The sequence below is a fragment of the Romboutsia sp. Marseille-P6047 genome, from assembly GCF_900604535.1.
Lineage (GTDB): Bacteria > Bacillota > Clostridia > Peptostreptococcales > Peptostreptococcaceae > Romboutsia_E.
This window is the reverse complement of record NZ_UWOT01000012.1, coordinates 1-57,671: the sequence shown is the minus strand read 5'-3', so window position 1 is coordinate 57,671 and position 57,671 is coordinate 1. Positions and strand designations below refer to the sequence as shown.

General features: G+C 27.9%; 65 protein-coding genes and 1 riboswitch (1 of these 66 running past the window's edge). Of the genes, 52 read left to right on the top strand and 13 right to left on the bottom strand.

Annotated features, from left to right (window positions below; genetic code table 11):
- The 9 genes from EIH23_RS12065 to EIH23_RS12025 form a co-directional block, all read left to right on the top strand.
- Nucleotides 1-652 carry the 3' portion of a transporter substrate-binding domain-containing protein gene (locus EIH23_RS12065; RefSeq protein WP_122640536.1) on the top strand. The gene continues 137 nt to the left of window position 1, outside the view, so 652 of the gene's 789 nt are visible here — the last part of the coding sequence; its start codon lies off the left edge, out of view; the stop codon is at nt 650-652.
- A 70-nt stretch (nt 653-722) separates the two neighbouring features.
- Nucleotides 723-1,373, top strand: a complete 651-nt coding sequence (locus EIH23_RS12060; RefSeq protein ID WP_122640535.1) for an amino acid ABC transporter permease — start codon at nt 723-725, stop codon at nt 1,371-1,373.
- Nucleotides 1,373-2,101 (top strand): amino acid ABC transporter ATP-binding protein, encoded by a 729-nt coding sequence (locus tag EIH23_RS12055; protein WP_147516625.1) that lies wholly within the window; start codon nt 1,373-1,375, stop codon nt 2,099-2,101. The genes EIH23_RS12060 and EIH23_RS12055 overlap by 1 nt, the downstream gene beginning before the upstream one ends.
- A 304-nt stretch (nt 2,102-2,405) precedes the next feature.
- A complete protein-coding gene (locus tag EIH23_RS12050; RefSeq protein WP_122640534.1) occupies nt 2,406-3,713 on the top strand; it encodes an amidohydrolase in 1,308 nt (435 codons plus the stop codon).
- Between the two features lie 2 nt (nt 3,714-3,715).
- Nucleotides 3,716-4,828, top strand: a complete 1,113-nt coding sequence (locus EIH23_RS12045) for a BMP family ABC transporter substrate-binding protein (RefSeq protein ID WP_122640533.1) — start codon at nt 3,716-3,718, stop codon at nt 4,826-4,828.
- A 26-nt stretch (nt 4,829-4,854) separates the two neighbouring features.
- Entirely contained in the window at nt 4,855-6,408 is a 1,554-nt protein-coding gene (locus EIH23_RS12040) for an ABC transporter ATP-binding protein (protein WP_122640532.1), read from the top strand.
- Complete coding sequence (locus tag EIH23_RS12035; protein WP_122640531.1) at nt 6,401-7,489, top strand: ABC transporter permease; 1,089 nt, start codon at nt 6,401-6,403, stop codon at nt 7,487-7,489. The genes EIH23_RS12040 and EIH23_RS12035 overlap by 8 nt, the downstream gene beginning before the upstream one ends.
- Nucleotides 7,489-8,406, top strand: a complete 918-nt coding sequence (locus EIH23_RS12030; protein WP_122640530.1) for an ABC transporter permease — start codon at nt 7,489-7,491, stop codon at nt 8,404-8,406. Before EIH23_RS12035 ends, EIH23_RS12030 begins: the two co-directional genes overlap by 1 nt.
- Nucleotides 8,407-8,521: 115 nt before the next feature.
- On the top strand, nt 8,522-8,731 hold the full coding sequence (locus tag EIH23_RS12025) for a cold-shock protein (protein ID WP_122640529.1): 210 nt from the start codon (nt 8,522-8,524) through the stop codon (nt 8,729-8,731).
- A 76-nt stretch (nt 8,732-8,807) separates the two neighbouring features.
- On the opposite strand, the gene EIH23_RS12020 is transcribed toward EIH23_RS12025, so the two are convergent.
- Nucleotides 8,808-9,746, bottom strand: coding sequence for an alpha/beta hydrolase (locus EIH23_RS12020; protein WP_122640528.1), 939 nt, complete (start codon nt 9,744-9,746; stop codon nt 8,808-8,810).
- 175 nt (nt 9,747-9,921) lie between these two features.
- Between EIH23_RS12020 and EIH23_RS12015 the strand changes: the two genes are divergently transcribed.
- Complete coding sequence (locus EIH23_RS12015) at nt 9,922-10,413, top strand: hypothetical protein (RefSeq protein WP_122640527.1); 492 nt, start codon at nt 9,922-9,924, stop codon at nt 10,411-10,413.
- Nucleotides 10,414-10,476: 63 nt separating this feature from the next.
- Here the strand turns inward: EIH23_RS12015 and EIH23_RS12010 are convergent, their stop codons facing one another.
- The gene (locus EIH23_RS12010) at nt 10,477-11,691 is read right to left on the bottom strand and encodes a pyridoxal phosphate-dependent aminotransferase (RefSeq protein ID WP_122640526.1); all 1,215 of its coding nucleotides are present in this window, start codon (nt 11,689-11,691) and stop codon (nt 10,477-10,479) included.
- Between the two features lie 345 nt (nt 11,692-12,036).
- On the opposite strand from EIH23_RS12010, the gene EIH23_RS12005 reads away from it, so the two are divergent.
- From EIH23_RS12005 to EIH23_RS11980, 7 genes are all read left to right on the top strand, one after another.
- Nucleotides 12,037-12,942, top strand: coding sequence for an ABC transporter substrate-binding protein (locus tag EIH23_RS12005; protein ID WP_243113403.1), 906 nt, complete (start codon nt 12,037-12,039; stop codon nt 12,940-12,942).
- Complete coding sequence (locus EIH23_RS12000; protein ID WP_122640525.1) at nt 12,932-13,942, top strand: FecCD family ABC transporter permease; 1,011 nt, start codon at nt 12,932-12,934, stop codon at nt 13,940-13,942. Before EIH23_RS12005 ends, EIH23_RS12000 begins: the two co-directional genes overlap by 11 nt.
- 11 nt (nt 13,943-13,953) lie before the next feature.
- Nucleotides 13,954-14,718, top strand: coding sequence for an ABC transporter ATP-binding protein (locus tag EIH23_RS11995; RefSeq protein ID WP_122640524.1), 765 nt, complete (start codon nt 13,954-13,956; stop codon nt 14,716-14,718).
- A 190-nt stretch (nt 14,719-14,908) separates the two neighbouring features.
- Entirely contained in the window at nt 14,909-15,043 is a 135-nt protein-coding gene (locus tag EIH23_RS16770) for a hypothetical protein (RefSeq protein ID WP_279265908.1), read from the top strand.
- A gap of 185 nt (nt 15,044-15,228) precedes the next feature.
- Nucleotides 15,229-16,494: a 4Fe-4S dicluster domain-containing protein gene (locus EIH23_RS11990; RefSeq protein ID WP_122640523.1), complete on the top strand. Its 1,266-nt coding sequence runs from the start codon at nt 15,229-15,231 to the stop codon at nt 16,492-16,494.
- Between the two features lie 62 nt (nt 16,495-16,556).
- Entirely contained in the window at nt 16,557-17,195 is a 639-nt protein-coding gene (locus EIH23_RS11985; RefSeq protein WP_207734718.1) for a lactate utilization protein, read from the top strand.
- A 19-nt stretch (nt 17,196-17,214) separates the two neighbouring features.
- The gene (locus EIH23_RS11980; protein WP_122640521.1) at nt 17,215-18,102 is read left to right on the top strand and encodes a YegS/Rv2252/BmrU family lipid kinase; all 888 of its coding nucleotides are present in this window, start codon (nt 17,215-17,217) and stop codon (nt 18,100-18,102) included.
- Between the two features lie 70 nt (nt 18,103-18,172).
- Here the strand turns inward: EIH23_RS11980 and EIH23_RS11975 are convergent, their stop codons facing one another.
- The gene (locus EIH23_RS11975) at nt 18,173-19,837 is read right to left on the bottom strand and encodes a glutamine--tRNA ligase/YqeY domain fusion protein (RefSeq protein WP_122640520.1); all 1,665 of its coding nucleotides are present in this window, start codon (nt 19,835-19,837) and stop codon (nt 18,173-18,175) included.
- Nucleotides 19,838-20,125: 288 nt separating this feature from the next.
- Here EIH23_RS11975 and EIH23_RS11970 point away from each other — a divergent pair, with 288 nt between their 5' ends.
- The 10 genes from EIH23_RS11970 to EIH23_RS11935 all read left to right on the top strand — a co-directional run bounded on the left by EIH23_RS11970 (nt 20,126) and on the right by EIH23_RS11935 (nt 28,391).
- Nucleotides 20,126-20,776, top strand: a complete 651-nt coding sequence (locus EIH23_RS11970; RefSeq protein ID WP_122640519.1) for a hypothetical protein — start codon at nt 20,126-20,128, stop codon at nt 20,774-20,776.
- A gap of 25 nt (nt 20,777-20,801) precedes the next feature.
- Entirely contained in the window at nt 20,802-21,368 is a 567-nt protein-coding gene (locus EIH23_RS11965; protein WP_122640518.1) for a TVP38/TMEM64 family protein, read from the top strand.
- A gap of 73 nt (nt 21,369-21,441) precedes the next feature.
- Entirely contained in the window at nt 21,442-22,005 is a 564-nt protein-coding gene (locus EIH23_RS11960; protein WP_122640517.1) for a hypothetical protein, read from the top strand.
- A gap of 97 nt (nt 22,006-22,102) precedes the next feature.
- Entirely contained in the window at nt 22,103-23,782 is a 1,680-nt protein-coding gene (locus EIH23_RS11955) for a hypothetical protein (protein ID WP_122640516.1), read from the top strand.
- Between the two features lie 208 nt (nt 23,783-23,990).
- Nucleotides 23,991-24,596, top strand: a complete 606-nt coding sequence (locus EIH23_RS11950; RefSeq protein WP_122640515.1) for a hypothetical protein — start codon at nt 23,991-23,993, stop codon at nt 24,594-24,596.
- A gap of 151 nt (nt 24,597-24,747) precedes the next feature.
- Nucleotides 24,748-24,918, top strand: a riboswitch (Lysine riboswitch).
- Nucleotides 24,919-24,991: 73 nt separating this feature from the next.
- Entirely contained in the window at nt 24,992-25,171 is a 180-nt protein-coding gene (locus EIH23_RS16985; RefSeq protein ID WP_330566282.1) for an amino acid kinase family protein, read from the top strand.
- Between the two features lie 70 nt (nt 25,172-25,241).
- The gene (locus EIH23_RS11945; RefSeq protein WP_330566281.1) at nt 25,242-26,189 is read left to right on the top strand and encodes an aspartate kinase; all 948 of its coding nucleotides are present in this window, start codon (nt 25,242-25,244) and stop codon (nt 26,187-26,189) included.
- Nucleotides 26,190-26,205: 16 nt separating this feature from the next.
- Entirely contained in the window at nt 26,206-27,048 is an 843-nt protein-coding gene (locus tag EIH23_RS11940; RefSeq protein ID WP_330566280.1) for a diaminopimelate decarboxylase family protein, read from the top strand.
- Nucleotides 27,039-27,500 carry a diaminopimelate decarboxylase family protein gene (locus EIH23_RS16980; protein WP_330566284.1) on the top strand — a complete coding sequence of 154 codons (462 nt, stop codon included), beginning with the start codon at nt 27,039-27,041 and terminating at the stop codon, nt 27,498-27,500. The genes EIH23_RS11940 and EIH23_RS16980 overlap by 10 nt, the downstream gene beginning before the upstream one ends.
- A 237-nt stretch (nt 27,501-27,737) precedes the next feature.
- Entirely contained in the window at nt 27,738-28,391 is a 654-nt protein-coding gene (locus EIH23_RS11935) for a tetratricopeptide repeat protein (RefSeq protein ID WP_122640514.1), read from the top strand.
- 42 nt (nt 28,392-28,433) lie between these two features.
- Here EIH23_RS11935 and EIH23_RS11930 read toward each other — a convergent pair whose 3' ends face one another.
- Nucleotides 28,434-29,528, bottom strand: coding sequence for an AI-2E family transporter (locus EIH23_RS11930; RefSeq protein ID WP_122640513.1), 1,095 nt, complete (start codon nt 29,526-29,528; stop codon nt 28,434-28,436).
- Between the two features lie 191 nt (nt 29,529-29,719).
- On the opposite strand from EIH23_RS11930, the gene EIH23_RS11925 reads away from it, so the two are divergent.
- From EIH23_RS11925 to EIH23_RS11885, 9 genes are all read left to right on the top strand, one after another.
- Nucleotides 29,720-30,436: a pseudouridine synthase gene (locus tag EIH23_RS11925; RefSeq protein ID WP_122640512.1), complete on the top strand. Its 717-nt coding sequence runs from the start codon at nt 29,720-29,722 to the stop codon at nt 30,434-30,436.
- 11 nt (nt 30,437-30,447) lie between these two features.
- The gene (locus EIH23_RS11920; RefSeq protein ID WP_122640511.1) at nt 30,448-31,029 is read left to right on the top strand and encodes a tRNA (mnm(5)s(2)U34)-methyltransferase; all 582 of its coding nucleotides are present in this window, start codon (nt 30,448-30,450) and stop codon (nt 31,027-31,029) included.
- Between the two features lie 131 nt (nt 31,030-31,160).
- On the top strand, nt 31,161-32,042 hold the full coding sequence (locus EIH23_RS11915) for a MurR/RpiR family transcriptional regulator (RefSeq protein WP_122640510.1): 882 nt from the start codon (nt 31,161-31,163) through the stop codon (nt 32,040-32,042).
- A 138-nt stretch (nt 32,043-32,180) separates the two neighbouring features.
- Nucleotides 32,181-33,950 carry a BglG family transcription antiterminator gene (locus EIH23_RS11910; RefSeq protein ID WP_243113402.1) on the top strand — a complete coding sequence of 590 codons (1,770 nt, stop codon included), beginning with the start codon at nt 32,181-32,183 and terminating at the stop codon, nt 33,948-33,950.
- A 91-nt stretch (nt 33,951-34,041) separates the two neighbouring features.
- On the top strand, nt 34,042-34,959 hold the full coding sequence (gene pfkB, locus EIH23_RS11905) for a 1-phosphofructokinase (protein WP_122640508.1): 918 nt from the start codon (nt 34,042-34,044) through the stop codon (nt 34,957-34,959).
- A 13-nt stretch (nt 34,960-34,972) separates the two neighbouring features.
- Nucleotides 34,973-36,892: a PTS fructose transporter subunit IIABC gene (locus tag EIH23_RS11900; RefSeq protein WP_122640507.1), complete on the top strand. Its 1,920-nt coding sequence runs from the start codon at nt 34,973-34,975 to the stop codon at nt 36,890-36,892.
- A 240-nt stretch (nt 36,893-37,132) separates the two neighbouring features.
- Complete coding sequence (locus EIH23_RS11895; protein WP_122640506.1) at nt 37,133-38,215, top strand: SIR2 family protein; 1,083 nt, start codon at nt 37,133-37,135, stop codon at nt 38,213-38,215.
- A 67-nt stretch (nt 38,216-38,282) separates the two neighbouring features.
- Complete coding sequence (locus EIH23_RS11890) at nt 38,283-38,975, top strand: DUF554 domain-containing protein (protein WP_330566277.1); 693 nt, start codon at nt 38,283-38,285, stop codon at nt 38,973-38,975.
- A gap of 103 nt (nt 38,976-39,078) precedes the next feature.
- Entirely contained in the window at nt 39,079-39,963 is an 885-nt protein-coding gene (locus tag EIH23_RS11885) for a kinase (protein ID WP_122640505.1), read from the top strand.
- Nucleotides 39,964-40,019: 56 nt separating this feature from the next.
- Here EIH23_RS11885 and EIH23_RS11880 read toward each other — a convergent pair whose 3' ends face one another.
- Entirely contained in the window at nt 40,020-40,250 is a 231-nt protein-coding gene (locus tag EIH23_RS11880; RefSeq protein ID WP_122640504.1) for a hypothetical protein, read from the bottom strand.
- A gap of 226 nt (nt 40,251-40,476) precedes the next feature.
- Here EIH23_RS11880 and EIH23_RS11875 point away from each other — a divergent pair, with 226 nt between their 5' ends.
- Complete coding sequence (locus tag EIH23_RS11875) at nt 40,477-41,748, top strand: FAD-dependent oxidoreductase (RefSeq protein WP_122640503.1); 1,272 nt, start codon at nt 40,477-40,479, stop codon at nt 41,746-41,748.
- A gap of 360 nt (nt 41,749-42,108) precedes the next feature.
- Nucleotides 42,109-43,161 carry a cytochrome c biogenesis protein/redoxin gene (locus EIH23_RS11870; RefSeq protein WP_330566283.1) on the top strand — a complete coding sequence of 351 codons (1,053 nt, stop codon included), beginning with the start codon at nt 42,109-42,111 and terminating at the stop codon, nt 43,159-43,161.
- 68 nt (nt 43,162-43,229) lie between these two features.
- Here EIH23_RS11870 and EIH23_RS11865 read toward each other — a convergent pair whose 3' ends face one another.
- The 8 genes from EIH23_RS11865 to EIH23_RS11830 all read right to left on the bottom strand — a co-directional run bounded on the left by EIH23_RS11865 (nt 43,230) and on the right by EIH23_RS11830 (nt 51,045).
- On the bottom strand, nt 43,230-44,282 hold the full coding sequence (locus EIH23_RS11865) for an ABC transporter substrate-binding protein (protein ID WP_122640502.1): 1,053 nt from the start codon (nt 44,280-44,282) through the stop codon (nt 43,230-43,232).
- 137 nt (nt 44,283-44,419) lie between these two features.
- Complete coding sequence (locus tag EIH23_RS11860; protein ID WP_122640501.1) at nt 44,420-45,232, bottom strand: ABC transporter permease; 813 nt, start codon at nt 45,230-45,232, stop codon at nt 44,420-44,422.
- Nucleotides 45,222-45,395, bottom strand: a complete 174-nt coding sequence (locus EIH23_RS11855; RefSeq protein WP_122640500.1) for a sulfonate/nitrate/taurine transporter ATP-binding protein — start codon at nt 45,393-45,395, stop codon at nt 45,222-45,224. Before EIH23_RS11855 ends, EIH23_RS11860 begins: the two co-directional genes overlap by 11 nt.
- Before the next feature lies 1 nt (nt 45,396).
- The gene (locus tag EIH23_RS11850) at nt 45,397-47,037 is read right to left on the bottom strand and encodes a recombinase family protein (protein ID WP_122640499.1); all 1,641 of its coding nucleotides are present in this window, start codon (nt 47,035-47,037) and stop codon (nt 45,397-45,399) included.
- A gap of 254 nt (nt 47,038-47,291) precedes the next feature.
- Nucleotides 47,292-48,152 (bottom strand): DNA adenine methylase, encoded by an 861-nt coding sequence (locus tag EIH23_RS11845; RefSeq protein WP_122640498.1) that lies wholly within the window; start codon nt 48,150-48,152, stop codon nt 47,292-47,294.
- A gap of 146 nt (nt 48,153-48,298) precedes the next feature.
- On the bottom strand, nt 48,299-49,870 hold the full coding sequence (locus tag EIH23_RS11840; protein ID WP_122640497.1) for an ATP-dependent nuclease: 1,572 nt from the start codon (nt 49,868-49,870) through the stop codon (nt 48,299-48,301).
- A 29-nt stretch (nt 49,871-49,899) separates the two neighbouring features.
- Nucleotides 49,900-50,340, bottom strand: coding sequence for an ImmA/IrrE family metallo-endopeptidase (locus EIH23_RS11835; protein ID WP_164489068.1), 441 nt, complete (start codon nt 50,338-50,340; stop codon nt 49,900-49,902).
- A gap of 12 nt (nt 50,341-50,352) precedes the next feature.
- Entirely contained in the window at nt 50,353-51,045 is a 693-nt protein-coding gene (locus EIH23_RS11830; protein ID WP_122640495.1) for a helix-turn-helix domain-containing protein, read from the bottom strand.
- 175 nt (nt 51,046-51,220) lie between these two features.
- On the opposite strand from EIH23_RS11830, the gene EIH23_RS11825 reads away from it, so the two are divergent.
- From EIH23_RS11825 to EIH23_RS11765, 14 genes are all read left to right on the top strand, one after another.
- Entirely contained in the window at nt 51,221-51,424 is a 204-nt protein-coding gene (locus tag EIH23_RS11825) for a hypothetical protein (protein WP_122640494.1), read from the top strand.
- A gap of 51 nt (nt 51,425-51,475) precedes the next feature.
- Entirely contained in the window at nt 51,476-52,210 is a 735-nt protein-coding gene (locus EIH23_RS11820) for a Rha family transcriptional regulator (RefSeq protein WP_122640493.1), read from the top strand.
- A gap of 48 nt (nt 52,211-52,258) precedes the next feature.
- Nucleotides 52,259-52,507 (top strand): hypothetical protein, encoded by a 249-nt coding sequence (locus EIH23_RS11815; RefSeq protein ID WP_122640492.1) that lies wholly within the window; start codon nt 52,259-52,261, stop codon nt 52,505-52,507.
- Nucleotides 52,508-52,557: 50 nt separating this feature from the next.
- Nucleotides 52,558-52,680 carry a hypothetical protein gene (locus EIH23_RS16765; RefSeq protein WP_279265905.1) on the top strand — a complete coding sequence of 41 codons (123 nt, stop codon included), beginning with the start codon at nt 52,558-52,560 and terminating at the stop codon, nt 52,678-52,680.
- Nucleotides 52,681-53,055 (top strand): hypothetical protein, encoded by a 375-nt coding sequence (locus tag EIH23_RS11810; protein ID WP_122640491.1) that lies wholly within the window; start codon nt 52,681-52,683, stop codon nt 53,053-53,055.
- A 14-nt stretch (nt 53,056-53,069) separates the two neighbouring features.
- Complete coding sequence (locus EIH23_RS11805; protein ID WP_122640490.1) at nt 53,070-53,921, top strand: DnaD domain-containing protein; 852 nt, start codon at nt 53,070-53,072, stop codon at nt 53,919-53,921.
- Nucleotides 53,896-54,594, top strand: coding sequence for an ATP-binding protein (locus EIH23_RS11800; protein ID WP_164489067.1), 699 nt, complete (start codon nt 53,896-53,898; stop codon nt 54,592-54,594). Before EIH23_RS11805 ends, EIH23_RS11800 begins: the two co-directional genes overlap by 26 nt.
- A 133-nt stretch (nt 54,595-54,727) precedes the next feature.
- On the top strand, nt 54,728-54,874 hold the full coding sequence (locus tag EIH23_RS16370) for a hypothetical protein (protein ID WP_164489066.1): 147 nt from the start codon (nt 54,728-54,730) through the stop codon (nt 54,872-54,874).
- A 2-nt stretch (nt 54,875-54,876) separates the two neighbouring features.
- Nucleotides 54,877-55,056: a Spo0E family sporulation regulatory protein-aspartic acid phosphatase gene (locus tag EIH23_RS11790; protein WP_122640487.1), complete on the top strand. Its 180-nt coding sequence runs from the start codon at nt 54,877-54,879 to the stop codon at nt 55,054-55,056.
- Nucleotides 55,037-55,387, top strand: coding sequence for a hypothetical protein (locus EIH23_RS11785; protein ID WP_122640486.1), 351 nt, complete (start codon nt 55,037-55,039; stop codon nt 55,385-55,387). Before EIH23_RS11790 ends, EIH23_RS11785 begins: the two co-directional genes overlap by 20 nt.
- A gap of 106 nt (nt 55,388-55,493) precedes the next feature.
- Nucleotides 55,494-55,694 (top strand): hypothetical protein, encoded by a 201-nt coding sequence (locus EIH23_RS11780; RefSeq protein WP_122640485.1) that lies wholly within the window; start codon nt 55,494-55,496, stop codon nt 55,692-55,694.
- Nucleotides 55,690-56,097 (top strand): single-stranded DNA-binding protein, encoded by a 408-nt coding sequence (locus EIH23_RS11775; RefSeq protein WP_122640571.1) that lies wholly within the window; start codon nt 55,690-55,692, stop codon nt 56,095-56,097. The genes EIH23_RS11780 and EIH23_RS11775 overlap by 5 nt, the downstream gene beginning before the upstream one ends.
- Nucleotides 56,098-56,175: 78 nt before the next feature.
- Nucleotides 56,176-56,691 (top strand): hypothetical protein, encoded by a 516-nt coding sequence (locus tag EIH23_RS11770; protein WP_122640484.1) that lies wholly within the window; start codon nt 56,176-56,178, stop codon nt 56,689-56,691.
- Nucleotides 56,692-56,846: 155 nt separating this feature from the next.
- Nucleotides 56,847-57,452 carry a tyrosine-type recombinase/integrase gene (locus EIH23_RS11765; protein WP_122640483.1) on the top strand — a complete coding sequence of 202 codons (606 nt, stop codon included), beginning with the start codon at nt 56,847-56,849 and terminating at the stop codon, nt 57,450-57,452.
- Nucleotides 57,453-57,671: the final 219 nt, after the last annotated feature.

Sequence of the window (57,671 nt, the reverse complement as noted above, 5' to 3'; positions counted from 1 at the left end):
TTCAAAATATGCACCATTTTCATTTGAAGAAGATGGAGAATATAAAGGAATTGATGTGGAGATATTAGCAGCAGTAGCAGAAGAATCTGGATTTGATTATGAATTAAAGCCTATGGATTTTAATGCAATAATACCAGCGCTAACTTCAAATCAACTTGATGGGGCCATAGCTGGTATGAGTATAACTGATGAAAGAAAGGAAGCTTTAGACTTCTCTGATGGTTACTTTGAATCAGGTTTATCAATAGTAGTAGATTCTGATAATACAGAAATTAACGGAGTTAAAGATTTAAATGGAAAAACAGTTGTGGTTAAAAAAGGAACAGCAGGGGAAAATTGGGCTTTAGAAAATCAAGAGAAATATAACTTAGAATTAAAACATTTTGAAGATTCTCCAGCTATGTTTTTAGCAGTTCAAGGTGGAAATGCAGACTTTGCTTTAGAAGATTATCCAGTAATAGCATATAAAATAAAAGTTGATGCTGATAACGAATTAAAAATAGCAGGGGATAAAGTAACAACTGCTGATTATGGATTTGCAGTTAATAAAGGTCAAAATGCAGAGTTATTAGAAAAATTTCAAGAAGGATTAAAAGCTATAAAAGAAAATGGTAAGTATGATGAAATAATTTCTCAATATATAGACCAATAAAATATATCTGCGTATGAAAATTTACTTACACTAAATCAATATAAAATTTAACTAGATATGAGGGATAAATATGGTGAGTTTAGAGTTGTTAAAAAAAAGTTTACCAAGTCTGCTATCAGGGCTTGGAGTAACAGTAAAAATAGCTTTTTTTGCAATAATTATAGCGTGTGTCATAGGTTTAATATTTGGTATTTTAAGCATATCAAAGTATAAAATCATAAGTGGAATAGCATTCATATATACAACAATTATTAGAGGAACTCCACTTATGATACAGGCAATGTTTATATTTTTTGGATTAGGTCAGTTTCTAGGTATAAGATTTAATCCTGTTTCAGCAGGTATTTGGATTTTAGCATTGAATTCAGGTGCGTATCTTTCAGAAATTTTTAGAGGTGGAATACAAGCTGTAGATATAGGTCAAATGGAAGCTGCAAGAAGTTTAGGTATGCCAACATCTATGGCAATGAGAAAAGTAATATTACCACAAGCTATTAAGATTATGATTCCTTCTCTTATGAATCAATTTATAATTGCTATAAAAGATACTTCAATATTATCTGTAATAAGTATTAGAGAGCTTATGCAAAGTGGGCAAATAATAGTTGGTACAACATACAAAGCTTTTGAGATTTATGGAATAGTTGCAATAATGTATTTAGTATTAATAACATTATTAATGTGGGCTTCAAAGCTTGTAGAAAGGAGATTGGCATCGTGATAATAAAGGTAAGCAATTTGAAAAAATACTTTGGAAATTTAGAAGTTTTAAAAGATATAAATTTAGAAATTAAAAAAGGTGAAGTTGTTTGTATAATCGGACCTTCTGGTTCTGGTAAAAGTACACTTTTGAGATGTTTAAATGGATTAGAGCAAATAAATTATGGTAAAGTTACAATACTTGATCATGACTTGTTTGATAAAAAATCGGATATAAATAAATTAAGAGAAAATATAGGAATGGTATTTCAAGGATTTAATTTATTTCCTCATAAAACAGTTTTAGAAAACATAACGATGGCACCTCAGTCTTTAAAGAAAATATCTAAAGAAGAATCAATAGATATTGCAATGAAACTTCTAAGAAAAGTTGGATTAGAAGGCAAGAAAGATAATTACCCAAATAGCTTATCTGGTGGACAAAAACAAAGGGTTGCTATAGCTAGAGCTTTAGCCATGAATCCTAAGGTTATGTTGTTTGATGAACCTACATCAGCTCTTGATCCAGAGATGGTAGGGGAAGTATTAAATGTAATGAAGGACTTAGCGAAAGAAGGTATGACAATGATAGTTGTAACTCATGAAATGGGATTTGCTAGGGAGGTGTCAGATAGAGTAATATTTATGGATGGAGGATATATATTAGAAGATTCTACTCCTGACGAGATATTTACTGATGCTAAAAGTGAAAGATGTATGGAGTTTTTAAATAAAGTTATTTCTCACTAAGAACAGCTATGTTGAAACATAGCTGTTCTTTTATGTATTTATCTACTTGAAATGATTTTAAGTTAAAAATAATTTAAAATCAAAAAATCATATTAAAAAATATAAATATAAAGACATAAATATATTTTAGTCAATTATAATTGGATAATATATAATGAACGTTCGTTAAATGCGCGAAAATATACAAAAATATACAAAATTCATCAAAAAAATAGTTATTATGTATTGAAAAAATAAAATATCTATATAATAAAGACGTAAAATAAAATGAATATTGATAATAATATTCGGAACGAGGTAAGTTATGGATAATTTAGATTTTAATTCATTAAAACAAGAAATGATTAATTTAAGTGAAGATATATTTAAAAATCCAGAGCTTGGATTTAAAGAGTTTGAAACTAATAAAAAAATATGCGAAAAATTAGATAAATATAATATAAGTTACGAAAATGATATTGCAATAACAGGAATAAGAGCAACAATAGAGTCTAAAAAGGAAGGTCCTCATATAGCGCTTTTATGTGAACTAGACTCAGTACCTAGTACAGAGCATCAGTTCTTAGGAAAAAAAGATAATTGTGCTCATTCTTGTGGTCATTATGCACAAGTTGGAATGATGCTAGGAACATTTATAGCTTTAAAAGAATCTAATATCATTGAAGAGCTTGGTGGAAAAATATCATTTATAGCAACTCCAGCAGAGGAATATTGTGATTTTGATTATAGAGAAAATCTAGTAAAAGAAAATAAACTTTCATATATATCTGGAAAGCAAGAAATGATTAAGCTTAGTGCATTTGATGATATAGACTTAGTTTTATCAGCACATGCAATGCCACCAGGAACTCAACATTTGGCAGAAGTAAACTCAAGTTTAAATGGATTCTTAGGTAAGAAAATCATATTTAGAGGTGTATCTGCACATGCAGGACTTAATCCTTGTGATGGTGTAAATGCTTTAAATGCAGCAAATATAGCTTTAAATGCAATAGCATACTTAAGGGAAACATTTAAAGAAGAAGATGCAATAAGAGTTCATTACGTTATAAGTGATGGAGGCACAAGTGTTAACAGTGTCCCTGATAAAGTAACAATTGATATGTACATAAGAGCTAAAACTTTAGATGCAATAATGGATGTTAACACAAAAGTAGATAGAGCATTTAGAGGTGGAGCTTTAGCACTTGGTGCAGACCTTGAAATTATAAATACAGGTGGATATTTACCTTTAACACAAGATGAACACCTTACAAAGGCAGTAAAAGATAATATGCTTAAATTTATGGACGAAGATAAAATATTATCAAATTGTCATTCATTTGCAAGTGGAGATATAGGAGATTTATCATATTTAATTCCAACTGTTCAAATAGGTGTATCAGGGTTTTCAGGAAGAGTTCATGGTAATGACTTTAAGACTGAAAATACACATATAGCATATGAATTACCAATTGATTATTTTACAGAGACGGTAAAAGATTTATTAAAAGATAATGGGAAACGTACAAAAGAGATATTATCAAATTATAAGCAAAAGCTTACATTTGATCAATATATAAAGTTATTAAACGACACAAATAAAACTAATAGGTATAATGCGGAGGTTTAAAAATGTTTAAGAAAAAAATATTATCAACACTTTTAGCTGTAGGGCTTAGTGCGACTTTCTTAGTTGGATGTGGTTCAGATGAAGCAGGTTCAGCATCAAATGGAGATAAAGTTAATGTTAAGTTATTGGTAACAGGTGCTTTAGGAGATAAAGCGTTCAATGACTCAGCAAATGCAGGTATGGAAAAAATAAAAGAGCAATTTGGAGATAAGGTTAATGTAGATGTTGTAGAAATGGGATTTGATCAAACTAAATTTGAACCATCATTAATAGATGCATCAGAATCAGATGCTGATGTTATAATAACTGGTGGTTGGGATATGAAAGAGCATGTTGAAAATACAGCAGAAAATTACAAAGATAAAAAATACATAGTTTACGATACAGATGTTAATTATGATGAGTATGATTTAGATAATGTTTATTCAATGACATATAAGCAAAATGAAGCTGGATTCTTAGCAGGTGCATTAGCTGCTTTAGTTACAACTAGTGATATGGAACTTGCTAATGAAGAAAAAGTTATAGGATTCGTTGGAGCAAGAGATACATCAGCTGTTATAAATGACTCTTTAGTAGGATATATAGAAGGAGCTAAATTTATAGATAAAGATGTTAAAGTTGAAGTAGCATATATAGGTTCATTTACAGATACTGCAAAAGCTAAAGAAATAACATTAGCTCAATATTCAAACGGAGCAGATATAGTATTCACAGCAGCTGGACCAGCTTCAGCAGGATCAGTAGAAGCTGCTAAAGATGCTAAGAAATATATAATAGGTGTAGATAGTGACCAAGCTTTAGCTTATGAAGGAAAAGAAGAACAAAAATATATAATATCTTCAGCACTAAAAAATATAGATAAATCTTTAGTTGATACTATGAATGAGTACTTAAATGATTCATTAGAATTTAATACTCATAGCGTATTAGGGATAAAAGAAGATACAGTTGGACTTGCTGAAAATGACATATACACTTCAACAGTAAGTGAAGATATAAGAACTAAAGTAAGTGAAATTACAACTCAATTAAAAGAAGATAAAGTTAAAGTTAGCACTGCTTTAGGAATGGAAGAATCAAAGTTAAAAGAAATGATAAAAAACGCTAAGTAATTAATTTAGAATCGGGGGTGTGTTAAATGAACAAAGAAATATTAAAGGTAAGTAATTTAACAAAAGTCTACCCTGGTGGTGTAGTTGCAAACTACAATGTAAATATTGCTATAAATGAAGGAGAAGTTCATGCACTTATAGGTGAAAATGGTGCGGGAAAATCTACTTTAATGAAAATGCTATTTGGAATGATACCACAAACTAGTGGTGATATATATGTAAATGGAGAGAAAGTTAAATTCTCTTCATCTAAACAGGCTTTGGAAAAAGGTATAGGAATGGTGCATCAGCATTTTATGCTGGTGCCTTCTTTGACTGTAGCAGAAAATTTAATATTAGGTCATGAAACAACAAAATCAGGATTTATAAATATTGAAGAAGCTATAACACAAACAGAAGAAATTTCTAAAAAATATAATTTAAAAGTTGATGCAAGAGCTAAAGTTAAAGACATTTCAATAGCAATGAAACAAAAACTAGAAATATTAAAGGCTTTATATAGAGGAGCTAAAATATTAATACTAGATGAACCAACAGCAGTGCTTACACCACAGGAGATAGAAGAATTATTTAAACAATTAAAATTATTAAAAGAGCAGGGATATACAATTATATTTATATCTCATAAGCTTCATGAGATAAAAGAGCTTTGTGATAGATTAACAGTTTTAAGAGATGGTCAAACAATGGGGACTTACTCAGTTAGTGAACTATCAGAACAGGAAATATCAAGACTTATGGTTGGTCGTGATGTAGACTTAAATATAGAAAAGACTCAAAGAGACTTTAAGGATGTAGTCTTAAGTGTTGATAATTTAACTGTTAAAAACTCATTTAAAAATGTAGTAGTAAATGATATAAGTTTTACAGTTCGTGAAGGTCAAATACTAGGTGTGGCAGGTATAGAAGGTAATGGTCAGTCAGAACTTGTAAATGCAATAATAGGAACTACTCCAATAGTAAATGGTAAAATTGCTTTAAGAAAACAAGATATAACTAAAGAGTCTATATTAAAAAGACAAGAACTTGGTATATCCCATGTTTCTGAAGATAGACTTCACTTTGGTAGTGCACCAAATCTTTCAATTGAAGATAATGCGATATCTAAGATATATTCTTCAAAAGAATTAAATAACAAAGGATTATTAAATTTATCAAAGATAAAAGAATTTACAAGTAATTTAGTAAAAGAATTTATAGTAAAGCATGATAATATAAAGCAGGCTATAAAGGATTTATCTGGTGGTAATATACAAAAGGTTATAGTTGGACGTGAATTTTTATATGATCCAAATCTTTTAATAGTAAATCAACCAACTCGTGGAATAGACGTTGGGGCAATAGAATTTATTAGACACAAAATACTTGATATGAGAGAAGCTAAAAAAGCTATACTGTTAATATCATCAGACTTAGGAGAAGTTTTATCTTTAAGTGATAGCATAATAGTTATGCATGAAGGTAAGATAGTAGCATATATAGATGATGCTAAAAATGTTACTGAAGAAGAATTAGGTCTTTACATGTTAGGTGTTAAGCGTGATAGTGATGAGATAATCGGAGGTGCTTATTATGCGTAAAGACAACAAATTTAATGTTTTAAAATACTTTGATTTATTAAGACTACTAGTTGCAGTAGGGATTGCACTTTTAATAACAACTGGAATAATTTTCTTGTGTAGTGAAAATCCAACTAAAGCTTTATCCACATTACTTACAGGTCCAATAAGTTCAAAAAGATATTTATTTAATGTGCTTGAAATGATGGTACCGCTTATGTTTACTGGTTTATCATTAAGTTTAGTTTTCAAATCAGGAAACTTCTCAATGATAACAGATGCTTCATTTTATATAGGAGCTGTAATAGCATCTTTTATTGCTATAATGATACCTTTACCAAGTGGGATTCATCCAATGGTTTCTATATTAATAGCAGGATTTATTGGTGGAATTATAGGTAGCATACCTGCATGGTGTAAGGTTAAATATAAAGCTAATGAACTTGTTACATCTTTAATGCTTAACTATGTATTTTTCTATACAGGACTTTATATAGTTAATAAGTTTTTAGCTGATAGACAAGCAAGTAACTTTGCTTCACTTAAGTTTTTAAAAACTGCTAGTTTATCTAATATTGTAGATGGAACTAGACTTCATACAGGGTTTATAATAGCGATAATTACATGTGTTTTATTGTATATATTCTTAACTCGTACTAAGTGGGGATATGAAATAAGATTAGTAGGTTCTAATCCCGAGTTTGCAAGATACTCAGGAATAAATACAAAAAAAGTTATACTGTATACTTCATTTATATCAGGATTTGTAGCAGCAATAGGTGGTGCTATAGAAAAATTAGGTATGTATAGACGATTTCAATGGGCATCAGCTCCAAGTTATGCTTGGGATGGAGTTATAATATCTATATTGTCATCTAATAACCCAATATTTGTACCAGTAGCTGCATTCTTCTTATCTTATATACGTGTTGGTGCGGATATAATGGCAAGACAGACAGATGTACAAAATGAAATAGTTTCACTTATACAAGGTATAATAATACTTTTAGTTACAGCTGAAAGATTCTTATTCTTCATAAAGCAAAGAAAAGAAAGTCAATTAGCCTTAGCAAACAATGAAAACAAAGGGGGCGATAAGTAATGGAAGCTCTATTTTCAATATTATTAAAAGAAGATTTTTGGTTTGCAGTTATAAGGTCGACTACTCCAATACTTTTAACAACATTAGGTGCAATGATAGCAGCTCGTGCTGGTGCTAGAAATATAGCACTTGAAGGTACAATGTTAACAGCAGCATTTGTAGGAGTTGCGGCAAGTCACTTTACACAAAGTGCTTTCATAGGGCTATTATTTTCGATACTTTCAGGTGTAATACTTAGTAATATAATTGCTTACTTTGCACTTAAATTAAAATCTAACATAATTATATCTGGTATATCACTTAATTTAATGGCATCAGGTATGACAGTGTTTGGATTATATTTATTAACAGGAGATAAAGGAGCATCTACTTCTTTAAATTCTTTAGCACTTCCTAATATTAATATACCAATTATAGAAAATATGCCTGTAATTGGAAAAATAATATCAGGTCATAATATATTAACTTACGTAGCTTTAATATTAGTAATGCTTGTATATATAATGTTTAAATATACACAATTAGGGCTTAGAATAAAAGCTGTAGGAGAAAGTCCAGAAGCAGCTGAATCAGTAGGAATTAGCGTAAATAGAGTTAAATATATAGCACTTACTATGAGTGGAGTATTATCTGCACTTGGTGGAGCATTCTTATCAATGGGATATGTTACATTATTCTCGGCTGGTATGACATCGGGAAGAGGATATATAGCACTTGCTACTCAGTCTATGGCAGGAGCTAATCCAGTAGTAGGACTTTTAACTTCTAGTTTATTTGGATTTACAGAAAGTATGAGTAACTACTTACAAGGAATAAACCTTCCTGTAGAGTTTATACAAATGCTTCCATATTTAGCAATAGTTATTATATATGTAGTTTACTGTGCTAATAAAAATAAACAAGACAATAAAGCCTAAATAATATAAAAATACTAAATATTAATTATATAATTAATATTTAGTATTTTATCTAAAGAATAAAAAAATAATATAAACAAATAATATATATATTATTTAATTAAGGAGAAATTTAATGGCAAATTATACAGGTGTTGTAAAATGGTTTAATAATGAAAAAGGTTATGGATTTATAACAAGTAATAGTGGAGATGATGTTTTCGTACACTTTTCTAACATAAAAGAAGAAGGGCATAATAAAGATTTACATGAAGGTGAAGAAGTTAACTTCGATATAGTTCAAGCTGATAGAGGTCCTTCAGCTATAAATGTTCAAAAACGATAGTATTAAAAATAATAGTTGTACAATTGGTTGCAGGATGAAAATAATAAAGACATGGGAATTTTTACCCATGCCTTTATTATTTTACATATTTATTTAAAAAATTACTTACTGTATTCCAATATAATTTAGGATTAACTAAATCAGCATTAGCGTGCTCAGCACCTGTGATAGTAAGTTTTTCTTTTTCTGAGCTTGTAGCATTATATAACTCATCCATCATATAGTAAGGTACGAAAGTATCTTTATTTCCATGAATATATAATATAGGAGTATTAGATTTTTTTACTTGGTCAATAGCTGAAGCTTCTTTTAATGAATATCTAGCCTTAATTTGAGTAACAATATTAGATAAATTCATTACAGGGAATGATTTTAAATTAAATAATGACCTTAATTGATAAGAGAATTCATCCCATACTGAAGTATAGCCACAATCAGCAACAATAGCCTTAACATTAGATGGTAACCTTTCTCCAGAAACCATTAAGACAGTAGAAGCTCCCATAGATGTACCATGAAGTATTATTTCACTATCGTTATTATTATTTATTATGTAATTTATCCAATCTATTATATCTAATCTATCATGCCATCCCATACCTATATAGTTTCCTTCACTCTCTCCATGAGCTCTAAGATCTGGAACTAAAATATTATATCCCATTTCATATAAATATTTAGCTTTAGCGCTAACAAGCTTACCCTCAGATGTATATCCATGTATAACTATGGCCCACTTATTGCTTTTATTTTCATTTATTACTTGGTATGCATGCAATTTTAAATTATCATAAGATAAAATATATTTATCTTCATAGTTTGAATTTTTCAGTAACCAATCCACATCTTCTTGTACTTCTAATCCTTCATCTTCATCATCTCCAAATATCATATCCTTTGAAGTATTAGGGTCTAATGCTAAATTATAAAAATAATTACCTACATAAGAGCCAATTCCAATTGTTGCAAGTAAAATTAATATTAGTATAATTATAATTATTTTTTTCTTCTTCATACTCAATCTCCTTAAACTTAACATAGATATATATTATCATAAAATCAAATAGTTTAACATAGTTAAATTTTGATAATCATAATATTTTAAAGTGAAAACTAAATTAAGTTTTATATTAAGTTTTGATATATTTGATATAATGTATTTATAAAATATTTTAGGAAGTAGGAAATAAATGAAAGAAATAATAAAATCAATAAATGTAGATTTAAATAAATGCAATGATGCTATAAATACAAATAGTTTAATGGAAATTGCGATAGCTATAGAAGAAATGATAGATAAGTACAGGTATGAAATTAAGGATTTAACTGAATTAGAAAAAAGAAATGTTTGGTCTTATAATAAAAAAGATTTAGAAAAAGTAATTGACTATATAAAAGGGTATGAAGTAAAGTTAAGAAATCAGTATAATCAAACTATCATAAATGAATCTTTTCATAATTCCATAGAAAATATAGAAAGTAGCAATAATTTATCTTGTGAAAGAAAAAAAGAACTTATAGATATTATAAATAAAATAAAAAATATATCTAATGAAGATTGTAATAAGGATGTAAAATGGAGTAAACTAAGGGATTATATAAACTTTATTAGTAATGAAAGCTTTGAAGTTGGATTTGAAATATTAAATCTTTTATACAAAATATGTACATATAGTTTATAAAAAATTATAAAACAAAAACTATAGAGTGTATTAATATAAATAATACACTCTATAGTTTTAATTTTAACTATTATTTAAATTAACTTTAGGAGTTAAATTATATAATAAAGCTAATTTATCAAATGCATGAAGAGAATTTTTTATGGTATCATAAGATACACAATATGAAATTCTAAAATGACCAGGGCATCCAAATGATGAACCTGGGACTAATAATAAATTAAATTTCTTAGCATCTTCACAGAACTTTTTGTCATCTTCAATAGGAGTTCTTGGAAATAAATAGAATGTGCCGTGAGGTTTGACACAAGTAAATCCTAAGTTGACTAAATGATTATATAATAAATCAAAATTTTTCTTATAAATATCAATATTAACCTCAGAATCTAAACACTTAGCAACAACTCTTTGGAATAAAGAAGGTGCATTTACAAATCCTAAAATTCTATTTGCAATATTTAAAGAATCTATAATTTTACCGAATTCATCCATATTATTATTAATAACTACATACCCAATACGTTCTCCAGGAAGAGATAATGACTTGCTATAGGAGTAAGCTATAAATGTATTTTTATAATATTTAAGTAAGCAAGGTACCTTAGCATTATCGTACACGATTTCTCTGTAAGGCTCATCTGAAATTAAGTATATGCTAGTATTAAATTTTTTTTGCTTATTTTTTAGTAAACTACCTAGGTTAGTTAAAAATTCATTTGAATAAATAATTCCAGTTGGATTATTTGGAGTATTTATTATTATGGCTTTAGTTTTATTTGTAATAGCTTTTTCTAGAGCGTCTAAGTTTGGCTCAAAGTTATTTATGTCTGTAGGAACTACAATTAATTTTCCGTCAAAGTTATTGACATAGTTTTTATATTCTCCAAAAAATGGAGCAAAAGTTATAACTTCATCATTTGGATTTAGCAATGTTTTTAAAATTATATTAAGTCCTCCTGCAGCTCCACAAGTCATAACTATATTTTTATAACTAAGATTTAAATCTTTTTTTTTACTTAAGAATAAAGCAATTTCAGCTCGTACATCTTCATACCCTGAATTATTCATATATCCATGAATTAAATTTGGAGACTGAGAATTTAATATTTCATTAATAGCTATTTTTATACTTTCTGGAGGATCTACATTAGGATTACCAATACTAAAGTCATAAACATTTTCTTCACCGTAAATTTTGGATAATTTTTTTCCTTCTTCAAACATTGATCTTACTATAGAGTTGCCTTGAAGAAGGTTTTCCATTTTACTTGATATCATTTTGACAACACCCCTTATATATTATTAAATATATTTTATCATAATTCATATATGATTTATTTGAAAATTTGTATATTTTAAATATTACATACAATTGATAATTGTAAAAAATATAATTAGATAATGAATTAGTTTTAAACTTCCTTAATTATGTAAAAATATGTATAATTATGAAGTTACAAAAAGTAATAAATTTAAGTTTTAAAGCTAAAATGTCCAAATTATGACACAATTCAAGTGATTAATTGTGATACTATAGTGTTAGAACTATTAAATATAGTAGTAAATATAGTAAAGAACATACTTAAATTTTAGAATTAAACTTGTAAATATGGGAGGTATAAAATGAAAAAATTATTACTACTACTAACAACATTATCAATGTTTATATTCTCAGGATGCAGTAGCGAAAGTGATAGAACTGTAACTGATAGAGAGGGTACTGAGGTAAGCATACCTAAAAAAATAGAGAAAGTAATATCAACGGCACCATCTAATACAGAGGTAATAATGGGACTTGGCTTAGGTGATAAATTAGTGGCAATTGATACATACTCAACAGATATAGAAGGTATAAATCAAGAATTACCACAAATAGATTTTTCAAATCCAGATGCTGAAACTATAATTAGTTTAGATCCAGATGTAGTGATTGCATCAGGACATAATAAAACCGGATCTACAGAAGATCCATTTAAGGCAATTAGCGAAGCTGGAATTCCAGTTGTCTACATACCAAGTAGTGAAAGTATTGAAGGTGTTTATGAAGATATAAACTTTATAGCAGATGTACTAAATGAAAAGGAAAAAGGACAAGAAATAGTTAATGGTATGAAAGAAAAAGTAGATGAAATAAAAGCTATAGGTGACAAAATAGAAGATAAGAAAACAGTTTATTTTGAAATATCACCAGCTCCAAGTTTATTTAGTTTTGGAAAAGATACATTTTTAAATGAAATGATAGAAATTGTAGGAGCAAAAAATATATTTGCAGATGAAGAGGGATGGGTATCTCCAACTGAAGAATCTGTAATAGATGCTAATCCAGATGTAATAATAACTAATGCATCTTATATGGAAAATCCAACTGAAGAAATAAAGTCTCGTGAAGCTTGGGATGTAATAAATGCTGTAAAAGATAATGCAGTTTATTTAGTAGATAAAAATGCTTCATCACGTCCATCACAAAATGCAACGAAAGCTTTAGAAGAAATAGCAAAAGCTGTATATCCAGAATACTATGGACAATAAAAAGAAATTAATAATAAGCATATTAATAGCATTTTTAATTATAGGTATTGGAACTTCTGTGGGAAGTTCCAATATTAATTTACTAGAAACTATATCAATATTAATGAATAAATGCTTTAATTTTGCTATTAAAGATGGTATAGACCCTAAAAATATAGGGATAGTATGGAAATTAAGATTACCGAGAGTTTTATTGGCATTTTTAGTTGGAGGATGTTTAGCGACTAGTGGTGCAGTAGTTCAATCTATTTTAAAAAATCAATTAGCATCACCATATACATTAGGAGTATCTTCTGGTGCATCATTAGGAGCAGGTCTTATAATAGTTACAGGAATAGCTGTTCCTGTAATAGGGAACTTTACACTTCCTTTAGTTGGTTTTTTATTTGGTTTAGCTACTGTATTTATAGTTATAACTTTTTCAGTAAAAATAGATAGAACTATGTCAAATAATACCATAATCTTATCGGGTATGGTTTTATCTTTATTTGTAAATGCATTATTAACAACTTTAACAGCATTATTTTCAGAAGATATGAAAAGTATATCACTTTGGCAAATGGGTAGTTTTGCTATGAAGGGATGGAGTTATGTAAGGCTTCTAATTCCATTTGTAATAGTAGGTATGATTGGTATAATTAAATTTACAAAAGAGATGGATATTATAACTTTTGGAGAAGAACAAGCAAAAGCAATGGGAGTAGAAACATCAAAAGTAAAGCGTAAACTCTTTATTTATTCTGCAGTGCTTACAGGAGGTGCAATATCATTAAGTGGCACAATTGGATTTATAGATTTAATTGCACCACATGTTGTAAGAAAGGTATTTGGTTCAAATCATAAGTATGTTATACCGATGTCATTTTTATACGGAGGTTGTTTTATGGTTATAGCAGATATTGTAGCAAGAACTGTTATAGTACCATCAGAACTTCCTGTAGGAGCAGTAACAGCTCTAATTGGAGCTCCATTTTTTGCATATGTATATTTTAAGAAATAAAGGTGATAGTTATGTTAAAAATTAAAAATCTTTATAGTGGTTACAATGATGTAGATGTAATAAAGGATATAACTATAGATGTAAATAAAGGAGAAAGTGTATTTATCATAGGTCCAAATGGTTGTGGAAAGAGTACTTTTTTAAAGTCTATAGCTAATATTATAGAATATCGTGGAAGTATACAAATTGAAAATAAAGAAATATCATCTTTTAAAAGAAAAGATTTAGCTAAAAAAGTTGGGCTAATGAGTCAAATTTCAGAAATATATTTTCCTTATACAATTTATGATACGGTGTCACTTGGAAGGTATCCTTATACTAAGGGGATGTTTGATAAACTATCTAAGGATGATCATAAAATAATTATGGACAGTATTGAAAAGGTTGGTCTAACAGAATATAAAGATAAAATGATAACTGAATTGTCTGGAGGACAACTTCAAAGAGTTTTTTTAGCAAAACTACTTGCTCAGAACCCAGATATAATACTTCTTGACGAGCCAACTAATCATCTTGATTTTAAATATCAAATTGAGTTACTAGAATATGTTAAGAAGTGGTCAATGTCGAATAATAAAATTGTAATAGGAGTGTTACATGATTTAAATTTAGTACATAACTTTGCAGACTCGGTAATTTTATTAAATCAAGGAAGAGTTATATCATCTGGAAAGCCAGTCGAGGTTTTAAATAATGATATAATAAAAGATGTATATGATATAGATATAAAAGGCTTTATGCTAGATGCATTAGAGAAGTGGAAAGATTGTATATAGACTAGAATTAATTGATTACTTCTAATCTAATAAGAAGTTAAAACTTATAAGTACTTATAAGTTATAACTTCTTATTTTTTATAAAATATATGTTATATTATAATTAATTTTAAAATTTCTATTGACTATATACCGTATATTGTATACAATATACTTGTAAGAAAAAAGGAACAAATGGAGATGATTAAAAATGAAAAAAATAGAAAGAATAATAACTACTATAAAAGGTATATCAAAATACATGTTAGTAAATGAAAGAATAAATAGTCAAAGATGTGTAGCTCAAAATATAGATACAACAAAGACTATAATAGAACATAACTAAGCTTATTCCTGATGATTTATATATATATTCTCCAAAAGCTGAACTTGAAAAAGTTCAGCTTTTTTATTTTATAATATAAATTAATTATAAAATTTAAATTTTAGTTACATAATGTGAAGTGAGGTTAGAGGTTATGCTAGAATATGTAATATATATAATATAAATAAAATAAAAAGGGTGATTATATGTCGCATATAAATGCAAAAGAGGCTTATAAAAGTTTGGAAGAGAGATTAAATAGATTTCCTCAAGGTGCACCGCCATCAAAAACATTATACAAAATACTAGAAATGCTATTTACAGAAAAAGAAGCTGCTTTGGTTGCTCAATTACCTATAAAAGCTTTTAGAGTGAAAACTGCAGCTAAAATTTGGAGTGTAAGTGAAAGTGAAGCATTAAAAATATTAGATATGTTAGCTAGTAGAGCAATACTGTTAGATATTGAAGATGGAAAGGGTAAAAAATATATACTACCACCTCCTATGGCTGGGTTTATCGAATTCGCTTTAATGAGAACTAGAGATGATATTGATCAAAAACTTTTAGCAGAACTTTATTATCAGTATTTGAATGTAGAAGAAGATTTTATAAAGGAGTTATTTTACTCATCAGATACAAAGTTAGGGAGGATTTATGTTCAAGAAGAAGTTCTAACTAATGATAATGAAGTGACTATACTTGATTATGAAAGAGCAACTCATATAATAGAAGAAGCAAGTCATATAGCGGTAGGAATGTGCTATTGTAGACATAAGATGCATCATATGGGTAAAGCTTGTGAAGCACCTATGGATATATGTATGACATTCGGTAATACTGCAAATTCATTGATAAAAAATAATTATGCAAGAAGGGTTGATGCATCAGAATGTAAAGAGTTACTACATCAAGCATATGAACATAATTTAGTTCAATGTGGTGAAAATGTAAGAAAGGGAGTAACGTTTATATGCAACTGCTGTGGATGTTGTTGTGAAGCTATGTTAGCAGCGAGGAAGTTTGGTAATTTACACCCAGTAGCAACAAGTAGTTTTATACCAAAGATAAATTATGATAATTGTGTTAACTGTGGAAAGTGTGTTAAAGCATGTCCTATTGGAGCAATTGATAAGATAAAAGAAAATGATAAAACTATAGTTAAAATAGATGAAGATAGATGTTTAGGTTGTGGAGTATGTGTTAGAAATTGCTATAAAAAAAGCATAACTTTATTAAAAAGAAAAGAAAAAATTATAACGCCAGCTAATTCGGTACATAGAGTTGTTTTAATGGCTATAGAAAAAGGTCAATTACAAGAATTAATATTTGATAATAAAGCTTTATCTAGTCATAGAGCAATGGCAGCAATACTTTCTTCAATATTAAAATTACCTACAGCAAAGAGAGTTCTTGCTAATGAGCAATTAAAGTCTGTTTATTTAGATAAACTATTAAGTATGAATCAAAAGTAAATGTTAAAAATATGCAAATATGATACTATAATATAGTAGATATAAATAATGGAGGAGATATAATGGAGAGTATTAAATGGGTAAATCAAAAAAAAATAGAAAGAACTATTAAGGCTTTAGAGAAAAATAATATGAGTGGATATTTTGCTAAAGATGAAAAAGAACTTTTTAATATAATAGAAGGTCTATTAAAAGAAGGAGACTTAGTAGCTTGTGGGGGCTCTATGAGCTTATTTAATACGAAGATAATAGATTATTTAAAAAATGGAAAATACAACTTCTTAGATAGACATAATTCTAATCTTAAGCCAGAAGATGTTAAAGAAATATATAGAAAATCATTTTTTGCAGATGCATACTTTGCAAGTACTAATGCCATAACTGAAAATGGGGAATTATATAATGTAGATGGAAATGGAAATAGAGTAGCTGCAATGCTTTATGGTCCAGATAAAGTGATTTTAATAGTTGGAGTAAACAAAATAGTTAAAGATGTACAAGAGGCTATAAATAGAAATAAATATGTCTGTGCACCAGCTAATGCAAAAAGGTTAGGGACTAGAACACCTTGCCAAGCAACAGGTGTATGTATGGATTGTTCAAGTCCAGAAAGAATATGTTGTGAATATACTTTAATAAAAAAACAAAGAACGGCAGGAAGGATGCATGTAATTTTCATAAATGAAAACATTGGATATTAACATGAGATAAGGAGGCATTATGAAAAAGGTTAAACTTGTGTATAACCCTAATTCTGGAGAGAAATCTATCGTAGGCAAATTAGACACTATAATAGAAGTATATCAAAAATATGGATATGAGGTAGTACCATATAGACTAAATAAAGAAAATCCTACAAAAAATGCATTTAATGGAATGGATGGAAGCTATCATCATGTATTGATTTCGGGTGGAGATGGAACAGTAGATATTGTTTTGAATGCTATGAAAGAATTAGATATAGAAATTCCTATTGGAATTTTACCATCAGGGACGGCAAATGATTTTGCTAATGCCTTAGGTTTACCTTTTGATGTAAGAAATGCTATAGAGAATATAATTGTTTCAAAATCTAAAAAGATAGACATAGGTAAGGTTAATGATAAATATTTTATAAATGTAGCTAGTGCAGGAATGTTTACAGATGTATCTCAAAAAATAAATCCAGATTTTAAAAATTCAATGGGAAGAGTATCATATTATATAAAAGGTATAGAAGAAGCATTACACCTAAGGGAATTTAATATAAGTGTAAATTCAGAAGAAATAACATATAACGGTAAAATGTATTTAATGCTTGTATTTAATGGTAAGACAGCAGGGAATCTTAATTTAGCATATAAATCAGAATTAGATGATGGATACTTAGATGTTATTATATTTAAGGCAACGCCACCACCAAAGTCAATTCCAGTTTTTATAAATATTCTAAAAGGAGAACATCTAGATCATTATAATGAAGATGATTTGCTATATTTTAGAACTAAAAAAGTAACCATAAATTGTAGTGATGACTTAGTAACAGATATAGATGGTGAAAGGGGTCCTGATTTTCCTTTAGAAATTGAATGTATAGAAGATGGTATGGAAATTTTAGGTATTTATTAAAATTTAATAATTTATATAGAAAATGCTAGCTATTAAATTTTTAATAACTAGCATTTTTATTTTATATAAATTATTTTCCTGGTTTGAATGAGCTCTTAAGTGGAACTATTCTATTAAATACTAATTTATCTTCTGTAGTATACTTTGGATCAACACTGTAGAATCCATTTCTAACAAATTGGAATTTATCATAAGGTTTAGCATTTTCTAATTGAGTAGTTTCAGCAAATCCTTGTAATATTTCTATAGAGTTTTCATTTATTTGATCTAAGAAGTGCTTTCCTTCATTTTCTGGAGCATCATCTAATATTAATGGTTCAAATAATCTAAATTCACATGGTTTACAGTTATTAGCATCTACCCAGTGAATAGTTGCCTTAACTTTACGTCCAGTGAAACCTGATCCACTCTTAGTTTCTGGATCGTATGTACAGTGAATTTCAATAACTTCTCCGTTTTCATCTTTTACAACATCTGTACATTTAACGAAGTAAGCACCTTTTAAGCGAACCTCATTTCCTGGGAACAGTCTAAAGTACTTTTTAACTGGTTCCTCCATAAAGTCTTCTTGTTCTATATATAATTCTCTAGAGAATGAAACTTGTCTAGTTCCTTTAGACTCATCTTTAGCGTTATTTTCTATATCTAACATTTCAGATTGACCTTCAGGATAGTTAGTTATAACTAATTTTAAAGGCTTAAGTACACCCATTACAAGAGGAGCTTTAGGCTGTAAGTCTTCTCTTAAGAAGTGATCTAACAATTGACTATCAACCTTAGAATCAGCTCTAGCAACTCCTATTTCAGAGCAGAAGTTACGGATTGATTCTGGAGTATATCCTCTTCTTCTAACACCTGATATAGTAGGCATACGAGGATCATTCCATCCATCAACTACACCTTCATCAACAAGTTGTTTTAATTTTCTTTTACTCATAACTGTATTTGTTAAGTTAAGTCTAGCAAACTCTATTTGTCTTGGGATATTTTCCATTTCACATTCTCTTACAAACCAATCATAAAGTGGTCTTTGATCTTCGAATTCAAGGGTACATATAGAGTGAGTTATTCCTTCTATAGCATCTTCTAGTGGATGAGCAAAGCAATACATTGGATATATACACCACTTATCTCCTGTATTGTGGTGAGTAGAGTGTGCTATTCTATATATTATTGGATCTCTAAAGTTTATATTAGGAGAAGACATATCTATCTTAGCTCTTAAAACTTTTTCACCATCTTTGAATTCACCATTTTTCATTCTTTCGAATAAATCAAGGTTTTCTTCTATAGTTCTATTTCTGTATGGACTATCCTTACCTGGCTCAGTTAATGTACCACGGTATTCTCTCATTTCTTCTGGAGTTAAATCACATACATAAGCTTTTCCTTTTTTTATTAACAGGATAGCTCTTTTATACATTTCATCGAAGTAATCAGATGCAAAGAATAAGTTATTCCACTCAAATCCTAACCACTTAACATCTTCTTTTATAGAGTTTACATATTCAACATCTTCTTTAACTGGATTTGTATCATCAAATCTTAAGTTAACTTTTCCGTTAAATTCTTTTGCAAGCCCGAAGTTTAAGCATATACTTTTTGCATGACCTATATGTAAGTACCCGTTTGGTTCCGGAGGGAAACGAGTTATTATGCTGTCATGTTTACCTGTATCTAAATCATTTATAATTATATTTCTTATAAAGTTAGATGAATTAGTTTCATTTGACATATTTTGTACCTCTCAATTTAAATAAATTTCTATATAGTAAAAAGATACTATAATTCCATATTATTAATTTTAATCCAATCTGGCAAAAAAATAAAGATATAAATAACAAATAAAGATGAAATAATTTAATTTACGACAGATAGGAATTAAATATTATATTTAAGAGTATGAAACAAAATTAAATATTTTATGATAGTATTAGAAAGTTTTTTCTTGTAAATTATAATCATATAAAGTTAATTAAATCATTGTTATTTAAATATAAGTTTAATTATAAACTAAAAGGATGTGATCATTATAAAAGGAAAAAATATAATTATAGTAATAGTTGTAATAATAGCGATACTTATAGCAGGAATTTACTATATATTAACACCGGATAAAAAAGTAAGCATAAATACTCAATCCAATAGCATAACAATTGAAGAATTACTAAAAGGCGATTTTTTGGATTCATTTGAGATATTAAAAAATCCAATAAGACTAGAAGGGCGTTTATTATTATCAGAAAGTGAATTTAGAGATATAGTTTATACGGTAATGAATAATTATAATATTGAAGAATTCAAATATAGCAATATAAGTCTTCAGGAAAAGTACATAAAAGTAATATCACCATATAAATTCTTAAACTTAATTGATACACAATATGAAGTGAATATATATCCTACTATAGTTGATAATAATTTATATCTAACATTAAAGAATTTTAGAATAGGAAAATTGAAAATTAGTGATAGTATAGTACAGTCAGTTTTAAAATCAAAAGCAAATGCTTTACCTTTTGAAATTAATAAAAATGTAATTATAGTTGATAAGAGCTATATGCAACCTATTAATATAAAAACTATTGATATTAAAGATGATGAAGTTATTGTATATGTGTTGGTGACTACGACAGATATTATTCAATTTATAGGTGATTATAATACAAAATAATATGACAGCAAAGTAGGTGGAATAAGTGGAGCAATTATTATACTCAGTTTCTGAATATAAATTTTTAGCTGCAATTGTGGCTTTTTTATTAACTGCAATAGAGAGTTTTATACCTGTTTTACCACTAGTTGCTATAATACTGTTCAATGTATTTGTATTTGGATTATGGTTAGGCTTTTTTATATCATGGGCAGGTTCATGTATAGCAGCAGTACTACTATATTTACTAGCAAATAAGTTTTCAAAGTTAAAAATATTTGATAAGTATAAACATAAGTTTAATGATAAAAGAATTTCTAGCTATATAAAAAAACGAGGATTCAGCATAATTTTTATAACTTATGTTTGTCCATTTATTTCAGACTTTCTTATTAATATAATGAGTGGATTTATTGACTTAGATTTAAAAACTTTTATAAGTGGAATGGTTAGTGGGAAGTTTGTAATGTTTCTTTTTATAAGTTATGTAGGTGAAGATGTGACAGTTTTTTTTCATAGCCCGATTAAGGTTTTATTATTTTCGATATTTATTTTAATATCATGGATAATTGGACGAAATATGAATAATAAAATGCATTTAAATGAAGATTAGATTTGAAATCTTATGATATATGTGCTAAAATATATAAAGTTGATAAAACGTAAAATTAATTTAGGGGGAAAAAATGAAAAAGATATATATAGTAACAACTTATACAGGAACCGTATTATCTTATCTAATAAGAAAAATAAGTAAAACCCCGTATGCACATGTATCATTAGCATTAAATCAAGAATTAAGGCCAATGTACTCATTTGGAAGACTTAATCCCAAAACACCAATATTTGCAGGATTCGTTGAAGAAAATATAGATGAAGGTCTATATGCAATTAGAAAAAATACTATGTGTAGGGTGTACTCATTAGAAGTTACAGACGCACAATATTATCGTATATATAACAATATAATGTTTGTAAGTGAAAATAGAAAGAAATATGATTATGATGTAATGGCTCTTATATATTTAACTCTAAATAGACCAAGACAAGCAGATTATAAGTATGTGTGTTCTCATTTTGTTGCAGATATGTTAATTAAAAGTGATGTTGGTTTATTTGAAGGACCGTCATGTGGAATAAGACCAGATTCTTTTTATAATAATGAAAAGCTTAATTTAGAATATGAGGGACTTTTATCTCAATATGGTAAAGAGCAAAGAAGTTATGTACCTTATGTTGCAAAAATATAATAAACTACAATAAATACTCCTTATTTTATAAGGGGTATTTATTTTTTTGAAATAAATGGCTATAATGGTAATAACAACCATTTTGAAAGGAGTATTTATGAAAAAAATTATAAGATCATATGGTATAGCGCTAATTTTAGTTGCAATTTATGCATTTATAAAGCTTCCTGTACTTAGATTAGATTTTACCTCTGGTTTTTCAATGTTAATAGTATTCTTTATTATTGCTGGGGTATTAGATATGATGTTCGACAAAGGAGAGAGAACATCAAAAGCTGCAAAATACAATTTCTTTATAGCAATAGCTATGATAATATTTGTATCAGTAGTGCCATTTATTACTTCTTCCCCAATAATTCATGCAAAAGCATATAGAAATCTTATAGGAAACGTTGAAGAAAGTGATTTTGATAAAGATGTAAGTCCTGTAAGTGTAAATGATATTCGTATAGTAGATGAAGAAATGGCTATGAAGCTTGGAGATAAAAAGTTAGGAGAAATACCAGCTGTAGGGAGTGTATCGAAGCTTGGAGATTTCCATATACAAAATGTAAATGGTGAACTATACTGGGTTGCACCGCTTGTACATAGAGATATTGTTAAATGGATAACTAATTTAGACGGAACAAATGGATATGTAATGGTGTCTGCAAGTAATCCTCAAGATGTTAGGCTTGTACAAGAAATTGATGGTAAGCCAATAAAGATAGTGTATCAGCCTCAAGCGTATTTCCTTCAAGATTTACATAGACATATGTATATAAATGGAATTGTAAATTCTGGAATGACAGAGTTTTCATTAGAAATAAATGATGAAGGTAGACCATATTGGGTAACAAGCTTATATGAACATAAGATAGGTTTTAGTGGATCAGATGCTACAGGAGTGGCGGTAGTTGATGCTCAAACCGGTGAAGTTAAAAAATATTCTATAGAAGATGCACCAGAATGGATAGATAGAATTCAGCCAGAGCAATTTGTAGTAAATCAAATTAATGACTGGGGATTATACATAAAAGGTTTCTTAAATTCCGTAATCTCTGAAGAAGGAGTTTTGGTTGCTACTGAGGGAACGTCTTTAGTATATGGAGATGATGATAAATCATATTGGTATACAGGAATAACTTCTGCTGGTGCAGATGAGTCTACTATTGGATTTATTTTAGTAGATACTCGTACAAAAGAAGCTAAGTTATATAAGCAACCGGGAGCAACGGAAACTGCAGCAATGAGTTCTGCAGAAGGAAAGGTACAAGAGAAAAACTATGAAGCTACATTCCCTGTAATGTATAATATATTAGGAACACCTACATATGTTTCTGCACTTAAAGATAAAGCAGGTCTTGTTAAGATGGTGGCATTTGTATCAGTTGAAGATTTTGCAATTTTAGGACTTGGAGAAACAAAAGATGAAGCTTTAATAAATTATAGAGAAGCATTATCTAGCGAAGGTAACAATATAAGTATTGAAAATGATACAAGCAAAGCTAGTATAGAAGGTAAGGTTACTAGAATTAGTCCAGATGTAAAAAGTGGAAACACTAATTATTATTTAACATTAGATACAAATGAAAATATAATATTTACAGCAACATCAAAAGTATCTACAGAATTACCTTTAACAGCAGTTTCAGATCAAGTTAAGATTGATTATCAAGAAGGAAAGTCTGGAGTAGTTGAGATAATTTCATTTGATAACTTAAACATAGGTTCAAGTAAAGAAGAAGAGAAAGTAAAAAGTGACTCATCAACTAAAACTATAGAAGAAAATCAATAAAAATATATAAATAGTTATTAAGTTTTTAATTAAAAATAAAAAGAACATATCTTAGTATTTTATATACTAAGATATGTTCTTTTTTGTTATTCATAAAATGTGAATTATTATTTTTAGAAAAATATAGAAAAACAATCAATTTTTATAGGGACAATTAATATAATATTATTACAACTTGGTAAATTAATGACTCGAGGAGATATGCATTATGATGGGGTTAGAAAAAGATATACTGCTTTTAATTAGTAGGGTTAGATGTATGACAGAAACTCAGGTTGGTAAAGTTTTTTCAAGTAAAAAAAGACGTGGAAGAAAACCATTTAAGAAAACTTTAAGAAAAATGTGTAATGAATATACACTTAAAAAATATCCTTGCAATATAAACTATAGTGGATATAGAGATAATTCGTATGTATATTATTTAAATGGGAGTAAACAGTATAAGGGCAAGGAATTAGCTAAAACAGTAATAGGTTCTGAATTAGCAATTAGATTTAATTTAGGTGGATATGAGGTAAAAAGATTTTATAGAAATGTTAGAATAGATAACAAAAAATTTGATATATTTATAGAATATACAGACCACTATAATGAACTAAATCAACTTTTAGTAGATATAGATTTAGATCAAAAAATTGACAAGTCTAAATACTATAACCTAGAGAATAAAATTAAAAACTCGACGATTCCTTTTTTTGAAGTACCAAGAGTTTTAATAATAACATCAGAAATGAGAAATTTAGGAGACTTTGATTTTGATTCTGATGTTTGTGTTGTTGATTTAAGCTTAAATAAACTATTTAAGTATATATAGGCCTATTTTTTATATATAGGTCTATTTAATCATCAACATAAAAAGATATAGATTAATAAAATTTTACATAAATAAAAAAATAAAATAGTTGTAAAATTAAGAATAGTGTGATAAAAATTAATTATAAAATAAAACTTAATATATGAAATTTACCTAGGGTAGAGGTGCTGTAATTAATAGTAGTTTATAGAAGCTGGCAAGTGTTGATTATAAATGAAAGGAAGTGCAGCCGAAGAAAAATTATTGGCAAATAATTTTTCTGGTACTATACATAATATGTATAATACTGTCACTTAGTAATAAGTGGTGAGCTACAAGGTTACTTTGTGTATAAAAAAAACACCCAAAGTATACCTTTGGGTGTTTTTTATTTTACAACTTTCTAGGAGGGGGATATGAGTAGTATTATAGTTCAAAAGTATGGTGGGAGCTCTGTAGAAACTACAGAGAAAATTAAAAGAATAGCAGAAAATATAATTGATAGAAAAAAAACTAATGAAAAAATAGTTGTAGTAGTTTCAGCCATGGGAGGTACTACTGATAATTATATAAAACTTGCAAAAAAATATAAGTAAAAATCCTAATAAAAGAGAATTAGATGCACTTATGTCAACAGGTGAAATTATATCAGCGTAATTACTTGCTATGTGCCTATCATCATTAGGATGCCAATCAATAAGTTATAATGCGTATCAACTTAATATACATACTAGTGGAGATCATGGAAAATCTCAAATAGATGATATAAATGTATCTAAGATAGAAGAAAGTTTAGATCATGGAAAGGTAGTAATAGTGACAGGATTTCAGGGATTAAATGATGAGGGTGATATTACAACTTTAGGAAGAGGAGGTTCTGATACATCAGCGGTAGCTTTAGCAGTTAAACTAAATGCTAAATGTGAAATTTATACAGATGTAGATGGAATTTACTTTACCGACCCTAGAAAGTATAGTAAGGCTAAAAAACTTAAAGAAATAGAATACGAAGAAATGCTAGAATTAGCTAGTTTAGGTGCACAAGTAATGCACTCAAGAAGTATAGAACTAGCACAAAAATATAATACAGAAATATATGTAGGTCTTTCATGTGGAGAGCGAAATGGAACATATATAAAGGGAGAAAATAAAATGAGATTAGAGGAAAAAGTCATAACAGGACTTGCAACTAGCGATGATGATGTTGCTATAACTATAAAAGATTTTAATTTAGATAAGGTTTTTAGTTTATTTGAAGATATTGCAAGTAAAAAAATAAGTATAGATATGATCAGTCAAACAGCACCAATAAATGAAATTATAAATGTATCTTTTACTATACCTAAAGAAGATCTAGATGAATGTAAAGAGATAGCTAAAAAATATTCAGATAGCAAAAATATTGTTATTGATGATCATATAACAAAGTTTTCATTAGTAGGGTCTGGAATGAAAAACACAGCAGGTGTTATATCAAAAGTATTTAAAATATTCAAGGAAAATAATATTAATGTTAAGCTTATAACTACATCAGAAATAAGAATAACTTGTGCTATAAACTCTTTTGATAAAGATGTTGCAATAAATGAAGTGGCAAGAGAATTTAATGTATAAAATTTAGGAGGCTATTATGAAACTACATGGAAATATGTCTATTAGAAATAACACGCTATATATTGGAGGCGTTAGTTGTACAGAATTAGTTAATAAGTACTCTACACCACTTTATGTATTTGATGAAGGTTTAATTAGAGAGAATTGCAGAAAATATAATAAGTATTTTAAAGTAGAGGAAAATAAAAATAAAGTTGCTTATGCAGGTAAGGCATTTTTAACTTTATATATGTGTAAAATCATAAAAGAAGAAAACTTATCCCTAGATGTAGTTTCAGGAGGAGAATTATATACTGCTCATAAAGCAGGTTTTCCAATGGAAAATGTATTATTTCATGGAAATAACAAAACTATAGATGAAATTAATATGGGCATAGAATTAGGAGTAGGTAGATTTGTTGTAGATAACTTTTATGAACTTGATATAATTGAAGATATTTGCAAAAAGAGAAATAAAGTACAAGAGATATACTTTAGAATAACTCCTGGAATAGAAGCTCATACTCATGATTATATAAAAACAGGTCAAATAGATTCTAAATTTGGATTTGTATTAATAAATGGAGACTTATATGAAGCTATAGAAAAACTATATAAGTATAAAAATATAAAGTTAGTTGGTTTACATGCACATATAGGTTCACAGATTTTTGATATAGAGCCATACATGGACGAAGTTGATATAATGATGGATTTAGTTAAAGAAATAAAAATAAAGTATAACATAGATTTAAAAGAAATAGACTTAGGAGGAGGTATAGGAGTATATTATATCAAAGAGGATAATCCTAAAAGTATACAAGATTTTTGTGAAGCTATAATAAAAAGGGCAGAGCAAAAATGTAAAAAATTGGAATAAAAGCACCAAAGCTCATTATAGAGCCGGGAAGATCAATAAGTGCAAATGCAGGCAGTACACTGTATACAATAGGATCTATTAAAGATATAAAAGATGTAAGGACATATGTTAGTGTAGATGGAGGTATGACTGATAATATTAGACCTTCATTATATAAAGCGGGATATGAATGTAGTGTTGTAAATAAAATGAAATATGAAAAAGTAAATAAAGTGACTGTAGCTGGAAAGTGCTGTGAAAGTGGAGATATATTGATAACTCATGCTAATGTAATGGATATAGAAAGTGGAGATATATTAATAACGACTTCAACTGGAGCTTATGGTTACTCAATGGCATCTAATTATAATAAAATACCTAAACCAGCAGTAGTAATGGTATCTAATGGAAATCATAGGCTTATATGCAAAAGACAAAATTATGAAGAGGTAATAAACTTGGAGTTAATATAAAAAAAAACCTTGAAAGCAAATTATTCTTTCAAGGTTTTTTTTTATATTAAAGTTAAAAATTCTCAAATAATAAGCTTAGTAATTTGTAAGAATATAAGAATAAGATTAAATATAATTCTTTGAGAGTATAAGTATAAATTAGGACGGAAAATGCGATTTTAAATAATATTAACCTAAAATATGACAAAATATGTTGAATTATGGTAAAATTAAGTTAAGGTAATAAGGAGGTAACAAATGAAGATAAAAATAGTTTTAATCGTAGCTTTATTATCAATACTTATGGTAGGATGTACTAAAGGTGAATCTGAAAGTACATTTGTTGAAGATGGAAAAGTAGCTTTAGAATCACAAAAATATGGTGAAGCAATGAAATTACTTTCAAGTGCGTTAGAAGAAGATAATGCTGATGAATATGCAAGAGCAATGTATATGCAAGCAATGAAAATGTTAAGTGTAGAAGAGTATAAAGGACAAGGAAATTATAAAAAAGCTATAGAAGAACTTGAGGCTATAACTAACATCAAAAACGGATCTAGTAAAATAAAAAGTACAGCATCAAGTGAATTAAGTGAAATGAAAAAATTATATGAAGAACAACAAGAAGCTGAAGCTAAAAGAAAAAAAGATGCTAAGTTGGCTGCAAGTAAAGGAGCAAGCAAAGCTAGTTGGGAATTGAAAAAATATGAGGAAGAGTCTAAAAAAGAAGATGAGGAAATAATAGAAGAAGGTAGTAACCAAGAAAATAGTAATGAAGGAGAGCAACAAACTCCTAATATTCAAAATCCAACAAATCAAATACCTTCTAATGGATCAAATCAACCACTTCAAAATAATAATATAACGACAAATACTCCAAATAACATTACTCAGGAGCCTATAATACAATAAAAGTTGTCCATAAATTTGGACAACTTTTTTATTTAATATATTTTATTTTGAATCATTTATATATAATCTTTTTTCTACATATTTATCAATAGAAGATTTTATAATAGCTGCAACAGGAACAGATAAGAAAACGCCTATTAATCCGAATAGACTTGAACCTATCAATACTGCAGAAATTATCCAAAGTGGACTGAGTCCTACTTGATCTCCCATTACCTTAGGTCCTATAAAGTTTCCATCTACTTGTTGTAGAATTAGTATAAATATAGCAACCCAAAGTGCCTTTACAGGACTATATACTAATGTCATAAGTATAGGTGGAACTGCACCTATAAATGGACCAAAGTAAGGTATTATATTTGTTACAAAAACTATAAATGATAAGAATAGTGAATTCTCTATCTTTATAACAAATTGGAATACAACAAATGCAATTAAACCAACAATAAGTGAGTCAATAATTTTACCTATCATATAGTTATAAAATATCTCATGAGACATTTTAAAAAATGAAACAGTTTCATCAGCTTTAATCTTATTAACTGAAGCATAAAGAATCTTTTTACAACCTAAACCTATTTTCTCTTTATCAAATATCATATATATAGAAAGTATTAATCCCATTATTATATCAAACAATAAAGATGTAATACTTGATATATGAATTAAAAGGTTTGAAGAAAATGCAGTAAGAATATTTACTACATTAGTTAATATACTATTTAAGTTATCTTGTATATGAGGGGCTATTGTATTGAAAAACTCAGCTTTAGTCATATACTTTCCTAAAATTTCATTGAACATATCAACATACGTTGGAATCTCTTTTATTAATGTATTTAAAGTATCAACTATTGAAGGAATAAGTAGCTTAAATCCTAAGAAAATAAGTATAAATACTAATATATAAGATATAAGTATGTTCAATAGTCTATGAAGATTAAACCTCTTTTCAAAAAACATTACCAATGGATTAATTAATAATGCAATTAATATCCCTATTAAGAATGGACTGAAAAAGCTTGCAATTCCGCCTATTCCAGATATAACCTGCATAGGATTATTGATAAATTTATAAAGCAATATAGTTATAAAAGCCAAGAATATGTAATGCTTTATATCTTGTTTTGAAACCATGTGACCTCCTACTTGTTAAATATTTTAAAATAAGTATATACTATAATTAATAGAAGTTAAAGGTATATTATAATTAAATATTTAATATTAAGAAATTTGTAATAAAAACTTTGATTTTACATTGTATGTATTATATTATAATAAGGAAATAAAAATAGTATTTAATAAAATTTACAAGAAAAGGTGAACATATGAGAATTAATAAATATATAGCTTCTTGTGGGATAGCATCAAGAAGAAAAGCAGAAGAAATAATATTAGATAGAAGAGTAAAAGTTAATGGAGAATTAGTTACTGAATTATCTTTTAATATAGAGGAAGCTAAAGATATAGTTGAAGTTGATGGAAAGGTAATATCATTAAGTGAAAATTTAGTATACATAGTATTAAATAAACCAGAAGGATATATTACAACTGTAAAGGATCAATTTGATAGGCCAAGTGTATTAGATTTAGTAAGCGATATAAAAGAAAGAGTTTATCCAATTGGTAGACTTGATTATGAAACAAGTGGGCTTTTAATACTTACGAATGATGGAGATTTAACATATAAATTAACACATCCAAAGCATGAGGTAGATAAAACATATGTAGCTTTAATAAAAGGAGAACCTACATATGAAGAACTTAAAAACTTTAGAGAAGGATTAGAAATAGAAGATTATAAAACCGCTCCAGCAAAAATAAGAATAGTAGATAAAAATGAAGAAAAGAATTACTGTAAATGTGAAATAAAAATACATGAAGGTAGAAATAGACAAGTTAGAAAAATGTGTAGGGCAATAAATCATCCCGTACTTAGACTTAGAAGAGTTGCTATGGGAGACATAAAGCTTAGAGGAATTAAGGTTGGAGAGTATAGACATTTAACTAAAGAAGAAGTGGAGTACTTAAAAGGTATAAAATAGAGGTGTAGTAAATGATAAAGGCAAAATTTTTAACTAAGATTACAGAAATAAATAAATTATTTATAGAAGATGTAATAAGTGATGGAGATGTAGTAATAGATGCTACTATGGGTAATGGATATGACACAAAATATCTAGCAGAAAAAGTAGGACAAAATGGATTTGTATATAGTTTTGATATACAAGAAGAAGCTATTAAGTCAACTAAAAAAAGATTAGAAAAAGCTGACTTACTTGATCGTGTGCAATTAATACTTGATGGTCATGAAAATCTAGAAAACTATGTAGATAAAGAAGTATCATGTGTATTGTTTAACTTAGGGTATTTACCAAGGGCTGATCATAATGTAATAACTAAACCAGATACAACACTAAGAGCAATAGAATCATCTTTAAAACTTCTAAAACCTCACGGTATAGTTAGTTTAGCAATATATACAGGTCATGAAGGTGGTATGGAAGAAAGAAATTGCGTTTATGAGTATGTACAAGGTTTAGATCAAAATGAGTTTAATGTACTTGAAAGTAAGTTTATAAATCAAATAAACAATCCACCTCAACTTATATTAATAGAAAAGAAAAAAGAATATTAAAAATCTAAATTGTGCATAATTAAATTTTTTAGAATCACTATTTAAAAAATATATACAAAAGTGATATAATAATTTTAGAAACTCTAAAGGTTTAAAAGAACAGTGTTTATACTGCTTAAAAGGAGAAATTTATGGACAATAGTGAAAGAATAGATATGAAAGATGGTAAACGTCTTATTTCAAATATACAAACTCAATATGCTAGGCTTAGTAAAGGTCAAAAGCTTATTGCACAATATATATTAAATAACTATGATAAAGTAGCATTTATGACAGCATGTAAATTAGGTGAGACTGTAGGTGTAAGTGAATCAACTGTAGTTAGATTTGCAAATGCTTTAGGATACTCAGGTTACCCAAAATTACAAGAAGCATTACAAGAACTTATAAAAAATAAATTGACTACAGTTCAAAGAGTTGAAATGACTCATAGTGAATATACAGATGATACAACTATACTTAATAAAGTATTAAAAAGTGATATAGAGAACATAAGAGATACTTTAGAAGGTATAGATGAAAATGCCTTTAAAGGTGCAGCAGATAAAATACTAAAGGCAAGAAAAATATATATACTAGGTATGAGAAGCTCATTTACAATAGCTCAATACTTAGGATTCTACCTAGATATAATACTTGATAATGTTCATATAATAAGAATGGATATGGGGGATGCTTTTGAACAAGTTGTTAGAGTTAATGAAGAAGATGTACTTATAACAATAAGCTTCCCAAGATATTCAAGAAAATCCTATCAAGTAGCTAAATATGCTAAAAGTAAAGGTGCTCATATAATATCAATAACTGACAGTATGTTTGCTCCAGTAGCATCTATTTCAGATAATAAATTACTTGTAAAGAGTAATATGGCTTCTTTTGTTGATTCATTAGTACCAGCACTTAGTGTTGCTAATGCACTAGTAATATCAGTTGGAATGAAAGAAAAAGAAGACATAAAAGAGTATTTTAATGATTTAGAGAATATATGGAAAGAATATTCGGTGTATGAATAAAAATATATAACCCAAATAAGACATGTTAGAGAGAATAATAATATTGTTTCTAATATGTCTTTTTTTATTAAAAATAAAGTGATATTATAAATTTAGCAATAAAATTACATAAAAATGGGTGAATTCATGAGTATAAATATGAACAATAGAGAATTAAAAATAGTCAAAATATTAAGAAATTCTGTAGAGCCAATGAGTAGCATTGCTTTAAGCGAGGAAATTGGTTGTTCTACAAAAACTATACAAAGTGATATAAAAAGTATAAATAAAGCTTTACATAAAAGCAAGATAGTATCTATAAGAGGTATTGGATATAAACTAGAAGGAAGCCTTGAAGAGTTAGACGTACAAACTAATTTGTATGATGATATAGACAGAGTAAGCTTTATTTTAAAAAAGTTGATAAATATAAGTAAAGAAAAAGAAAATTTTATTAGAATAGAAGATTTAGCTGACTTAATGTATGTTAGTTCTTCCACAGTAAAAAATGATTTAAAGGAAGTAAAAAGGATATTAAGTCAAAATGATTTAAAAATAATTACTAAGCATAAACAAGGTATTTGTATAGATGGTGATGAAGAACAAGTAGCAAAACAAATAGTTAATTTATGTAATAATAAAAATAATAAATTAGGTTTAAGTGACTTTTTAAGTGATGAAGTAAGTAACAGTATGTTTGATATAAAAAATAGAGTCTTAAATGTATTAGAAAGTGAAGAACTTTTAGTTACTGATTTGGAATTTAAAAATATAGTTGATTATATATTAATATTTTTAAGTAGGAGCACAGAAAATGAAGATTTAATTATCAATGAATATTTAAGATATTATAAAGTAAAAAGAAATGAAATTATAAACAATGATGTTTATAAGGAGAAAATAATAAATTCTATAAGAACTTTTTGTATGGAACTAAAAATAGTTACCAATATAGATATTACTAAGGATACAATATTTGAAGAGTGTTTATACAGTCATATAAGTAATTTGTATAAAAAGATAGAGCTAGGAATAAATGATTCTTATTATATAAGTTCAAATGAAATAAAATTAAAGTATGCTTTTGCTTTTGAACTTGCAAAAATTGCAAAAAAGGTTATAGAAGGTAACTTAAATATAATAATAGATGAAGATGAAACAGCAAATATAGCAATACATATAGGAGGAGCTATAGAAAGAAGTAATAATTATAATAGGAAAAAAGTTTATAAAGCAGTTATTGTATGTACTTCTGGTATTGGTACATCAATGCTTATAAAATCAAAATTGGAAAACTTATTTGCTGGAAAAATAGAAATAATTAAGGTAATACCAGCATATTTAACGGATTATTTAAAAGTAATAGATACGGACTTTGTAATTTCAACTGTACCTATAGAGTTAGATAATACACCTTTAATAAAAATATCACCTTTATTAACAGAAAAAGAAATTAAAATTATAGAAAAGTATATAGAAACTGAAAAAATATATAAAGATATAAAAGTGGAAGAACTTCTAGATAAAGATCTATTTCATAAAAATTTAGATTTCTCTACAAAGGAAGAGGTTATAGAATATATGTCTAATTTTCTATTAGAAAAAAATTATATAGATATAGATATGAAAAATTCTTATTTTGAAAGAGAAAAAATTGCAACAACAGAAATAGGCAATATGCTAGCAATGCCACATAGCTCAAAAGGTAAAGTTTTTAAAAATAAGATAAGCATAGGCATTTTAAAAAATCCTATATACTGGGAAGTAGGAGAAGTAAGATTAGTTATAATGCTAGCCATAGATAAAGATCATATATTAGATTATGAAGAATTATTTTCTAATATTTATAAAAGAGTAGACTCAATAGCAAAAGTAATAAGTATATGTGAGAATAAAAATTATGAAAAGTTTAAAAATATGTTTAAGTAAATTTCTCTTTTGACTAAGAGAAATTTTCTAACTTTCAGAGAAAATGTTTTCTATGTAATATAAAGATATAAAAAAAGATAGAGGTGAAGTCATGATATATACAGTAACATTAAATCCTGCAATTGACTATTTAATAAAACTAGATAGCCTAAACTTAGGTAGTGTAAACAGGGTTGAAGATGAAAAAGTTTATGCTGGAGGAAAAGGTATAAACGTATCAAATATGCTACAACAGCTAGACTGTCAGAGTACAGCTTTAGGTTTTGTAAGTGGATTCACTGGAGATTTTATAATAAAAAGCTTAGAAGAAAAAGGAATTGAAAATAAATTTATAAAATTAAAAAATGGATTTACAAGAATTAATGTAAAGATTAAAGGGAACGAAGAAACAGAGATAAACGGTCAAGGTCCACTTATAAATGAAAATGAACTAAACGAGCTTTATAAAATAATAGATGAATTAAATAGTGAGGATATATTAGTTTTAGCAGGGAGTATACCATCAACACTTAGTGATAAATTATATGAGAATATAATGGAAAGAATAAAAAATAAGGAAATAAAGGTAGTAGTTGATGCAACCAAAAGTTTATTATTAAATGTATTAAAATATAAGCCATTTTTAATAAAACCAAATAATCATGAATTAGAAGAAATTTTTAATGTAAAGTTAAGTTCAAATAAGGACATAATAAAATATGCTAATAAATTAAAAGAAATGGGTGCAAGAAATGTATTAGTATCTATGGGAAAAGAGGGAGCATTATTAGTTACTGAAAATGGTGATATTTATACAAGTAATGTAGCTAAGGGTGAAGTTAAAAATTCTGTAGGAGCAGGAGATTCTATGGTTGCAGGTTTTTTAAGTGGATATGTAATGACAAATAAATTTGATGAAGCTCTAAAGCAAGGTGCTGCATGTGGCGGAGCAACAGCATTTTCTTATGATATAGCAACAAGAGAATTTATAGATGAAGTTAAAAAGCAGATTATAGTAGAAAAAATATAAGGAGTGATATATTATGAAAATTACAGATTTAATAGATAAAAAATCTATTAATTTAAATTTAAAGTCAAGTAATAAGCCTGATGTAATAGATGAATTAGTTGAATTAATGGATGATAGCGGAAATTTAAATAATAAAGATGAGTATAAAAAGGCAATACTTTCTCGTGAAGAATTAAGTACAACAGGAATAGGAGAAGGAATAGCAATTCCCCATGCTAAAACTAAAGCAGTAAATAAAGCATATCTTGCAACTGGTGTGAGTAAAGAAGGAATAGACTATGAAGCCTTTGACGGAAGCTTAGCACATCTTTTCTTTATGATAGCGGCCCCAGATGGAGCAAATGATACACACCTTCAAGTACTAGCAAGACTTTCAACAATACTTATGGATGAAGAGTTTAGGAAAAAGCTTATAAATGCATCTTCTAAAGATGAGTTTATAGAATTAATAAATGAAAAAGAGAAAGAAAAATTCCCAGAAGAATATGAAGCGGATGAATTAGAAAAAGATGCAAAGGAAATAAAAGAAGATATATTAGATGAGAAATATCCTAAAGTATTAGCTGTAACTGCTTGTCCAACAGGAATTGCACATACTTTTATGGCAGCAGAAAGTTTAAATAAAACAGCTAATCAAAAAGGGATTTCAATAAAAGTAGAAACAAATGGTTCTTCAGGAGCTAAAAATGTATTAACTAAAGAAGAAATAGCTAATGCAACCTGTATAATAGTTGCAGCTGATAAAAATGTTGAAATGGCAAGATTTGATGGTAAGAAAGTTATAATAACTAAGGTTGCTAATGGTATACACAAAGCAGATGAGCTTATAGATAGAGCTAAAAATGGAGATGCGCCAATATATCATCATAGTGGAGAAAATTCAGGATTAAATGATGGTTCTAGTGAAGACGAAAGTGCTTTAAGAAAAGTATATAAAAATCTAATGAATGGTGTTTCAAATATGTTACCATTTGTTGTTGCAGGAGGTATATTAATAGCTTTATCATTCTTATTTGATAACTACTCAATAGATCCTTCAAATTTTGGTAATAATACGCCATTAGCTTCATACTTAAATACAATAGGTAACTATGCATTTGGATTTATGTTACCAGTACTTGCAGGTTATATAGCATTCTCTATAGCAGATAGACCAGCAATGGTAGTTGGTTTTGTTGGAGGATTAATGGCAAAAGAAGGTGGAGCTGGCTTTTTAGGAGCATTAATAGCTGGTTTCTTAGCAGGATATATAGTAGTTGGACTTAAAAAGTTATTTAGTTTCCTTCCACAATCTTTAGACGGAATAAAACCAGTGCTTTTATTTCCACTGTTTGGAACATTATTGATAGCGATATTAATGACTTACATAGTAATGCCTCCAGTAGTTGTGATAAATGAAGCGATGAATAGTTTCTTAATGGGACTTGGAGGAAGTTCAAAAATTATACTTGGTATAGTTGTAGGAGCAATGATGGCTGTTGACATGGGTGGACCAATAAATAAAGCAGCATATGTATTTGGGATAGCAGCTTTAGATGCAGGTCAGTATGAAGTAATGGCAGCAGTAATGGCAGGTGGAATGGTTCCTCCTCTTGCAATAGCACTTGCTACAACATTCTTTAAAAATAGATTTACAGAAGATCAAAGAAAATCTGGTATAGTTAACTATGTAATGGGACTATCATTTATAACTGAAGGTGCAATACCTTTTGCAGCAGCAGATCCACTTCATGTAATACCTGCATGTGTAGCTGGTTCAGCAGTGGCTGGAGCATTAAGTATGGTATTTGGAGCACAACTTAGAGCTCCTCATGGAGGAATATTTGTTTTACCAGTTATATCTAATCCATTAGGATATGCTATAGCAATAGTTGTAGGTTCACTAGTAGGAATGTTATTATTATCAATACTTAAAAAACCAATAGAAAAATAAATAAAATATCTGCTTAAGTTAAGTTTTACTTAGGGGCAGACATAAAATAAAAATTCTAGTTATATAGCTGAAATAATGCTACAAATAGCTAGAATTTTTATTTTGTGCTTTGTGACCTAGAAAAACTTACAAATAAGCAGTTTTTTTATTTTATAGAAGAAGATTAAGAATATCTTGTGTAAAAAGTCATAAGATAATTGAATAAGACGTTTGACTATAGGATAGTTAGGAGGATGAGTAATGAAGATTTCTATATTTTTAGGAGCAGGTGCGTCTGCTGCTGAGCATTTACCTATTCAAAACGAATTATTTAGTGAGTACTTTAGAGATCTTAAGCCTAGTGATTATAACAAGGAAATGAATAAGGAGCTACATAGATTTTTTAAACAAATGTTTAATATAGATTTGAAGAAAGATGATATAGATAAAGTTAATTTTCCTACTTTTGAAGAAGTTCTTGGACTTTTAGATTTAGCAGAGCAAAGAAGAGAATTTTTTAAAAATTTTGCTCTTGAGCTAGTTAATAAAGAAAGTGATAGTATAAGATTTATTAGACAATATCTAATTCTTTTAATGGCTTATTCTGTTAATAAGAAAAATACTAATAAATATCATAAAATGCTCATTGATAATTTACTTAAATCAAACTTACTTTTAAATACTACTTTTATTAGTGCAAATTACGACATTATTATAGATAATACTATTGCAAAACTATATGATAAAGAAAAATTACCTATTATGCTGGATTATGGTATAAATTTTGCAAATTTTAATAAAGATGGAAATTGGGTAAAACCACTTGATCCTATGATTAAGTTGTATAAGATACATGGATCATTAAATTGGATGTATTGTCCTATTTGTAGTAGCTTGACTTTAACTCCTTATGAAGGAGGAGTAATGAGAATATTAGAAGATTCAGAAGGAGCTAAATGTCTAAATTGTGGAGAAAGTACAGTTCCCATAATAGTGCCTCCTACTTATTTTAAAGATATATCGAATGTATTTTTGAGTAATGTATGGAATGAAAGTGAAAAAGCTTTAAGAGATAGTGATATATTAATATTTTGTGGTTATTCATTTCCAGATGCAGATATACATATAAAGTATATGATAAAAAGAGTACAAATAAGTAGAAAGAAACCTCCCCTTAAAATATTAGTATTCAACAATCATCAAAATAAGCCAAGAAGTTCTTTAAAAAAAGAAGAAGATAGATATAAAAGATTTTTAGGTGAATATGTTATTTTTACAAATAAATCTTTTCAAGATTTTGCTAAAAACCCTACTGAATATATAAATTTAGTATTTAGAGAATAAAAGTTAATTGAGAATATTCATATAGTAATATAGACTAATAAGTAAAATAAATTAATTGGGGGAGCATATGATGCTAGGAACAATAGTAAATACATTAGCTGTAATATGTGGATGTGTAGTAGGATTATTAGTAAAAGGTGGTATACCTGAAAAAGTAAGTAATACTGTTATGAATGGAATTGCTTTATGTGTCATATATATAGGTATATCAGGCTCATTAGAAGGTGGTAATATTTTAATTACTATTATGTCTATGGCAATTGGATCAGTAATAGGAGAGCTAATAGATTTAGACAAACATCTTAATCAATTGGGGAGATATTTAGAAATGAAATTTTCTAAGAAATCTGACATAGATATATCAATAGCACAAGGTTTTATATCAGCAAGTTTATTATTTTGTGTTGGAGCAATGGCAGTAGTTGTCTCGTTAGAAAGTGGATTAAGAGGTAATCATTCAATATTATTTGCAAAATCAATATTAGATGGAATTTCATCTATAATATTTACGGCATCTATGGGAATTGGTGTAATATTTTCATCTATAGCAGTATTTTTGTACCAAGGTATAATAACTATAGGAGCATCATATTTATCAGCTATACTAAGTAATGATGTAGTAAGCTCAATGACCGCAGTAGGCAGTTTATTAATTATGGCATTAGGGCTTAATATGATAAAAGCATGTAATATTAAAGTTGCAAATTTGCTACCAACTATGTTTATTCCTGTAATTTTGGCGATTTTCGGCATAGTTTAAAAAAACTTTAGACAAATTCCTCATTTAGAAGGAATATTGATAAAATAATCAAATTAATTATATATTAATTTATTTAATTTAATAAAAAGGAGGCAAATGATATATGATTACATTTGATATAAATGGGGCTATTGTAGAATTTGATGATAGTATGGATAACTATAACAGTATAAGGAAGTTATTTCAAACTTGTGCTTTTGATACATCTAATACGTTTGAAGAAGATTGTTTAAATAATACCCATACTATGAAGCAAATTGCAGATAAAGCACTTATATTAGGAGAAGAATTAATTGATAATGTCATAAAAAAAGGAGTAGAGACAATAGTTACTTATAGAGTAATAACTATAGACTTTAATATTTTTAAAGAGCAATACTGTAAAAAATATTTAGATTTTAGAAGGCTATTTAATAATCTTATAAAAGAACATACAAATTCACATGGTAGAGGTAAAAAGAATAATAACGTAACTAAGTTTTATGAAATAAAACCAGTAATTAAAAAACTCGCAGAATATGTATATAATGATTGTTTTAATATCCATTATGCAGTTATAGATGCATTATTAGATAATAATGTAAATAAGGTACATAGATACATAGATAATAAAGCCATAAGACAAGCAAATGCACTATTTAATAACTATAAGGATGGATTCATAGGAAAACCTGATGAATGTAAGGTAGTAAAGCAAATAATATCATTAAATCCATATAGATTAGATATATATGAGTATTTTATAAAAGAAGATGGAGATTTTTCAGGGGAAATAGAAAGACTAACTAACTATTTAGGGTATGACATAAAAGAATATAAAGGAAGATTAATGGATATGTATATAAAAACATTAATGGAAAATGATAATGGACTAGATATAGAAGTATCAAAAGAAAAAGTAAAGAAATATGCAAAGTATATAGGGTGTGAAGATGATTTAATTTATATTACTAGACTTGATGCAATATATACTTTTGAAAATGCTTAATTAAGAATTTAAAAGTAAAAAGCTTCTACTGCTAATAAAGTAGAAGCTTTAATCTATTATTCAATATAGTCATAATCATCCATATCATAGTAAAAATCAATTTGGCTCTTATTATCCAAAGGAAAATCATAAAAATCATTATCGTAATAAATATCTTGGTCTAAAAATAATGTATCATCGTAGTCATCGTAACTTAAGTTTTCGTCAGATAAAATATTACCTTTAAATATAGAAGTACTATTTTTTTTATTATAGCGTTTTCTAAACAAACTAAATTTCTTGATCATAGACCACACCTCTTAAATAATTTATCACAACTTAATTATATGCTTATAAATATAGTTTTGACAATTATGAAATAAAAATAATTTAAAAATTCCCGTAGTTAGTAAAAATGTATTATACTTAAAATATGAAAACGTTTTTTGAGAAGGCAACTCAATAAACATAGAATAATATAATACTAAAATAAATAGGTTATTAAGAAGTTATTTTCTTAAGGGGGTTATAAAAATGAATAATGTAGGATATTTAACTGAATCAGGTAAGTATTTTACCAAAGAAGAGGCTATATCAGAAGCTAAAAGATGTTTATTATGTGAAGCATCTTATTGTAGCAAAAACTGCCCAATCGAAATAGATCCTAAATATATTATAAGCTTAGTTGCAGAAGAAAGAATAGATGAAGCTGTAAAAGTTATAAGAGAAAGAAACCCATTAGCTGCAATATGCTCTAGAGTTTGCCCTTATGAAACATACTGTGTAGGAGGATGCAAAAATACAGAACTAAAAGAACCAATAATGATACCGTATATTGAAAAATTCTTAACTGAATATGAAAAAGAAAGTAATTGGAAGATTAGTGATAAAAAAATACAATCAAATTCTAATGGTAAGAAGGTAGCTATAATAGGATCAGGTCCATCAGGATTAGCAGCTTCTGCTATATTAGCAAGGATAGGTTATGACGTAACAGTTATTGAAGCTAGAGAAGGCATAGGTGGATGGTTAACATATGGGATACCACCACATAGGTTACCTAAGCATGCTATAAATCAAGATGTAGAATATATAAAGAGTCTTGGTGTTAAATTTAGAACTAATACACTTGTAGGAAAGGATGTTACGTTAGATGCATTGAGGGAAGAAGGATTTGATGCATTTTTATTATCAAGTGGTCTAAATAAAGGTAGAGTATTAAAAATAAAAGGATCTGATTTAGATGGAGTTTTAAGTGCAGTTAATTTTTTAGCTGAAGCAAAAAGTAAAGACGGTCATATAAATGTAGGCAAAAGTGCAGTAATAATAGGTGGTGGAGACGTTGCTATGGATTGTGGAACCACTGCAAAATTAACTGGATATGAAAAAGTTAGAGTTGTAGTAAGAACAGGAATAGAAGAGATGAATGCTAGCCAAAAGGAATTAAATTATTTGAAGTTTGTAAACGTACCTATATTTGATCACTTTGATTCAGTAGAAATTCTAGGGGATGAAAATAATAAAGTTAGAGCAATAGAGTTTAAGGGGACAGATGACAGTTCAGACTTAATCTTAGAAGCAGATACAATAATATTTGCAGTTGGTCAAATGTCAGATGGAATTCAATCAATTGCACCAGTAGAATTAGATCAAAGAGGTACTGTAATAACTAATGATTTCCAAACTAGTATAGAGGATGTTTTTGCAACTGGAGATATAATACAAGGTCAAAAAACTGCTTGTTTTGCAACTTCATTAGGTAAAAAGGTTGCAGAAGCTATTGATGCTTATTTAAGAAATAAGTAAGCTTTATAAAGAATTAAAATAGTGATTAAAAATGATTTATTTTATTTTTTAATCACTATTTTTTATTAACTACAAAAAACTATCTACTTGAGATAGAAACTTTCATTGTTGTAGTTTATTTATATAGTGAATTATTAAGGAGATTATTTAATAAATGATATAATTTTACTGCTAATAGGTAGAAAAACTAATGGTAAGAATATATTTACAAATAAAGGAGATGTTAATGGAAAAACTAAATTTAATAGTGGTGTTTTTAGAAGGGATGTTGTCCTTCCTATCCCCATGTATATTACCTATACTACCAATATATTTGAGTAAATTATCTAATACTAGTATAGATAATTTAAAAACTGGAAAATTTACAAAAGTGATTTATTTAAAAATACATTTTTCTTTATAATTGGTATATCGACAACATTCTTTATACTAGGATCATCAGTAAGTGTACTAAGTTCATTCTTAAAGACAAACAAAGACTTAATAATGACTTTAGGTGGACTAATAATAGTATTTATGGGTCTATTTTATATGGGAATTATAAAATCTAAATTATTAAACTCTGAAAAGAGATTTAATATGAATACTAAAGAAATAAATATAGTAACAGCATTTTTATTAGGATTTACATTTAGCTTTGGATGGACTCCATGTATAGGACCAATACTTGCATCGGTACTTATAATCTCATCAAGTTCCAATAGCTTTTTAGTATCAAACTTATTGGTATTAGTTTATACAATAGGATTTGTATTTCCATTTATACTTGTGGCATTATTTTATAATAAATTATTTAATACAATAAATTCTATAAAAAAGTATATGGGTAAAATTAAAATAATAGGTGGAATAATAATTATATTATCTGGTCTGGCAATGTTTTCAAGTGGACTTGAAAGAGCTATAAATAACTTTAATTTACAAACAAAAAGTCAAGCTCAAAGGAATGAAAATATAGAGAATGAAGAAAATCAAAGTAGTAAGAAAATAAAAGCTTTAGACTTTGAATTATATGACCAATATGGAGAAATACATAAGTTAAGTGATTATAAAGGAAAAATAATATTTTTTAATATATGGGCTACATGGTGTCCTCAATGTAGAGAAGAAATGCCTTATATAGAAGAGCTTTATAAAGAATATAACGAAAATAAAGAAGATATAATAATACTTGAATTAGCATCACCTAATATTGGAAGGGAAGGAGATGTAGAACATATAAAAGATTTTTTAAAAGAAGAAGGATATACTTTCCCTGTTGTATTAGATGAAAGTGGAAGTCAAATATATCAATATGGAATAAATTCATTTCCATCAACACTTATAATAGATGAATACGGATATATTACTAAATATGTTCCAGGTGCAATGAATAAAGAAACTATGAAGTATATTATAGAAAGTTGTAAGTAGTGATATTTTATTGAAAACAAATTTAATAAAAATGATTCCTAAAAATTATAGGAATCATTTTTATTAAACTATTTATTATTATCTATAGCTTGTTGTGCAAAGTCAGTATTTACAATCTTATCATAAGGAGGTCTTTCACTAAGTTCGCCAGCAGATTCCATTACTGTCATTAAATTATTTAAGCTCTCTTCTTCTAAAACTGGTTCAGAACACCAAGCATCTATTTCTCTATATTTTTGAGCAACTATAATTAAATCGTCTAAGTCGTTATCTTCAAAGAATGGTTGCATAGCTTTAGCTACTTCTTCATCAGATGCAGTCTGACACCATTGTTGAGCTTTATATAAAGCATTAGTAAATCGTTGAATTAATTCAGGATTTTTTTCTAAGTAAGATTTAGTTGCAGAATAAGCTGTATAAGGAATATCTCCAGAATCTCCACCAATTGATGCTACTACATATCCAGAACCATCTTTTTCAAGTTGAGTAGCAGTTGGTTCAAAAGCTGTTGTATAATCAGCTTCACCAGCAGCAAAAGCACCAGCCATAGCACTAAATTGTACATCAGTTCTTACATTAATATCAGCACTTGGATCATTTTCACCAATATTTAAACCATGTTGTTTTAAAACATACTCTAAAGTCATTAAAGGAACTCCACCTTTTCTACCACCAAGGATTTCACTACCCTTTAAATCGTCATAGTTAAAGTTATCATTTTTTTCTCTAGAAACTAAGAAACTACCATCTCTTTGAGTAAGTTGAGCAAAGTTTACAGCGTAGTCTTCACTACCTTGATTATAAACGTAAATAGAAGCTTCAGGTCCCATAAGTCCTATATCAGCTTCACCTGATACTAATGCAGACATAGTTTTATCGGCACCTTGAGTATTAAGGAGCTCTACATCAATACCTTCTTCTTCAAAAAAACCTTTAGAAATAGCAACATATTGAGGTGCATAAAAAACTGAATGAGCAACCTCTGCTATAGTTATTTTATCTAATTTTTCTGAGCTATCTTGAATACCTGAGTTGCTAGATGAATCTTGGTTGCTACAACCTGTAAAGCACACCAATCCAATAGCGAATGAGCTAATAACAGATACTAGCTTTTTAAACATAAGTTATCCTCCTTTAAAAATTATTACATAATATAAGTTATTATTAAGAGCTAGTACATGTTCCTTAAATATAGACGTATGGCTTATACTATTTTTAAAGAAAAACAGACTGTAGAAAAACTACAGTCTAGTTAAATTTAGTGTTTATTTTTGTTATAAAGTTTTTCCACTATATTAAGTATTTCATACATGATCCATGCACAAAATGCAAGAATAAATACACCCATCATTACTAAATCAAGTTTAAATACTTGGCTACCATAAACTATTAGATAACCGATTCCATATCTAGAAACTAAGAATTCACCAACTATAACACCTACCCAAGCAAGACCAATGTTAATTTTTGTTAAATTAATTAAATTACCTATATTTGCAGGTAATATAAGTTTAGTTAAAATTTGAGATTTAGAAGCTCCAAAACTTTTTAACATTTTTACTTTTTCTTCATCAACACTAATAAAGTAATTATATGCTGAAAGTATTGTTACGACTATGGAAATAGTAATGGCAGTTACTATTATTCCTTTAACACCAGCGCCAACCCAAACTATTATAATAGGTGCAAGTGCTGTTTTAGGAAGTGCATTAAGTACAACTAAGAATGGGTCTAGTATTCTAGATAATCTTTTAGACCACCAAAGCATTATAGCAACTATAATGCCCAAGATTGTACCAACAAAAAGTCCTACACAAGTTTCATATACAGATACTTTAATATGTGTCATTAATTGTCCGCTTTCAAGGTATTTTACAAACAATTTATATATAGCACTAGGTTGACTAAATAAAAATGTTTTTATTATACCTTGATCAGCAAGGTATTCCCAAAGTAAAAGTAAGCCAATAAATAGAACTATTTGGCAAATAAAAATTTTATATTTTTCAACTTTAAGGTCTTTAAGGTAATTTTTATAACCTAAGGAGTACTGTTTAGAATCATTTTTCATATGCGTCTAGCTCCTTCCATAGAATATCGAAGTAATTTTGAAATGCTGGAGCTTTACGTGCTTTGAGAGGTGTTTTTTCTTCAGAAGGTATTCCTAAGTCTATGTCGTACACTCCTTTTATTGTAGCTGGTCTTCTAGAAAGCATAGCAACTTGGTCTGACATACTAATAGCTTCTGCTATCTAAACAAAAAGACAAACTAGAACACCCTTTAGTTGTAGAATTATAACTATCCACTAATTGCTTCAAACCCAGTATATAAACCCTAGCCTTATTTTGATCTGGAATCCATTCTATATAATCAACTATATTAGAAATTAGTGATCTTCTTTTATTCAAATCTGCTGAATCAAACTCATTGTTAAATCTATTTAAATTATCACAGATTAGTTCAATATTCAAATCCATAGTATTGAATTCATTAGAGACAGAATTTATTGTATTTAGTTCATCTTTTAAATTTTCTATTTCTTTATTTAATTCTTCTATTTTATTTATTATATAGACTGAAGCGGTGCTATCAGTATTTCTACCTAGCTGTATTATTAGAGTATCTATTATATTTTGCTTCTCTTTTATATTAGAATTAATTTTATTTATCTGAACTTGGACTTCTTTACTATTTTTATTATTCTCGAGCTTAGTTTTTTTATATTGTTCCATTATATATTCTGCTTTAGTATTTTTTATTTCTTCAATTACTTTTTCCTCAACTATATCAGCCTTTATATTTTGGCAACTACAGGCAGAAGCACCTAGTGATTTTTTAGTTCCACATATATAATAATAAACAGTATTACCTGAAGAGGTCTTACTATAGGAATGTCTCATGTTAGCTCCACACTTAGAACATTTTAACAATCCAGATAATAATCCTTTTCCAGTTCCAGATCTAGGAGCTTTATCTCTATTTTTATATAATAAGCTTTGAACTTGAAGCCATTTATCTGAATCGATAACCCCTTTATGTCTAGCTATAGCGCCGATAGGAGAGGCGGTATTCTTAGCATATGTTAAGATACCATGTTCATTATCAGGAGAACCAACAACTTCTATATTATTATTTCGTAAATAGTTTATTACGTTTTCATCTGCTTTCACATAAGCAGGATTTCTCAAGATTACAGATACTGATCCTGGAGAAAATCTACCATCTCTGGATCCTCTTATACCTGAATTATATAAATACTTGTATAATTTAGTAAGTGATTTTAATTCTAAATATTTATCAAAAATTAGCTTTACTGTATCTAAAGATTCTGGATCTTCCTCTAATTGATACATTTTCCTTTGAGCCATATTTTCATCAAAGTAAGTAATTTGAGTAGAGGAGAAGCCTAGGGGAGTAGTACCACCTAGCCATCTACCGGTACGTGCGAGCTCATACATATTATCTTTTATACGTTCGGCTATAGTTTCCCTTTCTAATTGTGCAAATACGCTGGAGATGTACATCATAGCTCTTCCCATTGGAGTAGAAGTATCAAATTGTTCCTTTATAGATATAAATGATATATCTAATTTATTTAATTCTTCAATTAGAGTAGAGAAGTCAGAAACATTTCTACTAATTCTATCTAGTCGGTAACAAATTAAGTAGCTAAACTTTTTCTTTTTAGCATCTTGAAGCATTTCTTGAAATCTTGGTCTATTTGTAGAACCACCACTAAAACCTTCATCTTCATATATTATAAAATCTGTTATACCCATATTTTTAGCATAATTCATGCATAGTTGAATTTGATTTTCTATTGATTCACCTTTACCGGTGAATTTACTTTTTCTTGAGTAAATTGCAGCTATCAAAGAATCTCCTCCTTTTAATAAGTATTAATTTTACATAAAGTTATGATAATCCTTTATTAAAGATAAAGAACATAAGTTCGGTATAAAGAATAGCATTCATTTAAAATAGTTGTCAATGAAAATATAAAAAGTTAGATTTGCTTTATTAAACGTAGAATTGTAGTAGTGGGTATTAGGAAATATATGATTGACTTATAATGAATATTAAAGGAATTGATTTATATTTGAAATAGAAAAGAGCAGTATGAACTGCTCTATATTATTTGCTTTAAGTTATCAGGGATATCAATATTATCACTGTACACCATTATTTCTTTTCCAGTGTATTTTTTACCTGCAGTATATCTTATGCCATAAGAAGTTATTCTAAATTGATTATACATTTCTACAATTTCATCAACATTATCATAAGTAACAATCCAATGTGAATTTTCTAAATTACTTATTACATTGGATAACTCAACATGGTCATCATGTGTATAATAATTTACATATAAACTAGAGCCTTTATGATAATATGGAGGATCAAAAAAAATAAATTTTGTATTGTTTATAGTAGGTATTATATTTTCAATTAGGTAAAGTGTATCGTGGTTATATAAAGTAATATGGTCTTTGTACTCTGCAATTTTTCTAATTTTAGATATTATATCTTCTTTTTTGAATCTACAGTCTAATTTATAATTACCATCTTGCTTAAGACCACCAATAACACCAGCTTTAATTATTCCAGATCTATTCGTTCTATTAAGAAATAATGTAGAAAAACCTAAACGCAATAAATCTTCCGTATCTTTATTTTGTTGTATTTTTCTTTGTATATGCCAATTTTCTATAGTTATAGAGGTATTTTCAATTAATTCACATAATTCATTTGTATGGTTTAAAATAGAATACCAAAAGGCATAAATGGATTTATCTAAATCATTTATTATTATATCATTAACAAACCCATCAAACAATAATTTTAATGCTACAGCACCACCACCAGTATAAGGTTCTATATAAGTGCAACCATTCAAATTATTTGATTGTATTAAATTAATAACATACTTTGAAAGTATATTTTTCCCACCTGGATATCTAAGGGGAGAATAAGTTTTTAATCCTGACATAGCTACCACCTTTGTATAAAGTTATAATTAATATAATAACAAAATTATATTAATTTGGCCAGAGATTATTAATACAAATAATTCTGTAATAATAATTACATATAACTACTATTATTACATAAATTTAATAGTATGAAACTAAGTAATTATTGGATAATAGGAGAGAAAGTTCTTTTGGCAATATTATTATAAGTATTTGTAAAATTGCTTAAAAATTTATTATAGTCTTCGGAGTTATGTTCTTTCCAACAGTCAAAAACTTTTAAGATCTCAAAATGATTAAGATTGTCATTAAACCATTGTTTAAATCTTTCTCTATCCTTTCCTTGATAATGGTTAGAATGTGGACCATATTCCATTAGAGATTCTTTGTTAAACCCAAAAGAAAATGCTTTTGTCCAAAATTGGTCATAAGGGTCTAAATTTATTAGAAAGTCATAAATCAATTCTTCTGGTCTTACTTTACCAGGAAGCTTTATTATATTACCAAATTTATTATTCTCTTTGATTTTTTTATCTTCTACATCTCCATCTAAAACAAACATTATATTTGAAAAATATGCAGGATCAGCCTTGTTCAAACGAAGTAAATCTTCGCATCCCAATTGAATATTAACTGGATTAATGTATATATTATAGTTTCCAATTAAATTTTTAAATAACCATCTGCATTCTGAATCTTCAGAGTAAACATTTATTTGTTTACTTGAATCTAAAATTGATGAAATGTTTAAATCATTTTTCATAATGAAGTATGATGGATTTTGAAGTATATTCAAAGGACCATTACTTTTTGTAATATAAACAATTTCATAGTTATTAACAATATCTGGTTTATTATATAAAGTCTTAGTAGATATATATTTTAACAAAGTCGTGCTATGTGTTGTAAATACAACTTGGATATTTAAACTTTTACATTCAGAATATAAATAGTCAACTAATTTAATTTGTGAATGAGGATGTAAAGTTGCATCTAATTCATCAATTAAAAGTATTCCACCATTCCAATCGTAAGTCTTACTTTTATATAAACGTTTAAATGATAATACAGATAATATTATTTGACCTATATTATCTTGACCTGCTGAGTTTGTTATAGAAGAATAAGTAGAAGTCGTTATACCAACAGATTTCTTTCTCTTCGTCTCACCTAAATTTATAAAGTCAACATCACATTCTTCACCGAAGTTTAAATTTAATATTTTTCTGTAATGTTCCATGAAATAAATCTTTTCATCTTCACTAAGTTTGACAGACTCAACCTTCATGCCATCGTCATTAGCTTCTCCAACTGGAAATAGTCTTGATAACCCAAGATATAAAGAAGGAGATTCTTTCTTACGACTATTACCGTTCTCTCCTTTTGTTTCAGGTATAACTCTGAATCTATCTTTTTGCCACGTTACACGGCAGATTTTACTTTCTGTAATTTTATTTATATCGGATAAGTTACTAAAATTAATTTTACATTTATTGGAACCGCTTTTATCAAATTCTTTTGAGGCTTTAAAAATTTCGCTAAATTCCGTTCTAAAAGCTGTATTAAATATCGTTTTTCCAAATTGAGATTTTAGTTCACAAGAATTACCTAATAGAGCTAATATTGTTGATTTACCAATTCCATTCTTTCCAGCTATAGCTGTGATATGTTTTCCTAATTTAATATGTGAATTTTTAAATATTCTAAAATCATTTATTTCTAAACTGTTTATCATATATAAGTCTCCCCTTGATGTAATTTAATTTAATTTATATATTTATACATAACAAGTTCTACAGGAACTCTAAAATGTTTACTCATTTGTTCTATAGTTATATAATCATAACCTTTAGAAAAGCTATTTAAAGCATCATCAGTAATTAACAGATGTGCAGCAAACTCATTTGCTTCATTTTCGAGTTTATTTGTATTAGAGTATGTATAATTTTTTAAGAAGCAAATATTTGTACTTTTGTGTAAAAGAGCATGACCCAACTCATGCGCAAGTACGACAGGTTCTTCCCATTCTTCTAAATCTATATTTAAAGTTATAAAGTAGTCTCCAGATATATTTAAGAAGTAACCTTTAGTACTTCCTAAAGGATCTCTTTTTATATTTATATTTAAGTAGTCACATAGTTCATATATATTAGATGTTTTATATTTATCTATTAAACTATTTACCTGTTGTTTTATTTTACTCAAAATAATCCCTCATTACTTTTTGTTTTTCATATTCTTAGCCATTTCAATTGTACTCCTTATGGAATTTCTAAGTAATATCATATCTTGTTCACTCATTGGTTCTCCACAAAGCATAAGTCCTTGTTGTTGCATTAACTCATCAATCATTTTTTCTATATCTTTATCTTCTTTTTTATTTTCAATTGATTGTTTTTTTTCATTAAATGAATCATCTAACTTAGATAATATTAAAGGTTCCTTATTATCTAAAGAGTGTAAGTTTGAAGTACTTTTTATATAAACTTTTAAATTATCGTCCTTTAATTCAACGTCCTCAATTAATTCACTTAATATATTTAAATAATCTTCTTTTGTAAGCTTATATTCCTTATTATAAGGAAGTCCTAATTCTTTTATAATTGTATTTAACTGTTCTAGTTCCTGTTCTATATCAGGTAGTAAATTTTTAATTAATTCACTGTAATATAAGTTTAGAAGTTCTGACTTCTCAGTTCCATTTTTTTCTTTTGTTCTTCCTAATAGATAGTCTACTGAAACTCCAAAGTATTCAGCGATTTTATTAAGCATTTCTTTATCAGGTGACCTTCTGTTAGTTTCCCAATTAGATATAGAACCTTTATGCACTTTTAAGGCCTCGGCTAATTCTTTGCCCGAGATATTTTTTTCTTTTCTTAACGTTTTTAAAATGTCTCCAAATGTATTCAAATTGAAAACCTCCTTATAATTATATTATAGATATTTTAATAAAAATTAAAATGATTATCGTCATAATGAATATTTATTTAATAAAAATTAAATAAATATATTGACGACGTCGATATGACGAGATATAATTAAAGTATATCAGACGTCAGTATGACGTTGAAAGGGAGAGTGAAAGATGAAGGATAAAATTACTGGGTATCTCAGATTAATTGGCAAGGATCAAAAGTACTTAGCTAGTTATTTGGATATAAGTGAGACGACCTTATCATTCAAAATCAATGGTAAGACTGAATTTAATAGGCATGAAATGATATCGATAGTTAGACTTATAAAAGAGAAAATACCAACAGTGTCAATGGACGAAATTTTTTTTGAATAAAAGTCGTCATAATGAATACAAAATATATTTTATAAAAGAGAGGAAAATAATATGCAATTAAGATTAGTAGATAAAACAGAAGTTAAAGATGTAGTAAATATAAAAAATTTAAATGGAAACTTATTAGTAAGTAGCAGAGATATAGCTAATAACTTTGAAAAAAGACATAATCATGTAGTTGAGTCAATAGAAAGATTAACTACCGAAAATATGGTAGTTAAAGAGATGTTTATAGAAAATACTTTTGAACATAAAGGGAACTTTTATAAAGAATATTTAATGAATAGAGATGGATTTAGCTTATTGGTTATGGGATTCACTGGATCTAAAGCACTTACATGGAAACTTAAATACATAGAAGCATTTAACAAAATGGAAGAACAACTTAAAAATCCATTTTCAAATATGAGTAAAGAGCTACAAGCAATACTTATGGTGGATAAGAAACAACAAGAGCAAGAAAAGCGAATATCTGATATAGAAAATAAAATGACAGTTAATTATGAATTGGCTGAAAACCTTAGAAGTTCAATCAATAGCAGAGCAATAGAGATTTTAGGTGGTAAAGATGCACCAGCATATAAAAAATTAAACAAAAAATTGTTTTCAGCATTTTATAGAGATATAAGAAGAACTTTTAATGTAAATAGTTACAAGAATCTTTCAGTTAAAAATTATGAAAATGCTATAAATTACATAAGAAGTTGGGAGGCTGATGAATTGATGAAGTATGCAATACAAGGTATAAATAGCCAATTAGTATTTGAAGTACACAATCAATTGTAACAGGACAAAATACACAAATCATAATATACAGCAAAGGGGGAGATTCACATGGCAAGAAGAAAACAAGAAATAACTGTAGAAGTTGTATGGCCAAAAGATCCAGAAGCAATTTTAGAAATAGAAAGAAGAAAAGCTCAATGGGTATTTGAAAGGCAAAGGGAAAGATATGGTGATGAAACACTATCAATAGTATATCCAATATTTATAAGAGCTAAAGAGTTAGAGGCGACAGGTCTAACTTTTGAAGAAGCTAAAAAGATAGCTATAAAAGAGTATAAAGAAAAACAGAGGGCCTAAGTCCCTTTGATTAATAAAAATGTACAAGTTAATAAGCAGGAGGTAACAAAATGGCTTTTAAAGATATTCTAAATATCACAGTAGAAGAAGCTACACAAATATATGAACAAATGAACATATCTTTCATATGTAGAGATGGAAAACTTAAAGGATTTAAGAAGGAGGGAAAATAAGTGATAAAAACAGATGCAATAGAAGTTATAGACAATGCTTTTAGAGGAATTATAGCTGATGATAAATATAAGCTTGTAAAAGCAAATTTAAATAAAGGTAGATATGTTGAAGCTACATACAAATATAAAAATAAAGATACAAATAGAGAAATTGAACTTAACTTTTTAATACCAAGGTTTTATATAGGGGACAATGATCCTATAGCTGATATTGGAACTTTGTCTAGTGTATGTAGAGGGTTAAAACTACATGATAACTATTATATGGATAATCTAAGAATATCAAAAGAAAAGATAGATGTTGAATTTTATAATAAGCTTGATTTTACAAGAATATCAGTTAGAACATTAAGAGATAGCTTATTAGAAGTTTAGGAGATGGAGAAAATATGGCAATTGTAAGAGTTATAAAAGATAAGAGTAATCCTTATGTAATGTTAAATAAAGCATGTTTAAATGATGATAGGGTATCTTGGAAGGCTAAAGGACTACATACATATTTATTAAGCTTACCAGATGATTGGCAAATATATGTTAAAGATTTAAAGAATAGAAGTAAGGATGGGAGAGATTCAACAGCAACAGCAATGAATGAACTTATAGAATTAGGATATGTAAAAAGAAATCCTAGAAAAGATGATGGATCAGGAAAATTTACTGGTGGATTTGATTATGAAGTATATGAAATACCAATAAAAGTAACTGAAAGCCGAGATATGGAAAATCCGGAATCCGGAAAAACCGGCAGTCGGGAAAACCGACAATCGGAAAATCCGAAACTACTAAATAATAAATATAAACTAAATAATAAATATAACAAATTAATAATAGGCTACTACCAAAAACATATTGGAGTTATAACTCCTAATCTTTCTTTGAAGCTTTTAAGTTTTTTAGATGATGGTATGGAAGCAGATGTAATTATAAGAGCTATAGATGAAACTGTAGGAGCAGGTATAAGAAATTTTAATTATCTTCTAAAGATATTAAATAATTGGTTAGAAGAAGGCATAAAAGAAGGTGCTCAGTTAACTGAACACCAAAACAAATATAAAAATAAAAAAACACACAATAATAGTATAAATGAAAATAAAGAAAAAAATAAGCGTTTTGGGGGAAATAGTTATGGAAAGTATTCAACATACAATGACAATAAGCGAGGAGTGGATTCAAGCTCAAAAGTCGAAGTGGATGTCAAAGAACTTGCAGAGCAATATGGAATTGACATTGAAGAAATATAATTGTCCTAAATGTGAGGATAAGGAATATATATTTACAGTAGAAGGTGAAGTGTATTGGTGCGATTGTAGGAGTATTAGACTTGCTAAGGAAAGAATTGAAAAAAGTGGACTGAGTAATAGATTTGATAAAAATAAGTTTAATAATTATAAGGCTAATAATGAACAGAGACAAAAAGCTATTGAAACTTGTCTAAAGTACATAAAGAATTTTGATAGAACTAAAAATTTATTATTAACTGGACAAGTTGGAAGCGGTAAAACTCATTTAGCAATTGCTACATCAAGAGTATTGTTAAAGACAGTTGGAGTTAAATATGCTGATTTTGTAAATGAAATATCCAGAATGAAGTTTAATCAGTTGGACCAAGAAGATTTTACAAAATCATTAGATTCATATAGAAATGCATCAGTACTTTTTATAGATGATCTATATAAGGGAGATACATCTCCAGCAACACAAAGAATTGTACAGGATATAGTTAATTACAGATATAACAATAATAAAGCAATGATAATAACTACAGAGCTTGATAAAATTGGGCTTTTGGATATCAATGAAGCTACAGCAAGTAGGATAATTGAAATGTGTAGCTATGAAGAAGATAACGACTGGGGTGAGTATATTATTGAATTTAAAGGAAGAGAACTTAATTACAGACTCTTTAAAAAATAAGTCTAAGCATGTTTTAAAGAGGTTTGAGTGTAATAAGTGTAATCAAATATATATTTACATAGTCAAAGAAGATACAGATGAAGTTAGATGTAATATATGTGACATAAATATGAATATTAAGGGTGAGATTTAAATGTCAATTTTAGAGATTATGACAATTAGAGAAGCTGCAGAGCATCTTAGAGATATATCAATAAAAATAGCAAATGAAAAAGGGATAACAAAAGAAGAGGCATGGGATTTGCTAATGGAGGAATTAAAAATACAACTAGGGGGATAAGCATGTTAGAGGATAAGCAGCTTGAAAGTGTAAAACAAATACTAGGAGATCTATATATAAAGCATGGTTTAACAGAAGAAGTTGTAAGATTAAGCCAATGGGTGGATGAAGTAGTAGTAAAAATACAAAAAGAAAAATATATGACAATGGAGGATAAGCAACATGTTAATTCTAAAAAGTAAACATGAAGAAGTAGTTAAATTAGAGAAAATAGGATCTTTTGAAGAGGGATACCGAACAGGATACGACTTAGCGAGGTTTGATAAAGATAAAGAAATTAAATCTCTAATAGATACTATAAAGACAAAGGAGAAGATTATAGAAGATATGCAACTAGAGAATGAAATAAATAGTAAAAAGGTCGAAATATTGAGATTCTTCTTAGCTTGTAATTATAGAAAAGATGTAGCAAGATATGAAGCTATAGCTAAGAAAACTAAGAAATATAGAATCCGAAAAAAAGCAGAAGCTAAAATAATTAAATTAAAGGAGCTACAATTAGCTTTTGAATAATTATAATTTGAATTTATTGGTGATTGTGATACTGACTTTAGTAGTTGGTATCACAGTTGAATTAAATAGCATTAGGAAAAAATGACATTAGTTTAGGGTGGAGAATATGAAGCTTACAGAAGATTTTATAGTACCAGTAAATTTAAAGTTAGGTTGTTGGGATAATGAGGCTAAGAGTTTAAAGCATAAGTATAAGAGTGAATATGATAATGAGGTTAAGATTTATAAGTTGAGCAAAAAACAATTAGAAAAATATTTAGATGGAATTGATAATAGGCCAGTTCCGAGGAGGAAGAGTAATGATTAATAATGTTGTATTAGTTGGTAGATTAACTAAAGATCCAGAGTTAAGGTATATACCAGGAACAGGTACTGCAGTTGCTAATTTCAATTTGGCAATTGATAGAGATTATACTAAAAAAGATGGAACAAAGGATACTGACTTTATACCAGTTGAAGTAATAGGTAAAGGTGCTGAGTTTTGTGCAAATTATCTTCAAAAGGGAAGATTAGTTGGAATACAAGGTAGTATAAGGGTTGATAATTATAAGACGCAACAAGGTGAAAATAGAACATTTACAAAAGTTCATACAATGAAAGTAAATGCATTGGATAGTAAGAAAGAAAATCATGAAAATGATAGGTTTGAGCCTGCAGGATTAGATCCACAAGGTTTTCAGGCTATAGAAGATGATGATTTACCATTCTAGGGATATAAAATAGGATAGAGAATTTAAAGAGGTTATTAGGGGGATGCACTAAAAATTATATTATGAGGTGCATCAAATATGAATATTAGAGAAGAGTATATCATTAAGACTAGAAATTACTTAAAAGCATTATCATCTAGATTAGATAGTATCAAAATGATTGAATTAGAAATAGATGAATTAAAAAGTAAAGATAATAGCTATAAAGATATTAGGTTTGATAATTTAGGTATAAAATCAAAAGGATCTACAAAAGGCATAGATGATATGATTATAAGTGCTAAAGATATGATTTATATAAAAGAAGCAGAAATTGATTTTATAAGAAAAAAATATAAGTTTATAAAATCAATTATAGAAAATATGGAAAAATGCGACCAGTATATAATCGAATACAGATATTTTAAAAGAAATAAGTTAAATGAGCATTATAAAATATCTGAGATAGCTAATGAGATTAATTATTCTAAAGCTACAGTGAAGAGAAGAGAATTAAAGATTATAAAGCATATAGCATATAGCATATATGGGAATAGTTCACTTAAAGAAGAATGTGAAAGTGAGCCGATAATGAGCCACACATTAGCTGTATAATGTGGTAATATGTTAATATAGCAAAAAAGACACAATATCAATAAAAATGACATAAAAAGATTAACATCATAGGATAATACCATCTCATATTGAGGTGGTATTTTTTATGTGAAATTTTTATAAAAGCAAGAAAGGGGAAAGAGGATGTTTTAAAAATGAAGAAAGTAAAAAGACCTTCAAAACCAATAAAAGACATAAGAAAGGTTTATGATATCCAAGACTATTTAAAATATAGGAGTGAAAGAAACTATATACTTTTTTTACTTGGAATTACTACTGGATATCGTGCAGGAGATTTAGTAGAGCTTAAAGTTAGAGATGTAAGAGAGGCTTTAAGAAGAGGTAGGTTTGAAATTTTAGAAGGTAAAAAGAAAAATAGTAAAAATATTAGAGAAAAAAATAGGAAACCAAGAGAAGCAGAAATACTTCCAGAGGTAGAAACTGTATTAAAAAGATACATAAGAGATAAGAAAGATTATGAGTATATGTTTCCATCTAGAAAAGGGAAAAGTCATATTAAAGTTGATAGAGTTACAGCAATATTAAAAGAAGCAGCAGAGTATTTTGATATGGATGATATAACAGCTCATAGTATGAGAAAGACTTATGCATATACAGTTTATATGGAGAATGACTGTGATATTATAGCAGTTAAAGAAATGTTAGGTCATAGTTCAATCGAAGAAACAAAAGCTTACTTAGGTTTAGATAAGGAAAAGTATCATCAATACAGCCAAGTTTTGAGAAGGCTTATTAGATGATTTTTTTATTTTTCTATTTTTGAATGTCTTATAATTTGGTGATTATTTATTCAAGGTTACAAAATGAAGATATATATAAGAAGAAAAATTATAAAATGAATATGGTATTCCCTAAGAAAACCATTGATTCAAAAGGTACAAACACAGACGATAACTGGATTACAAATAATAATATTCGTATAAATATTAGGCTTTTTTAGTACAGTTTTAAAACACTAA

Excerpts from the sequence above, each read along its gene's own strand:
- EIH23_RS12035 (WP_122640531.1), top strand. The coding sequence starts at position 6,401 with ATGCGTAAAGACAACAAATTTAATGTTTTAAAATACTTTGATTTATTA.
- EIH23_RS12025 (WP_122640529.1), top strand. The coding sequence starts at position 8,522 with ATGGCAAATTATACAGGTGTTGTAAAATGGTTTAATAATGAAAAAGGT.
- EIH23_RS11900 (WP_122640507.1), top strand. The coding sequence starts at position 34,973 with ATGAAAATTACAGATTTAATAGATAAAAAATCTATTAATTTAAATTTA.
- EIH23_RS11950 (WP_122640515.1), top strand. The coding sequence starts at position 23,991 with ATGATGGGGTTAGAAAAAGATATACTGCTTTTAATTAGTAGGGTTAGA.
- pfkB (WP_122640508.1), top strand. The coding sequence starts at position 34,042 with ATGATATATACAGTAACATTAAATCCTGCAATTGACTATTTAATAAAA.
- EIH23_RS11865 (WP_122640502.1), bottom strand. The coding sequence starts at position 44,282 with ATGTTTAAAAAGCTAGTATCTGTTATTAGCTCATTCGCTATTGGATTG.
- EIH23_RS12005 (WP_243113403.1), top strand. The coding sequence starts at position 12,037 with ATGAAAAAATTATTACTACTACTAACAACATTATCAATGTTTATATTC.
- EIH23_RS11890 (WP_330566277.1), top strand. The coding sequence starts at position 38,283 with ATGATGCTAGGAACAATAGTAAATACATTAGCTGTAATATGTGGATGT.
- EIH23_RS11855 (WP_122640500.1), bottom strand. The coding sequence starts at position 45,395 with ATGTCAGACCAAGTTGCTATGCTTTCTAGAAGACCAGCTACAATAAAA.
- EIH23_RS11800 (WP_164489067.1), top strand. The coding sequence starts at position 53,896 with ATGGAATTGACATTGAAGAAATATAATTGTCCTAAATGTGAGGATAAG.
- EIH23_RS12050 (WP_122640534.1), top strand. The coding sequence starts at position 2,406 with ATGGATAATTTAGATTTTAATTCATTAAAACAAGAAATGATTAATTTA.
- EIH23_RS11955 (WP_122640516.1), top strand. The coding sequence starts at position 22,103 with ATGAAAAAAATTATAAGATCATATGGTATAGCGCTAATTTTAGTTGCA.
- EIH23_RS12045 (WP_122640533.1), top strand. The coding sequence starts at position 3,716 with ATGTTTAAGAAAAAAATATTATCAACACTTTTAGCTGTAGGGCTTAGT.
- EIH23_RS11840 (WP_122640497.1), bottom strand. The coding sequence starts at position 49,870 with ATGATAAACAGTTTAGAAATAAATGATTTTAGAATATTTAAAAATTCA.
- EIH23_RS11915 (WP_122640510.1), top strand. The coding sequence starts at position 31,161 with ATGGACAATAGTGAAAGAATAGATATGAAAGATGGTAAACGTCTTATT.
- EIH23_RS11860 (WP_122640501.1), bottom strand. The coding sequence starts at position 45,232 with ATGAAAAATGATTCTAAACAGTACTCCTTAGGTTATAAAAATTACCTT.
- EIH23_RS16370 (WP_164489066.1), top strand. The coding sequence starts at position 54,728 with ATGTCAATTTTAGAGATTATGACAATTAGAGAAGCTGCAGAGCATCTT.
- EIH23_RS12060 (WP_122640535.1), top strand. The coding sequence starts at position 723 with ATGGTGAGTTTAGAGTTGTTAAAAAAAAGTTTACCAAGTCTGCTATCA.
- EIH23_RS11845 (WP_122640498.1), bottom strand. The coding sequence starts at position 48,152 with ATGTCAGGATTAAAAACTTATTCTCCCCTTAGATATCCAGGTGGGAAA.
- EIH23_RS12020 (WP_122640528.1), bottom strand. The coding sequence starts at position 9,746 with ATGAAGAAGAAAAAAATAATTATAATTATACTAATATTAATTTTACTT.
- EIH23_RS12030 (WP_122640530.1), top strand. The coding sequence starts at position 7,489 with ATGGAAGCTCTATTTTCAATATTATTAAAAGAAGATTTTTGGTTTGCA.
- EIH23_RS11780 (WP_122640485.1), top strand. The coding sequence starts at position 55,494 with ATGAAGCTTACAGAAGATTTTATAGTACCAGTAAATTTAAAGTTAGGT.
- EIH23_RS11980 (WP_122640521.1), top strand. The coding sequence starts at position 17,215 with ATGAAAAAGGTTAAACTTGTGTATAACCCTAATTCTGGAGAGAAATCT.
- EIH23_RS11945 (WP_330566281.1), top strand. The coding sequence starts at position 25,242 with ATGTGCCTATCATCATTAGGATGCCAATCAATAAGTTATAATGCGTAT.
- EIH23_RS11930 (WP_122640513.1), bottom strand. The coding sequence starts at position 29,528 with ATGGTTTCAAAACAAGATATAAAGCATTACATATTCTTGGCTTTTATA.
- EIH23_RS11880 (WP_122640504.1), bottom strand. The coding sequence starts at position 40,250 with ATGATCAAGAAATTTAGTTTGTTTAGAAAACGCTATAATAAAAAAAAT.
- EIH23_RS11995 (WP_122640524.1), top strand. The coding sequence starts at position 13,954 with ATGTTAAAAATTAAAAATCTTTATAGTGGTTACAATGATGTAGATGTA.
- EIH23_RS12010 (WP_122640526.1), bottom strand. The coding sequence starts at position 11,691 with ATGATATCAAGTAAAATGGAAAACCTTCTTCAAGGCAACTCTATAGTA.
- EIH23_RS11765 (WP_122640483.1), top strand. The coding sequence starts at position 56,847 with ATGAAGAAAGTAAAAAGACCTTCAAAACCAATAAAAGACATAAGAAAG.
- EIH23_RS11925 (WP_122640512.1), top strand. The coding sequence starts at position 29,720 with ATGAGAATTAATAAATATATAGCTTCTTGTGGGATAGCATCAAGAAGA.
- EIH23_RS11875 (WP_122640503.1), top strand. The coding sequence starts at position 40,477 with ATGAATAATGTAGGATATTTAACTGAATCAGGTAAGTATTTTACCAAA.
- EIH23_RS11785 (WP_122640486.1), top strand. The coding sequence starts at position 55,037 with ATGTTAATTCTAAAAAGTAAACATGAAGAAGTAGTTAAATTAGAGAAA.
- EIH23_RS16765 (WP_279265905.1), top strand. The coding sequence starts at position 52,558 with ATGGCTTTTAAAGATATTCTAAATATCACAGTAGAAGAAGCTACACAA.
- EIH23_RS11770 (WP_122640484.1), top strand. The coding sequence starts at position 56,176 with ATGAATATTAGAGAAGAGTATATCATTAAGACTAGAAATTACTTAAAA.
- EIH23_RS12015 (WP_122640527.1), top strand. The coding sequence starts at position 9,922 with ATGAAAGAAATAATAAAATCAATAAATGTAGATTTAAATAAATGCAAT.
- EIH23_RS11935 (WP_122640514.1), top strand. The coding sequence starts at position 27,738 with ATGAAGATAAAAATAGTTTTAATCGTAGCTTTATTATCAATACTTATG.
- EIH23_RS11895 (WP_122640506.1), top strand. The coding sequence starts at position 37,133 with ATGAAGATTTCTATATTTTTAGGAGCAGGTGCGTCTGCTGCTGAGCAT.
- EIH23_RS11885 (WP_122640505.1), top strand. The coding sequence starts at position 39,079 with ATGATTACATTTGATATAAATGGGGCTATTGTAGAATTTGATGATAGT.
- EIH23_RS11960 (WP_122640517.1), top strand. The coding sequence starts at position 21,442 with ATGAAAAAGATATATATAGTAACAACTTATACAGGAACCGTATTATCT.
- EIH23_RS11790 (WP_122640487.1), top strand. The coding sequence starts at position 54,877 with ATGTTAGAGGATAAGCAGCTTGAAAGTGTAAAACAAATACTAGGAGAT.
- EIH23_RS11820 (WP_122640493.1), top strand. The coding sequence starts at position 51,476 with ATGCAATTAAGATTAGTAGATAAAACAGAAGTTAAAGATGTAGTAAAT.
- EIH23_RS11825 (WP_122640494.1), top strand. The coding sequence starts at position 51,221 with ATGAAGGATAAAATTACTGGGTATCTCAGATTAATTGGCAAGGATCAA.
- EIH23_RS11910 (WP_243113402.1), top strand. The coding sequence starts at position 32,181 with ATGAACAATAGAGAATTAAAAATAGTCAAAATATTAAGAAATTCTGTA.
- EIH23_RS11975 (WP_122640520.1), bottom strand. The coding sequence starts at position 19,837 with ATGTCAAATGAAACTAATTCATCTAACTTTATAAGAAATATAATTATA.
- EIH23_RS12040 (WP_122640532.1), top strand. The coding sequence starts at position 4,855 with ATGAACAAAGAAATATTAAAGGTAAGTAATTTAACAAAAGTCTACCCT.
- EIH23_RS12000 (WP_122640525.1), top strand. The coding sequence starts at position 12,932 with ATGGACAATAAAAAGAAATTAATAATAAGCATATTAATAGCATTTTTA.
- EIH23_RS11805 (WP_122640490.1), top strand. The coding sequence starts at position 53,070 with ATGGCAATTGTAAGAGTTATAAAAGATAAGAGTAATCCTTATGTAATG.
- EIH23_RS11940 (WP_330566280.1), top strand. The coding sequence starts at position 26,206 with ATGAAACTACATGGAAATATGTCTATTAGAAATAACACGCTATATATT.
- EIH23_RS11985 (WP_207734718.1), top strand. The coding sequence starts at position 16,557 with ATGGAGAGTATTAAATGGGTAAATCAAAAAAAAATAGAAAGAACTATT.
- EIH23_RS16985 (WP_330566282.1), top strand. The coding sequence starts at position 24,992 with ATGAGTAGTATTATAGTTCAAAAGTATGGTGGGAGCTCTGTAGAAACT.
- EIH23_RS16770 (WP_279265908.1), top strand. The coding sequence starts at position 14,909 with ATGAAAAAAATAGAAAGAATAATAACTACTATAAAAGGTATATCAAAA.
- EIH23_RS11920 (WP_122640511.1), top strand. The coding sequence starts at position 30,448 with ATGATAAAGGCAAAATTTTTAACTAAGATTACAGAAATAAATAAATTA.
- EIH23_RS11815 (WP_122640492.1), top strand. The coding sequence starts at position 52,259 with ATGGCAAGAAGAAAACAAGAAATAACTGTAGAAGTTGTATGGCCAAAA.
- EIH23_RS11990 (WP_122640523.1), top strand. The coding sequence starts at position 15,229 with ATGTCGCATATAAATGCAAAAGAGGCTTATAAAAGTTTGGAAGAGAGA.